The following is a 57,671-nucleotide window of genomic DNA, read 5'->3' on the forward strand; positions in this document are numbered from 1 at the left end:
GGCGCGTTACCGCCCAGCTCCATCGAAGTGCGCTGCAGGTTCTTCGCCGATTGCTCCACCAAAATCTTGCCGACGCCAGTGGAACCAGTGAAGGTGACCTTGCGCAGACGAGCATCCGCCATCAACTCACGCGACATAGCGGAAGACTTCGTCGTCGGCACAATAGAGAGCACACCGCTCGGAACGTTGTGCTTAGCGAAAACCTCGGCGATGACCTCACCGAGCAACAGCATCGTCAACGGGGTTTCCTTGGCCGGTTTCACGATCATGGTGCAGCCCGCCGCCAGTGCCGGAGCAATCTTGCGCGTGGCCATAGCGAATGGGAAATTCCACGGGGTCACCGCCAAGCACGGGCCCACCGGCGTATGGGTAACGCGGATAGTGCCAGCACCAGACGGGGACTTGCCATAGTGGCCGTCGATACGCACGGCTTCTTCCGCAAACCAACGCAAGTACTCCGAACCATAACCGACCTCACCTTTCGCTTCGGCGAAAGTCTTGCCCATTTCCAAGGTCATCACCGTGGCAAAATCCTCGGCACGGTCCTGCACAGCGGCATAAATATCCATCAGCACGTCCGCACGCTGACGAGCAGTGAAATCCTTCGCCCAGGTGTCCTGGACGGCGTCGGCAAGATCCAAAGCCTTCATCCACTGCGTGGAATCAGCATCAGAGACCTGCGCTAACACCTGGCCCGTGGCCGGATCTTCCACCTCAGAATAAGCGCCGCCGACCCCGGCAACTTGCTCGCTGCCCAACCAAATTTTGGTAGGCAAGTTATTGATCAATTCAGTATACGGTGCGTAATCGAAGCTCATACTCACACTCTACGCGGGGTTGTGCAGTTTAGCTCACATTACGCAACCGCTGTGCGTGGGCTGCGGATAAAAAATGTCACCGGAACCATCGCCGTGACCATCACCGCAGCCACCACAAATGCTGCCCGCACACCCTCGGCCGTCGCAGCCGCTTCCGCCAGCCCAGCACCCAAGCCAGACTCGGTACCCCGAGTCAACACCACCATCAACAACGCGGTACCGGCGGCAGCAGCCAATTGCTGCAGTGTCGTCAAGATCGCCGAACCGTGGCTGTAAAGCTCCCCCGTCAATGAACTCAGCGCGGTGGTCATCATCGGCGTCATCAACAGGCCAAAACCAAAAGCGAAAACCACATGGAAAATGACCAACTGCCAGCTCTGAGAATCAGTGCCGATGGTGCTGAACAACCACGTACCGGCTGCCATCAAGAAAGCTCCGGGAATCATGATCGGCTTTGGTCCCACCGAATCATAAATACGCCCAATAATCGGCGACATCACTGCCTGCAACACCCCGCCCGGCAACACGATCAAACCGGCAGTACGCGCACCATCGCCCAAACCGTTTTGCACGAAAATCGGCAGCATGGTGACGGTGCCGATCAGCACCGCAAAAGAAAACAACGCGATAAACACTGACAGAGTGAAATTACGGATCCGAAACGGCCGCAGATCCAACAAAGCCCGGCCCTTCGCGCCCAAACGCACCTGCCGCACGCCGAAAACCAGCAGTGCAATAACCGCGACCACCAATAGCCCGACGAGCAGACCAACGTTTTCGCCGGTATCCAGCGCAGTTTCTAAAGAAGACAGCGAATAGACAATGCCCCCGAACGCCACCACCGATAACGCAACAGAAAGCAGATCAATCGGTTGCCCGGTGTTCTCCCCGACGTTCGTCAACAGCTTCGCCCCCAGCAACAGCACGCCTACCAGCAGCGGCAGCATGCACAGAAAAATAGCGTGCCAGGTAAAAGCCTCTAAGATCACGCCGCCGACGGTCGGGCCAGTCGCCGGTGCCACCGCAATCACCACACCAATAAAACCCATAACGGTGCCCCGACGCTCTAGCGGCACCAGCTGCAGCATCACCGTCATCAACAGTGGCACAATCAAAGCGGTACCGGCGGCTTGCACAATGCGGGCCAGCAACAACACCGCAAATACCGGCGCCACCGCGCCCATGATCGTGCCAAGAATAAACAGCCCCACCGAGGCAAAGAAAACTTGCCGGGTGCTAAACCGCTGAATCAAAAAACCAGTAGTCGGAATGACCACGGCCATGGTTAGCATGAACGCCGTGATCAACCACTGTGCGCTGGCGGCATTAATAGCAAAATCTTGCATAACCGCAGGCAGTGCAACCGACAACGAGGTCTCATTCAAGATCATGACGGTTGCTGCGGCCACTAGCACCGCCAACACGGCGACGACGTCCGGCGGGATCTTTTCCGGTTGTGCATTAACTCGGTTTTCACTCATATCGTTGCGGACCTCGATCCCTCCGAACCAGTATTATTTTTCGCTTAGCTTTGTTCCGGTTTCACAATCGGGAACAGGACGGTTTCACGAATGCCCAAGCCAGTCAGCGCCATCAACAAACGGTCGATACCCATGCCGGTACCAGCTGTCGGCGGCATACCTTGTTCCATGGCCGCCAGGAATTCCTCATCCAGCACCATGGCTTCCTCATCACCACCGGCAGCCAAACGCGCTTGGTCTTCGAAACGCTCGCGCTGGATCACCGGGTCAATCAACTCAGAATAGCCAGTTGCCAGCTCGAATCCACGCACATACAGGTCCCACTTTTCCGTGACCTTCGGCTTCGAACGGTGATCACGAGTCAACGGCGAGGTTTCTACCGGGAAGTCCTTGACAAAGATCGGCCCATACAGCTGATCCTCACACAACAACTCCCAGATTTCTTCCACCAGTTTGCCGTGCTGCCAACCGCCATCCTTCGGAACCTTCAAGCCAATGACGTCGGCAATTGCCAGCAGCTCGTCGACGGTGGAATCCACCGTGACCTCTGGCTGGCCCGGGAATTTGCGGGCCAAGGCCTCGTTCAAAGACGGGTACATTTCGATTTCTGGCCACTCGCCGGACAGATCGTACTCGGTGCCGTCGGCAAGCGTAACTACCTGCGAACCGAAAACTTCCTGGGCAATGTGCTGGACAGCCTCGCGAATCATCGTCGCACCAGTGTTGTAGTCGCCCCAAGCTTGGTAGGTCTCCAACATCGCAAATTCCGGTGAGTGCGAGCGGTCAATGCCCTCGTTGCGGAAGTTACGGTTGATCTCAAAAACGCGATCGATGCCACCAACGACGGCGCGCTTCAAGAACAACTCCGGCGCGATACGCAGGTACAAGTCCAAATCCAACGCATTAGAGTGCGTCACGAACGGACGCGCAGCAGCACCACCGTGGATAGTCTGCAGCATTGGGGTTTCAATCTCAACGAAATCTTCGCCTTCCAAATAATTACGCAGCGCACGAATCACCTTGATGCGGGTCATCGCATTCTCGCGGGCTTCCTTGCGCACAATCAGGTCGTTATAGCGCTGACGCACCCGAGTATCTTCCGCCATCTCTGCAAACGACACCGGCAGCGGACGAATCGACTTCGACGCCATCTGCCAGGAATTTACAAACACGGACAGCTCGCCACGCCGGGAAGAAATGACCTTGCCCTGCACCGCGACGAAATCGCCCATATCGACGTCGGCTTTCCACTGATCCAGCGCTTCCTTGCCAACTTCTGCCAAAGACAACATCGCCTGCACCTGGGTGCCATCACCATCTTGCAGGGTGGCGAAGCACAACTTGCCAGTATCGCGCTTGAACAGCAGGCGACCAGCGATGGCAACTTCATCGCCAGAATCGCCACCCGGCTGAATATAGGTCACGCCATTCTCGCGGGTGACTAGCTGTTCTGGCGCAGCCGGTGCAGCGTCGGTATCGGTGTCCTCCGGTTTCACCACAACATAAGCCCTGCGCAATTCGGCAAGGCTCATAGTGCGCTTAACCGCAACCGGGTAGGCCTGGTCACCACGGTCGAGTAAGCGTTGGCGCTTTTCCCGCCGGATACGCAACTGTTCCGGCAGGCTATCAGGGGCATCGGGGGAATTTTTCTGCTGACTCACCCGGCCCAGGGTAGTCGAAAAACACCACAAACGATAAGCCAGGCAGCCCAATGACAACGTTTCTGTGTTCTCATGCAAAAATTACTGTGATACGCCACACTTTCAGCCAAGCAGGAGACTGCCCAGTAGGAGACTACGGAGACTACAACGATGAACTCACTGTACTTAGTTGTCATCGGCCTCGCGATGATCATCGGTGGATACCTCATCTATGCAAAATTCCTCGGGAAGAAAATCTTCCAACTTTCCGATCGCTATAAAACCCCCGCACATGCCATGAACGACGGCGTGGACTACGTGCCAACGAACAAATTCGTGCTGTGGGGCCACCACTTCACCTCCGTCGCTGGCGCTGCCCCCATTGTCGGCCCGGCCGTGGCGATCATTTGGGGGTGGCTACCGGCATTCTTGTGGGTCACCCTGGGCACGATTTTCATAGCAGGCATGCACGATATGGGCATTTTGTGGGCTTCCCAGCGCCACCGCGGCCAATCCATCGGCACGCTGTCCGGCCGTTATATCGGCAAACGCGGGCGCAACCTGTTCCTCGTCGTCATCTTCCTGCTGTTGCTGATGGTCGTGGCCGCCTTCGCCGTGGTGATCTCCAACCTGCTCATCGCAAACCCCTCTGCAGTGATCCCAACCTGGGGCGCCATCGTCGTCGCCCTGCTCATCGGCCAAGCCGTCTACCGCATGCAATGGAACCTGCCGGTGGTATCCATCCTCGGTGTCATCGCGCTCTACGCGCTGGTGCTGCTCGGTGAGCGCTTCCCTATCGCGCTCCCAGAAACCGTCTGGGGCATCCCAGCCAACGGCGTGTGGATCATCCTGTTGTTCATCTACGCCGCCATCGCCTCACTGCTGCCGGTGTGGATCTTGCTACAACCACGCGACTACATCAACGGTCTGCAACTGTTTATCGCCCTGGGTATTCTCTACGGCTCCATGTTGCTCTCCGCACCGTCCATCGTCGCACCGCAGCTGAACAGCAACGTGCCGGAAGGCACCCCATCGATGTGGCCACTGCTGTTTGTGACCATCGCCTGTGGCGCCATTTCCGGATTCCACGGCATGGTCTCCTCCGGCACCTCGTCCAAGCAGCTGGAAAAAGAAACCGATTCCCGCTTCGTGGGCTACTTCGGAGCCGTCGGCGAAGGCCTGTTGGCGTTGGGCACCATCATCGCAGTTTCTGCTGGTTTCCAGAGCCTGGCTGAATGGGAAGAAATCTACAACGCGTTCAACGAAGGCGGCATCAACGCTTTCGTCGACGGCGGCACCAACATCGTTAACGCTGGCTTAGGCATCCCGGTAGGCATCTCCACGACGATCTTGGCGACGATGGCCGTGCTGTTTGCCGCAACCACCATGGACACCGGCGTGCGCCTGCAGCGCCTGGTGGTGCAGGAAATCGCTGAGGTTGCGGGCATTCGCCTGAAAGCGTTCTCCGCGACGATCATTGCCGTGGGCATCGCACTAGTCCTGACCTTCTCCGCAGGTGCCGACGGCTCCGGCGGAATGACACTGTGGCCGCTGTTCGGCACCACCAACCAGATCATGGCGGCGTTGTCGCTGTCGATCATCGCCATCATCCTGGCGCACCTTCGCCGCCCGTCCTGGCTGGTGGTTGTGCCGGCTATCTTCGTCATGGTCGCTTCCCTGTGGGCTGCTATCTCGCAACTGGGCACATTCATCTCCGATGGCAACTGGCTGCTCGTGCTGATCGACGTCGTCATCCTGGTCTGCGCAATCTGGGTGGTCATCGAAGCCACCGCCGCCTACCGGCGCGCGCAAAACACCCCGAAGGTGGTCTGGACCGACGAAGACACGGATGCTCCACTACCGCAAGTGCAAGCCATCAAACGCGGGAAATAACCGGGGGCGAAAGCTACGCGTCATGTCTATCGTCGACAAGCTAAAAGCCTTCGGGCAGGGCTTAAACGAATATTATTCCGCGCCGTACCGGGCCACGTTTGCGCGCGCACGGCAGGAAGAAGATGACCTGTTCCAGCTGCTGGTGATGTCCGAGGCCCTCGGCATTCCCAACCCGGCCAGCTTTTATACGCTGGAATTATTGCCCATCATTTACGAAGATTTCCATGCCTGGCACCGCCGGATGGGGATGCTGCGCTCGCCTTTGGAGGAGATCCAGTGTTGTTAGAGCAAATCAAAGCGCTTGCCGACGACAGCCCGGCGGACGCTAACCCAGATGCGCCCCACATCGTGTTTTTCGGCGGCAAGGGTGGCGTCGGCAAGTCCACGATTGCTTCCGCAGTAGCCCTCGGGTTGGCAGAAGATGGCTATTCCGTGCAATTGGTCTCCACCGACCCAGCGCACAACCTGGGGCATATGTGGGAGCAAGCCGTCGGCGCGCGCGGTGTAACTGCACAAGCAAGTGCAAACCTGCACCTGCTGGAACTGGATCCAGCAGCCACCACCAAAGCGCACATCGCGCAGGTGGAAGCCACCATGCGACGGATGATGCCAGAGCGCCTACACGGCGAAGTGGCCAAACATTTGGACCTGGCGCGTAATTCGCCGGGCACGCACGAAGCCGCAATGGTGGAGGCGATCGCGCAGGTAGTGGAAGATTCCGACCATGATTTCCTGATTTTCGATACCGCACCGTCTGGGCACACTTCACGGCTATTAGCGATGCCGGAATTGATGAACGCCTGGACCCAGGGGCTGATGAACCGGCGGGAGAAATCAGAACGGTTTTCGGAGCTGATCCGTGGGATGGACCCAAAACACACTGCCACCGACGCAGTGGACCGCCGCAACCAGGAGCTGCGCTCCATCTTGCACAAACGCCAGCAAAGGTTTGCCCGTCTGCGGGATGCTCTGCAGCAACAATCAGTGTTTTATTTGGTGCTCACAGCAGAGAAGGTGCCGGTTTTGGAAACCGCGGAACTGTATGCAGAGCTGGCGAAAACTGGGATTCGCGTTGGTGGCGCGGTGGTAAACCGGCGCTCACCGGCGGATCAAGGCGAATTTTTGGCGAACCGACGTCGCCTGGAAGATGCCGCATTAGACGATCTGCACCGCCGGTTGCCGCAGGTGCGCGTGACGGAAGTGCCACTGCTAGATTCAGAGGTCGGTACCCCGGCTGCCTTGGCAGAAATTGCTGCGCACCTGGGACGCAGCTAGTTGGCTAGTTATCCCCATCCAAGTTACGGAAGCCAATCCCGACAGGCACGCCGACGTTGTCGATCAGCCGCACCCCACCAAAAGTTGCTGCCACCAGCAAGCGCGCATCGCCTTCCTGTGGCGCCGGGCCGAAATCGCGGGCACGTAGTTCCAGATAATCCGGCTGCACCCCGGCGGCATCCAACACATCCTGCGCGGTTTCGAGCACGACTTGTGCTCCCCGTTCCGCCACATGCGCCCCGGCAGTCAGCGCCGCCGATAGCGCCACAGCTTTTTCTCTGTGCTCCACAGGAATTTCGGTATTACGCAAGCTCATCGCCAAGCCGTCCGGCATGCGCACCGTCGGCACCCCCTGCACTTTTACTGCCAGATGCAGGTCAGTTATTGCCTGCTGCAGACGCAACAAAAATTCATAATCTTTTTCCCCCCCAATGATGCTGTCTGGGGCTACGGCATGCAGCAAGCTCAAATGCACAGTCAAGGCCTCGGCCAATGCGGCGCTGTCTTCGAGCCCTTCCGGCGGAGTGATCTGTGTGCGCAGCCCCTGCGGCCAAAGACTATCTTTTTCACCAGGCTCACGAGTGTACGGGACGACGGCGTCGACGCCAGCTTCGCGCAAAACATCCATGAGCGCCGGGTTCAGCTGCCGGGATGGCGCTCCTTGGTTTGTTTCGTGCGCCTGCGCGCCAGGGGCAGCGTCGGCAGCACCAGTGGTCGTTTCAACAGCACCAGGGGCAACGTCAACCGTCTCGGCAGTGTCACCAGCGTCAACAGTGTCAACATGAGGCAGCTCAACTGCCGCCACCACAACGCCGAGTTGCTGCGCGGTACGCAACAACATCCGGTGTCCCGCGTGAATGTCTTGGCCCAACACCACCAGGTGGAGAGATTTCCCAGTTTTCTGCATGACACGCGAAAACCTCGCGATATCCGCGAGGTGAAAGTGCGTAGCTTGCCCGAAAGCAAAACTCATAACTGATCTACCTGTCGTTTTGTTCCTTGCCGAGATTAATTTTTTCGCCAAGGCTAGTTCTTACCCGGCCTTTTCTTGCCCAGGCTATTTCTTATCCGGCCTATTTCGTAGAGCGCTTGAGCAATTCAGCCACAGAAATACCACCGGTGTTTTCGTCCCGGCGGCGACGGCGCGTGCGCGATTCATCATCGTTGCGCTGCTCGTTAGCCGCCACCTGGGGCTGCTGTGGTGCGGCGTGTGAACCGGCGCCCTGTTTGTTGGAATCGTCCCGCACAGTGGTAGTTCGCGCGGTGTTAGTCGATGCAGTGGTAGTACGCGCGCTAGTAGCCGCGGACTGCTCCCGCTCGGATTTCGCTGCCGACGTTCTCTGACTGGTGTTCTGACTTGCGCTCTCCTTGCGTTCTTCCCCGACCGAATCCCAGCGCACCGCGTGGAAGCGAGAGGTATCAAAAACCGGATCTGAGGTACGCGCAGCGTCGTGCTGCTTGGCTGCACTGCGCTTCGGCTCCGCCGCTACACTCGCAGCTTTCCCTGCACTTGCTTGCGGCTTCGCAGCTGGCTTGTGTTTTTCTGTCTGCTGATCCGCCGGATTATGTGCCGGTTTAGATGCTTGCTTCGCAGTCTGCTGGCGGGCCTGCTGCTGGCGTTTTTCCTGCTCCCGCTCGCTAATCAGAGCAGACAACGGGTTCGGCTGCGGCTGGCTCGGCTGGCTCCCCAGCTTTCCGGCAATAGCGTCCTGGCTCGGAACACCAGAACCAGATGCGAAGCCAACCCCACCGCTGTATTGGCCACCAGGCTGCTGGTAGGAAAACGCAGAACTAGCAAACTCAGAACCAGCAAATTCAGAGCCAGCCCGGTCAGTCTGCTGTTCCAACTCCCGGATCCGGCGCGCCTCTGCCTGCAGTGCAGCGGGCTCATAACCGAACTCGCGCTCCTGCAGCTCTTCCAGGTGCGTGCGAATCACCGTCAGCTCGGCGCGGATAGACGCCCACATTTCCTCAAAACGCTCAGCATCAACCCCGGTGCTGCCGTCGGCACGCGTTTGCTGCGCCGGAAGACCAGAAACTGCGCCTTCTGCCGATTCCTGCTGTTGGCGCATAAAGCGCTCATGATCTGCCACGCGCTGCTCAGCAGATTGCGCCTGCCGACGGTAACGCGTAACCAGGAAAAACCCAATGACTGCAGACCACAACGACGCCAACAGCGCCAGGCGCAGCGCCACCTCGGAATTCGACAGCAGCATAACGACGGTCGCGATGACCGCCAGCACAATCAGCACGATCACGCCCACTTGGCCACGATCAACCTGACTAGGTCCACTATGAGCGGTGTTCGACGAGTTCTCCTGCTCCATGGGGTTCACTTTAGCTAAAAACTTGCTTTCGGTGGCATCGGGGTTTGGCAGGCTCGCTCCAGATAGGCCCCGGCTGCAGCTAACGCCAGACCGCCCAAGGCCGCGGCAACCACCACCGGTAAATCCTCACGTGCGGCGAGCAATTCCCCAGATTTTGGGATCACATAACTCGCAATTCCGGCATAGCCCCCGCCCAGAATCGCGCCGGTCCAGGCCGAAGCCTGCCCGAAAACTAAGTAACGCGCGGCAGTGAGAGGATCAAGTTGGCTGCGGTCCAGGCCAATGCCGTGGTCGTCCCGGGATTTCGACACCCGACGGCCCAGCATCACGCACACCAAAACCATCGCCCACAACGACACCGCAACTAACAGTGGCACCGCGGGCAGGCGACCATACAGTTGCCAGGCGACAATCGCGGTACAGGCAGCCGCGAATCCCCCGCTCGCTACTAACCATGGAATCGAGGTGGTTTTCATAGCCCGATCACCGGAATGCCTCGCCACGGGTAATGCCGGCTTTGTCTTCATCGGCAAGCTGTTCTACCAGTTCCGCTACCCGACGACCTCCCAGCACAGCGTCCGGATCAATCTCCAGCCAGGGTTGCAGCACAAAGGCACGCTGATGAGCGTACGGGTGCGGCAAGCGCAATTCCTCGGTATCACTGGTGATGTGCGTAGTTTCTGTGGCAGCCGACGCAGCACCTTCCCACGCGGCAATAATATCGACGTCCAGGGTGCGCGGCCCCCACTTTTGCACTCGAACTCGACCGCCCGCATTTTCCAATTTCTGGCCGCGGTGCAACAACTCCAGCGGCGTTTGGTCGACCTGGACCAACAAAATGGCATTCAGGAAATCCGGCTGGTCTGTTACTCCCCAGGCCGGGGTGCGGTAAATCGACGAGGCCGCGCGTAACTGCCCTTGCTCAGCGAAGTCACGGTAGACAGAATCTAACAGCTCGCGAGAATCCGCCATGTTGGAACCGATAGATAATACTGCGGTAATGCTCATCGGCGCTTCCTTGCTACTACGGCAACATCCCGGAACGGCAGCGGGATCGGGGCATCCGGCTTGTGCACGGTGACCTCGATGGCTGCGAGCTGTTCATAGTCAGCTAATGCCTGGTTCGCGATGCGATAAGCAACTGTTTCGATCAAGTCTTCCGGCTCACCGGTAACAATATCGTGTGCCAGCTGCGCCAACTCTGCGTAATTGACGGTATCGTCCAGCTGCGTGGCCTGGGAAAAATCCAGCCAGCACGTCAAATCCACAAAAAAAGTTTGCCCGTGCCGACGCTCTTCTTCCAGCACGCCGTGGTAGCCGTAGCATTCCACGCCTTTCAGTTCGATCCGGTCCATCCCAGTGCTACCTTCCCGTTTTGCTGCTCGCTGGTCGTTTACTTTTTGACGGTGTTACTTTTCGGTGTTTTGCTTTTTGGCGGTTTTATTTTTGGCAGTTCTGCGTATCTAGGTTTTCTGGCCACCAGTCTGCCAGGCGTAGGCCACGTCGACGGAATCCCGCGATACCGCAACCTCGTGCACACGCACAGCCCATGCCCCGGCTTGCGCCGAAAGTGCAGTCACAGCGGCTGTGGCTGGATCCGCCAACTGCGGGCCAGATTCCAGCCCGCGCGCCCCACGAATAGCAGCGAGGAAGCGCTTACGCGAAGCCCCCACCAAAATGGGGAACCGCCCGTCGGTAAAACTGCGCAGCGAGTGCAGCAGCGCCCAGTTGTCTTCGGCCGATTTCGCGAACCCCAACCCTGGGTCCAGCGCAATATTGTGCTCCGCTACCCCGGCTTCCAGAGCATTGTCAACAAGCTGATCCAGGCTCGAGTGCACGTCCGCGACCACGTCACCGTCGTGCTCGCCGCTGGCATCACCAAATTGCAGTGTTTGCCAATGCATCAGGCACACCGGCAATCCGGATTCCGCCATCACGCGGTACATGTGCGGGTCCGCCATGCCACCGGAAACATCGTTGATCATGGATACGCCTGCCTCCACGGCCGCTTCTGCGGTGACTGCGCGCATGGTATCGATCGAGGTCACAATACCCGCGGCAGCCAGTTCCCGAATCACCGGGGTAATGCGTTGTCTTTCTTGCTCCGGATCTACCCGCGTGGCCCCTGGGCGCGTGGATTCTCCCCCCACATCAATGATGTCAGCGCCCTGGTGAATCAGCCGGTGAGCATGTTCGACGGCGCGGTCGACAGTGTTGTACTGCCCGCCATCAGAAAAGGAATCATCAGTGACATTCACAATGCCCATGATTTGGCAACGAGCCCGGCGACCAACTTCTTGATTATTCGGCAGTACCAACGCCGGCGGGCGGATCGGCGAAGGCTGGGCCAGATTTTGCGAGGTCTCCGGGGTATTCATATTCGCCGTTTAACTCCTAATAAGACTCATCACTTCTGCGCGCGACGATGCGTTCACACGGAACCCGCCGCGTACCGCCGAAGTTGTGGTCACTGCACCGGGCTTACGAATCCCGCGCATCGCCATGCAGAGGTGTTCACATTCAATGACGACAATGACAGATTGCGCCTGCAGTTTTTCCATCAACGCATCAGCGATTTGGCTGGTCAAGCGTTCTTGTACCTGCGGGCGTTTCGCATATAAATCCGCCAGGCGCGCGAGCTTGGACAAGCCGGTGACATCACCGTTGCGCCCAGGGATATAGCCAATGTGCACGGTGCCGAAAAACGGCACAAGATGGTGCTCGCAGGTGGAATAGATCGGAATATCGCGCACCAACACTAGTTCTTGGTGATCCTCCGAGAACGTCCGTTCCAACACAGAAGTTGGGTCTTCGTGCAGGCCAGCAAAGGATTCCTTATAAGCGCGGGCAACACGAGCCGGAGTATCGCGCAAGCCTTCGCGGTCGGGATCTTCACCAACTGCAATTAACAACTCGCGTACGGCGGCTTCTGCGCGTTCTTGATCAAAATTGCCGGAGGCGCCGGTGGTTTCAGCGTTAGTCATCGTAGTGGTCCCCGTTGTGTTGATTTTCCTTACGCGTCTCGGTGCCGCGTGCGGTCTCGTTTTGTTCGGCTTTCCGGTGCTTTCCGCTCTGCTCGGAATCCTCTGACCCCGTGTTGGACTCTGCCTTCTGCTCCGGCGTTTCCGCCTGCTTTTCGGTTTGCTTATCCGCTGCAGCTTCTAGCTCCTCGAGCGCCTGGATCTCTTCCAGCTTCGGTAAGCCGGTCACACCCACGGCGTTGTTTTCGCCAAAGATCAAACCGATCTCGCCTTCTTCAATAGAATGCTCACCAGACCCCGCGCCTGCACCGGTGGCGTTGCCACCTTTTTGCGCTTGCGCTTGTGCTTGCTGTCGACGCTGACGAGCCAGCAGCGAAGCCTCCAACAAAGACAAGCGCTTCGGCGGTTCCTCACCACGCTCTTTTGCTAATTCCGCTGGGGTTTTCACCGGCTCGAAACCAGCCTGCTGCGGGAAGCGCACGTCGGTATCGAAGATGTCGACCCGCTGCGGGTCGATGCCGTCGAAAATGGCTTCCAGGTCCGGCCGACGCAAAGTTTCTTTTTCCAGCAGTTGCAACGCGAGCTTATCCAGGTAGCCGCGGTGCTCAGACAAAATCGAATAAGCCTTACGGTGCGCGTTATCCAACAGGAATTGCAGCTCCTGGTCGATGGTCTGCGCGACCTGCTCGGAATAGCCCGAGGTGCCACCGCCGCCACGCCCCGAGAACGGATCGCCTTGTTCTTCGCCATATTTCACTGTGCCCAGCGCCGGCGAGAAACCATATTCGGTGATCATGGCGCGAGCAATCTTGGTTGCTTGTTCAATATCGCTGGATGCGCCCGTCGTCGGGGTGCCGAACACCAGCTCTTCCGCTGCGCGTCCGCCCATGGCGAAAACCAAGCGCGCGAACATTTCTTCGCGGTTGTACATGCCCTTGTCGTCTTCTTGCGCGGTCATCGCGTGCCCACCGGTGCGCCCACGTGCCAAGATGGTCACTTTGTACACGCGCTCAATATCGCGCAACGCCCAAGCAGCCAGCGTATGGCCACCTTCGTGGTAAGCGGTGACCTTCTTTTCATGTTCGGAAATCACCTTGGAGGAACGACGCGGCCCACCCACCACGCGATCGGTGGCTTCTTCCAAAGCATCGGCAGTAATCACGTTGCCGCCGATACGCGCGGTCAGCAGCGCGGCCTCGTTAAGCACGTTCGCCAAATCTGCACCAGACATGCCCGCGGTACGCTTAGCCAACTGCGTCACGTCGACGTGCTTAGCCAACGGTTTGCCTTCAGAGTGCACACGCAGGATCGCCTCGCGTCCCTTCAAATCCGGCGGGGTTACCGGAATCTGCCGGTCGAAACGGCCTGGACGCAACAAGGCCGGGTCCAGAATGTCCGGACGGTTAGTCGCAGCGATCAAAATCACGCCTTCGCGGTCGCCGAAACCATCCATCTCCACCAACATCTGGTTCAACGTTTGCTCACGCTCATCGTGCCCGCCGCCGGTGCCAGAACCACGCTGGCGTCCCACGGCGTCAATCTCGTCAATAAAGATGATGCACGGCGAATTTTCTTTCGCAGTTTTGAACAAATCGCGCACGCGGGAAGCACCCACGCCGACGAACATTTCCACGAAATCCGAGCCCGAAATCGTATAAAACGGCACCCCGGCCTCACCGGCAACAGCCCGTGCCAGCAAGGTTTTACCGGTGCCCGGCGGGCCATACAGCAGCACGCCGCGCGGGATCTTCGCCCCCAGTTCGTGGTAGCGGGTGGGGTCTTCCAAGAAATCCTTGATCTCGTGCAACTCGTCGACGGCTTCGTCGGCACCCGCCACATCCTGGAAAGTGTTGGTGGGCATATCTTTGGTGAGCTCTTTGGCCTTGTTGCCGCCAATGCCCAACATGCTGCCTTTTTGCATGCGTGTGAGGAAGAAAAACAGCAAACCAAACAGCAGCAGCATCGGCAGCATGAACGAAAGCATGCTCATCAAGAAGCTGTCGCTGGTGACGTTCGTGTCGTATTCGTCGACTTTGCCGTCTTGCACCGCGCCAAAAACCTCAGGGGCCGAACGTGCTGGGTACTGGGCAATGAGGGAATCGACACCTTCTTGCTCGTCCACAGTGATCGGCTCGCGCAGCTCCAGGCGCAGCGTTTGCTCACGGTCGTCGATCTGTGCCTTCTCGACGTTTTCGTCCTGCAGCTGCTCCAGCGCAAGCGAAGTCTCCACATCGAGGAAGTGACGGGTATCGTCGCTCAGCCGAGTAACGGTGAACAACAGCATCAAAAGCACGGCCGCGCCGGCTCCGATTTGAATAATGCGTTTGTTTTTCATGAATCCTATTTACGAGCAGTACACAATGACAATGGTGTGCCAGGTGCGATTACGACGAATAAACGTCCGGGTGCAGCGTGCCAACATAAGGCAAGTCGCGGTAGCTTTCCGCGTAATCCAGTCCGTAACCGATGACAAATTCGTTCGGGATGTCGAAGCCCACGTCGTACAGATCCAACTTCGCGGTGACGACCTCCGGCTTGCGCAACAGTGTGATCACGTTCAGCGACTTCGGGTTCCGGTTACGCAGGTTGCGCACCAGCCAGGACAGCGTCAAGCCAGAATCGATGATGTCCTCGACGATCAACACGTCCTTGCCTTCAATGTCGCGATCCAGATCTTTCAAGATCCGCACCACGCCAGACGACGTCGTCGAGTTGCCGTAGGAGGACACCGCCATAAATTCCATCTCACTCGGGATGGAAAGCTCACGGGCGAAATCGGTCAAGAACACCGCTGCACCCTTCAGCACGCACACCAGCAGCAAATCGTTGCCCGCGTAGTCTTTGGACACCTTGTCCGCCAGTGCCTTGATGCGTTGTTTGATTTCTTCTTCGCTGATCAGCACCGATTCAACATCGCGGCCGTAGCGATTTTCCGGGACGTCGTAGAATTTATCGTCGACGGATTTTTCCACCGTGGTGTGAGTGTGATCTGCCATGGTTGGCCTTTCGGTGAGGCTGTGCGGTTGAGCGTGTTAAGCGCCTAGCGCGGGAAGCGCTGTGGCTTTCATGAAGTTGTTGTATCACGTACTGCTTGCCGACGGCTGGCTGTCGTCGCCAAGCGAGCTGTGTAATAGCACCAGTTTGCCAGCTTGGCGTGCCAGTTCCAACCCGTTGCCAACAGAAACAGCACCTTGCCCATGCCAGTCATGGATGAACGCAATACTAGCCTCTAATGTGCTCGCGCTGACTCGCGCCCCATGCTGCTGCAAAAACTTCGCGATAGCCCGGCGCGCCAGTGGTGGAGGGCCTAGCTCGGCGATTTCCAGAGCCGGCGGTTGCTGGGTGGCTGGCTCCGTGGAGGGCTTAGTGGCTGGTTGCGTAGCTGGCTCAGTGCATTGCTCTGTGGCAGCCGTTGCACGTTCGAGCTTCGGCGTAAGTGTGTGCAAGTAGTCGTCATCCTCCCGCAACAACTCGGCTGCACGCACCAACGGAGCCGTGGCATCGCCGCCGATAATCTGATCCAACAACGGAAGCACTTGCCGACGAATAGCGACGCGACGAAAAGCCTCGTCAGTGTTGTGCGGGTCATTCCACGCAGCAACCCCGAGTTCCCGGCACGCACCAACCGTGTGGGCACGGCGGATCCCCAGCAGCGGGCGCAGCAACGTGTGCCCTTGATAATCAGACACCTCCCCCATTGCGCTAGCCTTGCCACGCAGCAAGCCGAGCAGCAATGTTTCTGCTTGGTCATCGCCAGTATGCGCCAGCAAAATTGGGCGGTCGCCTGCGAGATCGCCCAAAGCCTGATAGCGAGCATGACGTGCGGCGGCTTCCAACGGTTCGCCGACCACGCGCACAGAAACCACTTGCCCGCTCAGACCCCACTGACCAACCTGGCCAATGGCGCCTTCGCTGACCGCGCGGGAGCTGTCCTGCAAACCGTGATCAATACTCACGACGTGTGCCGGGAGTTTTTCAGCCGCCGCGGCGGCCGCTAAAGCCAGCGAATCGGGGCCGCCGCTGACTGCGATGACAAACTTGGCGCCCCCATGCTCGTCCGCCCAGCGCTCGTCCGTGCCGTGTTTATCCGCCCAGTGTTTGTTTCCCCCGTGCTCGTCCCTCCAGCGCTGAACAGCGCCCCGCAGCGCAGTGCGCACCTGCAGAAAATGCGGAGACCGCCTGGGCCAAAAAGGCGCAACTCTGCCCTCCAATCTTGTGCCGTCGTGCGATCGTGTGCCGTCGTCACGCATATTCTCCCCCACCTAATGCTCACGCAAAGCAGAAACGAATTCATCCAATTGCGCCCGAGCAGGCAAAATGGGGGCATCATTCACCAACAAACTGTAGGCATAAGTATGCCCAGACTTTCCTGTGACAATACCCACCAGCGCCGAAGTATCAGTCAAAGTGCCGGTTTTTGCCCGCGCATAACCACGTGCAGAAAGCTCAGCGTAACGATCGTCCAGCGTGCCATCACCACCAGCGACGGGAAGCAAATCCAACAAACTACGTAAATCCCCAACGCTTCCAGAATCCGCCGCTGCAGCGTCGGTAGTAAATGCAGCGTCGGTAGTTTCGGCCACATCCGCACCCGAACCACGGGCCGCCACCTGCAAACACTGCAGCAACGTCGCCGGGGTCAAGCGATTATCCGAAGACAAACCAGAATTATCCCGCAGAGCTGCACCTGTGACATCCACGCCAATTTCACTCAAAACCTGCAAAGTAGCAGAGGTAGCATCCGCAAACGTCGCCGGTTGTTTACCACGAGCAATGGCTATTTCGCGGCCGATGGCCTCTGCCATGACGTTATCGGAGTGCTTAATCATCAACTCCAGCCGCTCGCGCAAGATCGGTGATTTCATCACGGCAACCTCCGGCATCGACGGCGCGCCGTCGTGAATGCCCACCTGGGTTGCCCCAACCCGATCCGCCAACGCCTGGGCAACGTCAAACGCCGGGGAGGTTGAACGCGGCACGTCACCGGTAGTCGCCCCAATGCGTGCTCCATGCAACATGGCTGGTTCCATCGGGGCAATATAACCTTCGGCAACATTCGCCGGATCCCAACCCTCCGCCTGCGTGGGCCCATCCCACAAACTGGTGTCGATCTCCACGGAATCGGCCTGGCCAATCACCGCCGCAGCGGCATCCAAATCAGCATCATCCAGCCACACATCACCGGCAGCACGAATCACCACGCGCCCGCCGTCCTGCTCAATCACCGTGTGCAGGCGCTTATCCAGGTCCATAGTGGCCAACGCAGCAGTCGCGGTGAGTACCTTCGTAGACGAAGCAGGCACAAACTGCTGCTGTGCATTGTGCTCATAAACCAAGTGCTGGCTGTTTAAATCAAACACGGACGCGCCCACCGAACCAGCAATCGCCGGTGGTTGAAAACCAGCGGCAGGGCTGGCGTTGCCGTTGGCGTCGGCAAGCGCAGGGTCAACGGGCGTAACCGGCAGCTCCGCAGGGGCGAGCTCATAGGCCGGCGCAGATTCCACCTCGCTATAAGCCTGGTGGTAAGCCACACCGACCGTCGCCGTAGCAGCAACAACAACGACGGCGACTACTACCGATACCCACCAGAAAACTTTCATGGCGTTCGATTCTAGCGCGGATACCGCACGACACCCGCCCGGCTGGCCAAGGCAGGTAAACTGTGCAAACGACTGCAATCACTGACCCCGCCAGCTGGCAAGCACGCCGGCTGCAGAAGTGATTGAAGATGACCGTTGAATTCTCACTAACTCGCACCAGGAAAGGTGGATGCAATGAGCGTTGAAGTAACCATTGAAATCCCACGCGGTTCCCGCAACAAATACGAGATCGACCACGAATCGGGCAAGGTCTACCTGGACCGCTACCTGTTCACCCCAATGGCCTACCCGGCTGACTACGGCTTCATCGACCACACCCTCGGCGAAGACGGCGACCCGTTGGATGCGCTGGTCATCCTGCCAGAGCCAGTGTTCCCGGGCGTGGTTGTGGAATCGCGCATCGTCGGCGTATTCAAGATGACCGACGAAGCCGGTGGCGACGACAAACTGCTGGCCGTGGTCGACGACCCACGCTGGGCGCACATCCAGGACATTGACGACGTCGACCAGCACACCAAGGACGAGATCGAGCACTTCTTCACCCGTTACAAGGACCTGGAGCCAAACAAGGAAGTCACCGGTTCCGGTTGGGGCGACAAGGCTGAGGCAGAAAAGATCCACGCTGAGGCGCTGGAGCGTTACAAGGGCTAGGTTGTAGCTTGTTGTAGCCAGCATGGGGTGGTGCGAGCCGCGCGTGAGCGTGCTTCGGGGGGGGGGCGTGTGGGGTGCGGCTCGTGCGTTTCGTGCGGCCTGATTCGTGAGTTTGGTGCATTTTTACAAATAGGCCGCGAAAATCGGAGGTTTCAGGCCCACTATTTGTAAAAATGCACCAAAAACACAAATTCACAAGCTTTCGGGGGAATACGAGTGCACATTTTTCGGGGGAGGAATGCCGGCCAAAAAGCGGCACGGCACGGCGCGATCCGCATCGCCAACGGGCTTTACTTGTCTGGCAAGCCCACGCCGGAACAACTCGCGCGCATCATGAGCGAACAGTGGCCGGACTGCGCACTCGACGGCACGTCGGCTGCCTGCAAACACCTCGACCAACCGTTGAGTTTCCCGTTGGAGTTCCTGCGTGAATCGTCGCTGCCCGCAAGCAGCTATTTTAGGTCTCGACGCGCCCTCCCGAAAGGTGCGCTCACCTGGGACGGCGTCAATATTTGCAACCCTTTACAAGCCGTGGAAGCAATGCCGCATGACGACGCCGTCGCCTTCCTGGAAGCCTTTTACTCCGGCAAGGACGGGCGCCGGAGATTGCACGCGCACAAACAGGAATTCCGGCGTTTCCCGCACCAAGTCAAACGCGCTCTCGATGACGCTATTATCGGCACCGATAGCGTGCCGGAACGTCAACTCACTCGCGCCCTAGAGCAGTATTTCACAGTCCGAAATAACGTAAAGATCGGCCCTTACCACTGGGATCTGGTACTCGAGGACTACAAAATCGCCATCGAAGTCGACGGCTTTGCCTATCACCATGCGGAAAACCGCCGCCAGTTTGAGTTGGACCGCCACAAACTCAACGATGCCGTCCATCGCGGATGGATGCCGCTGCATTACACTGCGACGACGATTAGCCATTACCCGAAGTTCGTGGCGGAACATGTGCGGGCCATTGCCAAGCGCAAGCGCCCGTTTGCGCGCCCACCATGGTTGTGGCATCGGTTGTGGGACTGAGCCGGCGCGGGCTCGAACACTGCCAGGCCACCCGCAGTGGCAACCGTCCGCACCACCAATCCGCGCCCGGTACCTGCGCCCGGCGGTAACCGCACGGTTGCACCGCGAGAACAAGTTTTTCACACTAGGCTGGTGTCATGAGCAACGAAGGCAACAAGCAAGAAGTAACTGTCAACGAAGTTTCTGTGCACGAGGTTCCTGCCAACGCGCAATTTGTCGATGTGCGTGAACGCGACGAATATGCCGCAGGGCATGCCATCGGCACGGTGAACTTTCCTTTGAGCAAGTTCGCAGAGTTTGCCAGCCAAATCAACACTGACCAGGATGTCTACATCATTTGTAAGTCCGGTGGCCGTTCTGCCAAGGCCTGCGAATACCTAACGCAGGCAACCGGTGCCACTGCCTATAGTGTTGCTGGCGGTACGCTCGCCTGGAAAAAAGCCGAGCTTCCTATGGAACGTTAGATTTTTCCCGCGTCAGCGCCCTGGCGCTTCGCTAATCCCCGATTTGATCGCGGCCGCGTTGAACGATCAGCGGGTCTGGTTCGCCGACCACGTCGTGGTCTTTGTTCGTGTATTCGAATTTGGAGAGCAGATACCGCATGGCGTTGATGCGCCCGCGCTTTTTATCGTTAGATTTTATAGTGATCCAGGGCGATTCTTCGGTGTCTGTGTAGCGGAATTGTTCTTCCTTGGCGTTGGTGTAATCATCCCATTTGTCCAGGGAAGCCAAGTCCATCGGCGACAGTTTCCATTGGCGCACCGGGTCAATTTGCCGGATGGCAAACCGGGTGCGCTGCTCTTTTTTCGTCACCGAGAACCAGAACTTCGTCAGTGAAATTCCGGATCCTAAGATCATGTTTTCCAGCATCGGAACTTCGCGCAGAAATTCGGCATGTTGAGATTCGGTGCAAAAGCCCATGACGCGCTCCACTCCGGAGCGGTTGTACCAAGAGCGGTCGAAAAATACCATCTCGCCGCCGGCTGGGAAGTGTTGGATATAGCGCTGGAAGTACCAGGAGGTGGATTCGCGTGGCGACGGCTTCTCGAGCGCGACGGTGCGTGCGCCGCGGGGGTTGAGGTGCTCGTTGAAGCGTTTGATCGTTCCGCCTTTACCTGCGGCGTCGCGGCCTTCGAAAAGGATGATGTGGCGCTGGCCGGTTTCTTTGGTCCAATTTTGGAATTTCAGCAGTTCGATCTGCAGTGCGCGTTTCGTGCGTTCGTATTCTTCGCGCGTCATGCGCTCGTCATACGGATAGTTTTCCCGCCACGTGTCGACGGGTTCGCCGCTGGGGGTGATCAGTGAGGGATCGTCTTCGTCGGAGTCATCGACGATGTAGCCGTCGGTTTCTGCGAGGTCGATGGTGGGGAGATCGTCTTCAATGTCGGCTGCCATGGTGCCAGTCTAGCCCGCTGTGTGTTTTCTGTCGCAAGTGTTGGGATAAACACTAAGTCTTTACACATTGTTCACTGCAAATTTCTCTGGCATGCAAAAAGCTCCCCCTCCGGATAGGAGAGAGAGCTTAACCCTGGTGGCTATCTAGCCTGTGGGATTACTTAGCCAGCTTCGCCAGGCCCTCGAAGCCTTCAACGATGTTCTTGAAAGCGCCGAAGATGTCCTTGAAGTTAACGGACATCTCAACGAAGTTGGAGGAAGTCTCTACAAGAGTGTTCATGTTTATCTCCTTGGAAGAAATATGAAGTGAAATGAGTGATGGTTAATCACTCACAAGAATTACCGGCAGCTTGGCCGTGAGATGATTACTTAGCAGCTGGAGCGGTCGAGGAGCTGGAGCTCAGTGGCTCAAAGGCACCCTTGATAGCTCCATAGATACCGGTAGCTTCTTTGCCTTCAGCCCGTGGGGTGTAGAAGAATTCCAAGCCCTTGCTGATGTTCTCGAAAGCCTTGAAGAAGGTAACTGCGTTGTTCAGCTGATCCTGAATCATTTCAACGTTCATGAATTTCTCCTCATGAGAATTTCCCCGGCAATCCCAGGGGTGGATGTTCAATTTCCCGACGCCCCAGAGCGTCATGAGAATCATTGTGTCACAGAATGATAAATTGTCAAGCTTCAGATCAGGTTATACGGCCCCCAAAAAAGGTGTTGTACCCATTAGTTTTTCCTTCTCTGCTTATTTGCACAACAACCAGCGACACCTCCACAACGCTAGGAAACGCTAACCAAAACAAAACCCCAGCCCACAGGCCTATTTTATTCAATTTTCAGAAACTTTCCAGCAAGCAACCGCAAGCACTTTACGTTCCAAATCATAAACCCGAGTGCTTTCCGACCAAACGTTAACTTCTTGTGACTTACCCCATTATGGGTGGGGTGGCAGTGACGCACCCCCCCCTAGGATCCAAAAACCCAACCGATATCCAAAACCCAACCGACACGCAAAAACGCCGCTCCCTGGATTCCCCAGGAAACGGCGCCTACGCGATTTCGACTACAACAACACCCCAAAACACAACGTGCCCGGGGTGCGCTAACACCGTTAGCTCGTTGCCAGTCTAAACAGCGACTATTTTGCAGCAGTCTAAACAGCGACTGTTTTACATCATGCCGCCCATGCCACCCATTGGGTCAGCGCCAGCAGCAGCGTCAGCACCTGCTGGTTCTGGCTTGTCCGCAACCACGGCCTCGGTGGTCAAGAACAGGGCTGCGATCGACGCAGCGTTCTGCAGAGCCGAGCGAGTGACCTTGACTGGGTCGTTAATACCAGCAGCCATCAGGTCTACATACTCACCGGTAGCGGCGTTCAAGCCCTCACCTGGGTTCAGGCGGGAAACCTTATCCGCTACCACGCCTGGCTCCAGGCCAGAGTTGTAGGCGATCTGCTTCAGTGGCGCAGACAGTGCTTCGCGGACGATCTTGGCGCCAATGGCTTCGTCGCCAGTCAGGTCCAGTGCATCCAGTGCGGAAGCGGCCTGCAGCAGGGCAACGCCACCACCAGCAACGATACCTTCGTCGACGGCAGCTTTAGCGTTACGCACAGCATCCTCGATACGGTGCTTGCGCTCCTTGAGCTCAACCTCGGTAGCAGCACCGACCTTCAGCACGGCAACGCCGCCGGACAGCTTCGCCAGGCGCTCCTGCAGCTTCTCCCGGTCGTAATCGGAATCGGAGTTCTCGATTTCCGCGCGGATCTGCTTAATGCGGCCGTCGATCTGTGCCTGCTCACCAGCACCCTGAACGATGGTGGTCTCGTCCTTGGTGACGACAACCTTCCGTGCGGTACCCAACTGAGCGATGTCGGCGGTCTCCAGGGACAGTCCGACCTCTTCGGAGATAACCTGGCCGCCGGTCAGGATAGCCATGTCCTGCAGGGTGGCCTTGCGACGGTCACCGAAGCCTGGCGCCTTCACAGCCACAGACTTGAAGGTGCCACGGATCTTGTTGACCACCAGCGTGGACAGAGCCTCACCCTCAACGTCCTCGGCGATGATTAGCAGTGGTTTGTTGGACTGCATGACCTTTTCCAGCAGGCCAACCAATTCCTTAATATTAGAGATCTTGCCAGAAACCAACAGGATGTATGGGTCTTCCAGCACAGCTTCGCCACGCTCTACGTCGGTAGCGAAGTAACCGGAGATATAGCCCTTATCGAAGCGCATACCTTCGGTGACCTCAAGGTCCACGCCAAAGGTGTTGGATTCTTCGACGGTAATAACGGAATCCTTGTTCACCTGGCCGTTGCCTACGGTGTACATGGCTTCGGCGATCTTTTCGCCGATGGCAGGGTCCGCTGCGGAAATCCCCGCGGTGGTCGCGATCTGCTCCTGGGTTTCTACTTCCTTGGCGGATTCCAGCAGACGTTCCACAACCGCCTTGGTAGCGGTTTCGATGCCGCGCTTGATTCCCATTGGGTTGGAACCAGCAGCAACGTTACGCAGGCCTTCTTTCACCAGCGACTGCGCCAACACTGTAGCGGTGGTCGTGCCGTCACCGGCGACGTCGTCAGTCTTCTTGGCTACTTCCTTGACCAGCTCTGCGCCGATCTTTTCATAAGGTTCATCCAGCTCAATTTCGCGAGCGATCGAGACACCATCGTTGGTGATCGTCGGCGCGCCCCAGGACTTTTCCAAAACGACGTTGCGTCCCTTTGGTCCAAGGGTGACCTTGACGGCGTCGGCCAGCGTGTTCAGGCCGCGCTCTAGGCCACGGCGTGCTTCTTCGTCAAAAGCGATCTGCTTTGCCATGTGTTATGTGCTCCTTGTTATTGGTGAAGGACAACACTCACGGTAACGATCACGCCAGGCGCCCGCGACGGCACGAATGGTGTGAGTGTGCACCATTCTCACCTGCGTGATAGGTCTATTAGTAGTGGTTTAGCACTCCACTACCGGAAGTGCTAGCAACCATTCTGGCACTCGGACCCGGCGAGTGCAAGGTTTGCGCTTACCCATGGCTACCTATGACCACGGCTGCCCATGCCGCTGCCGATGCCATTGCCTACGCGGCTGCCGTTCACAGGTTCCTCTCTCACATTTTCTTTTCCCGCATTCACACAGCAATCCCGGAATTCCTGCCCAGAAATTCCTGCTAGGTTAGCGGGCATGAATACAACTAGCACTGAAACTAAGGCTGCTGCACAGGCAAACGACACCGAAACCGCCCTCGCAGAACATATCCGGGGCCAACGCGCGGAGATCTTTTCACAGTTGTCCGAAATCATTGCCTTTAATTCCGTGTACTTGCCAGACAATCCGGAATTGAAACAAGAGCACACCAACGCCGGCAACTGGGTCGATGCCACGCTTGTCGACGCCGGGCTGGAGGTCAGCGCCATCCAAACTGCCGACGGCTCGACCACCTACTTGGCTTCCACCCCAAAAATCGACGGCGCCCCCACCGTTTTGTTGTATTCGCATTACGACGTCGTTCTGGCCGGTGACCCGGCCGAATGGACTGCAGATCCGTTCACCCTCACTGAGCGCGACGGCCGCTGGTATGCCCGTGGCGCCGCCGATTGCAAGGGCTCGTTAGCCATGCATTTGGCCGGACTGCGCGCAGTCGACGACACCGTGGGACTGAAAAACCTGGGCATCAACCTGCGGGTGTTAGTGGAAGGCTCAGAAGAACAAGGCGGCGAAGGCCTAGACAAGCTGATCAAGCAGCGCCCGGAGCTGTTCCAAGCTGATGTCATGCTCATCGCCGATGGTGGCAACGTCGCCGCCGGTACCCCGACCATCACCACTGCACTGCGCGGAGGTGCACAGCTGAAGGTAGCCGTCGACACACTGCGCGCCCCGGTGCATTCCGGTTTGTTCGGTGGCGTGGCTCCCGACGCCACCTTGGCTCTGATGCGCGCGCTGAATTCGCTTTTCGACGACAACGGCCACACCGTCATCCGTGGTTTCGAACCAACCGAGGATGCAAAGTGGCACTGGGAAGGCGCTAGCTACGACGCAGGCACCTTCCGTTCTGATGCGGGCGTGCTCGACGGCGTCGGCCTGCACGGCCAAGGTACGGACGAAGAAATCGCAGCCCAGCTGTGGGCTCGACCAGCCGCGACGGTCACCGCGTTCAGCTCACGCCCCACCAGCGACGTCGTCAATGCTGTTACCCACCACGCCGAAGCCGTGGTGAATCTGCGCGTGCCATTCCACCTGGATACCCAGGGCGTCGTCGAGGCTGCCGCCCAGCAGATCCGCGATGCGGTGCCTTTCGACGCCCAGATTGAGGTCACGGCAGAAGACGTCTTCAGCCCGTTTTCCACCAGCACGGAATCCGCGGCCTTCGAAACCTTCGAATCCGCCATGGCTACCGCTTTTGGTGCAGAGGTACGCAATACCGGCAACGGTGCATCCATTCCGCTGACCACTGCTTTGGCCGAGGCCAACCCAGACGCCGATATCGCCGTCTACGGCCTGTGCGAGCCGCAAACCACCATCCATTCGCCAGATGAGTCCGTGGACCCGGAAGAAATCATTCGCCTAGCTACCACGGAAGCGCTGTTTATCACCCGCTTCAGCGCACAAGCACAAGCACGGGCGCAGGCACAGGCACAGGCACAGGATCAAGCACAGGAATCAGCGCAAAATTAAGCAAAAAGATCACAAGGATTACATCGTGTCCAGTTACCACGACCCTTCAAACCCAAACCACGACCAGCTGGAGCATGCTTTGCGCCATCACATTGGTGGCCAACGGCAACGCATCTTCGGTGACCTCGCCCAGCTGTGCGCGATCCCTTCCCTCGCGCTCAATGACGACCACGCCAAAGACATGGCTCGCTCGGCCCGGATGATCCGCGATCTCATGGTGGAGCGCGGCCTGGCCACCGAAATCATCACCACCAGCGACGGCTCGCCGGCAGTCGTCGGCAAGCGCGCCGCCAAGAACAATGCCCCGACGGTGCTGTTGTATTGCCACCACGACGTCGTCGATATTTCCACCCCGGAAGAGTGGCAGTCTGATCCTTTCCTTCTCACCGAGCGTGACGGGCGCTGGTACGGGCGCGGGTCAGCGGATTGCAAAGGTAACGTGCTGATGCACCTGGCTGCCATCCGCGCGGTTGATGCCACCGGCGGCTGCGATGCCGGCATCATCCTGGTTTGTGAAGGCTCTGAGGAACGCGGCGGGCAGGGGCTGAAAGATCTTGTCGACGACCGCCCGGAGCTTTTCGACGCCGACCTAATCTGCATCGCCGATACTGCCTCTGGCCAAGCTGGCTTGCCGACGCTCACCACCAGCCTGCGTGGCGGTGGGCAGCTGACCGTCACGGTGAACACCCTGGAAGCACCAGTGCATTCCGGGCAATTCGGCGGCGCGGCTCCGGATGCGGTGGCCGCGCTGGTGCGGGTGCTGGCCACGCTGCATGACGACGACGGGCAAGTCGCCGTCAACGGCTTGGGGCAACATCGTCATTGGGAAGGCAGCCCATATCCGGCCGAAGATGACGCAGCCCGCGATGCCGCTGGTCTGCTCGAAGGCGTCGACATGCTGGGCGCTAGTGACGACGAGATGGCGGATCTGGTGTGGGCCCGCCCGGCAGTTACCATCACCGGTTTTAGTTCTACCCCGGTAGAAGAAGCCATCAACGCCGTACCTGCCACTGCCTCTGCGCAGCTCAACCTACGGGTACCGCCAGGGGTTGATACGGCAGACGCCGCAGAAAAGGTCGCGGAACACTTGCGCGCGCACATCAGCTGGGGCGCGCACATCGATGTTGATATCACCTCGGCGAATCCATCTTTTGCGGCCGATACCTCCGGCCCTCTGTTTGGGTTGCTCAGCGATTGCATCTCGCAGGCCTACGAGCAAGACACTGAAATGATCGGCACGGGTGGCTCAATCCCGTTGACGGTGAAGTTGGCAGAAAAATTCCCGAAAGCTGAGTTCGGGCTCTATGGGGTAGCGGAATCGGCTTCGGCTATTCACTCGAGCAACGAATCCGTGGATCCGGAAGAGATTGAACGCTTGGCTTTTGCAGAAGCACTGCTGTTGACGCGTCTCCATTTCCGCTAAGCTTGAAAAAGTCTTTAGCCCACGCGCAATAACTGGGAGGCGGAATAATTGTGCTCATCCTGCTTGGCTCCCTAGCCTGCGCCTCAATTCTGGCGCCGCTTCTGATCCGCTGGTTGGGCCGGTCGGCTTTCGCCTTGCTCGCAGCCGTACCCGCAGTGGGTTTTTTCTGGTTACTGCAGCACTTCGTACACGGCACTTTTACCGGCGATGGCACATTGGAGTATTCCCTGGTTTGGGTGCCGGAAATTCAACTGATTCTGGATTTCCGGCTTGATGCTTTATCCGGTTTGTTCGGGCTGATCATCACCGGGGTGGGCGCCCTGGTGATGCTGTATTGCTGGGGCTATTTCAACTCCACTCCCCGCCGGCTTGCCCTTTTCGCCGGGCAGATGATGGCTTTTGCCACCGTTATGATCGGCCTGGTCAGCTCGGACAACTTCCTGTTGCTGTATATCTTCTGGGAAGCCACCTCTATTCTGTCCTTCCTGCTGGTTTCTTATTACGGCGAGCGCGCCTCGTCTCGCCGTGCTGCGGGTCAGGCCTTGATGGTCACCGTGCTCGGTGGTTTGATCATGCTGGTTGGCATCGTATTGCTCGGCCAAACCACCGGAACTTGGAGTTTTTCCGAGCTCAGCGCATTTGCTTCCTCCGCAGAACTCACGGATGTACCGCATATCGGCATTTCCATTGTGCTGGTGATCGTTGGTGCGCTGTCTAAATCCGCGATCGCACCATTCCACTTCTGGTTGCCGGGCGCGATGGCCGCGCCAACTCCCGTCTCGGCCTACTTGCACTCGGCAGCGATGGTAAAAGCGGGAATTTATCTGGTAGCCCGGCTCGCCCCAGATTTCGCACAGGTTGCCACCTGGCACGCTCTGATCATTCCATTGGCCTTGTTCACCATGCTGCTCGGTGGCTGGATGGCGTTGAAACAGCGCGACCTGAAGCTAATTTTGGCTTACGGAACCGTATCTCAATTGGGCTTTATCACCTCGGTGGTTGCCATTGGCTCCCGTGAGGCCCTGCTGGCAGGTTTAGCACTCACGGTGGCGCACTCACTGTTTAAGGCCACTCTATTTATGGTCGTCGGTGCGATCGACCATTCCACCGGAACCCGCGATATTTTCGATCTTTCTGGCTTGGGGCGCAAACAACCGCTGCTGGCAATCATCGCAATCCTGGCTGCAGCCTCAATGGCCGGTGTAATCCCGATGCTGGGGTTCGTCGCCAAGGAAGCTGCCCTGGAAGCCGTGCTACATGAAGAACTACTGGTCGGTACCCCGCGCCAGCTAATCTTGGTGTTCATCGTGGTTGGTTCTGTGCTCACGGTGGCTTATTCGATCCGCGTGATCTACGGCGCCTTCGCGAGCAAAAAACCAACGCACCCGACCGGTGGTGGCATCTGCCACGAAGTCACCACAATGGAACCAATTTCGGTGCTGCTGTGGGGCCCACCGGCGGTACTGGTCGCTTTGACGATCTTTTTCGGTCTACAACCAGGCATTATCTCGAACGCGATTAACCAGCACCTGGATTCAGAATTTGCACACCTGGCTGCCACCGGCCACGGTGACCCCGCTGCTGGGCACGCCACAGATCTAGCTCTTTGGCATGGCTGGACGCTGCCTCTGGCTATTTCTGCCGGTATTTTGGCTGTCGGTGGCATCCTGCACTGGCAGCGCCGTGCCCTGGCCAAAGCTCATTTCGATTACCCGGCACTGGGCAATGCCAACGATGCTTATTACGCCATCCTGAACCAACTGCGCCGAATTTCGCTGCGCTTAACGGCTTCTACCCAGCGCGGTTCTCTGCAGTACAACTTGGGCGTCATCTTTGTCGTCCTCGCCGTATTGCCATTGATAGCGCTCTTGCTGGGTGATCGCACGAATATCCGCCTTAACCTCGGCGAATCCGCTTGGCAGGCAGGAGCCGCAATCGCGATTATCGTCGCCGCAATTGCAGCAACGGTTATGCACAACCGTCTCTCAGCTGTCGTTTTGGTTGGTGTTACTGGGTACTTCCTGGCATTTATCTTTGCCATGTACGGTGCCCCGGACCTGGCTTTGACACAGGTACTGGTGGAAACCGTGCTGATGGTCATTTTCATGCTGGTGCTGCGGAAAATGCCCACCAACGTGGAATGGCGTGGCACTCCACAGTTCAATCGCTTCCGTGCTTGGTTGTCCATCGCCGTCGCATTCTCCGTGGTCACCGTCGCGTTGTTCGCCATGAACGCGCGCACCGCCCCAGCAATTTCCGAGCCAATGCCAAAGCTCGCAGAAGAAATCTCGCACGGTTTAAACACCGTGAACGTGATCCTGGTGGACTTCCGTGCTTGGGACACCATGGGCGAGACGATTGTGCTGATCATTGCCTCGCTAGGTGTGGCATCGCTGATCTACCGCACAAACTCCTTCACCAGGCGTTCACGTCGACCAATCCTCACCGCAGTATCCCGCCGTTGGTTGGCCGCACAGGTGGAAACCGAGCGTGCAGCAAACCGCTCGATCATGGTTGACGTGGCCACACGCGTGCTTTTCCCATCGATGATGGCGCTGTCCGTCTACTTCTTCTTCGCCGGCCATAACGCACCCGGTGGCGGTTTCGCTGGTGGATTGGTCGCGGCTCTTGCGCTGTCCTTGCGTTATGTCGCCGGTGGTCGCGCGGAATTGGAAGAGACCTTGCCTGTCGACCCCGCACGGTTGTTTTTCGTCGGCCTGATGCTTTCGACAGGTTCTGCACTGGTGCCGATGGCCTTCGGTGATCCCCCGCTGACCTCATACTATGCGTCCGTTGATGTCCCCGTGATCGGTGCAGTGTCACTACCTTCAGCGTTAATTTTCGACGCCGCGGTGTACCTGATCGTGATCGGCATGACCATGTATGTGCTCACGGCTCTGGGTACGCAACTGGATCTGGAAGACGAAGAGCGTAAGCAGCGTGCGCGCGATCGCGCGAAGAACCTGCAGCACAAGAACCTACAGCGCAGGAACGAGCAAAAGGCTGCCAAACGTAAGCAGCAAAAAGCTAGGGCTGAACAGAACCAACAAGCAGGAATCGAAACACCGACTACAGCCCGCACCGCAACCGGAGAAAGGAGCCGCAGCTAATGGAAGCAAACCTATTTCTGCTACTCGCCTCCGGGGTGATGGTCGCCGCCGGGGTCTATCTGATGCTTGACCGTGCAGTCACCAAGATTGTGCTCGGCCTGCTGCTTATCGGTAACGCCGCGAACCTGCTGATCCTGCAAGCTGGCGGCCCCGCGGGCTCGCCTCCCATTACAGGTAGTGAGTCCTCGCTGTACGGCGAGCAAGAAGCCGATCCGCTGGCCCAGGCAATGATCCTGACGGCGATCGTGATTGCCATGGCGCTCACAGCCTTCCTGCTTTCCCTGGCTTACCGTCAGTACCGCTACCGTTCTGCCGACGTCGTCGAGGACGACCACGAAGACGCAGCAATTGCCGCCCGGCCGATCAACGCGGCCGCTGGCCCAGACCACGATGCCTCCGACGACCCGAAGACGGGCCGCGCCACCGAAGAAGGCGACCGCTTCGGCCCGGAGTCATTTGAAAAGCCCGTCGAAGACGCCACAGGAACGGAAGGCGCCGATGACTAGACTAGAGCCCTTTACCGAGGCAGTACTGCCGTACATGCCGTATTTAATCCCGCTGCCAGTGATCCTGCCCGCGCTTGCAGCAGCCGGGTGTCTGTTGTTTCCACGCATGCTCAACGTACGGCGTGCCTTCGTGTTCTTCACCCTGTTGGCACTCGCGGTGCTCTCGGCCACCATGCTCATCGTCGTCGACGGCGAAGGCATCCAAACCCTGCAAATCGGCGGTTGGGACGCTCCACTGGGCATCACTCTGGTCGCTGACCGCTTGTCGACGATGATGCTGTTCGTCAGCTCCATCATTTTGTTTGCGGTGATGTGGTTCGCCATCGCGCAGGGCATCCGTGATGATACGAAGGATGAGCCCGTTGCGGTCTTCTTGCCGTCGTACATGCTGCTGACGATGGGCGTGAACTTGTCTTTCCTGGCCGGAGACTTGTTCAACCTGTACGTCGGCTTCGAAATCTTCCTGGTGGCCTCGTATGTCTTGATGACGCTGGGCGCTTCCCCATCGCGCGTGCGTGCCGGTGTGGGTTACGTGATGGTCTCTATGGCCAGCTCCATGTTGTTTTTGTTCGGCATTGCCGTAACCTATGCGGCCGTCGGTACGGTGAGCCTGGCCCAGATTGGCCAGCGCATGGAAGATATTCCGGATGGCACGCAAGCCGCCATTTTTGGTGTGTTGCTGGTTGCCTTCGGCATTAAAGCCGCGGTCTTCCCGCTAGATTCTTGGCTTCCGGACGCCTACCCTACAGCTCCGTCGTTGGTCACGGCAGTGTTCGCGGGGCTGCTGACCAAGGTCGGTGTGTACGCAATCATCCGCATGCGCACCACTGTGTTTACCGATGGCAGCCTGGACGTTTTGCTGATGGTGGTTGCGTTAGCCACGATGCTGATCGGCATCCTGGGCGCGATGGCGCAGAATGACATTAAACGATTGTTGTCTTTCACGCTGGTCTCGCACATCGGTTATATGATCTTCGGCATTGGTCTGGGCAGCTCGCAAGGGCTATCCGGTGCGATCTTCTACATGGTGCACCACATTCTGGTGCAAACCGCACTGTTCTTAGTCGTCGGCCTGATCGAACGCCACGCCGGCACCTCGTCGCTGCGCCGGTTGGGTTCGCTGATGTATACCGCACCAGTGATTACCGTGCTGTACCTGATCCCGGCGCTGAACTTGGGCGGCATCCCACCGTTTTCCGGTTTCCTTGGCAAAGTCATGCTTTTCCATGCTGGTGCCGAGGCCAATACCTGGATGTCGTGGGTATTAATCGGGGGTGCGGTGATCACATCGCTGTTGACGCTGTACGTAATGATCATGGTCTGGTCCAAAGGCTTTGTACGTGACCGCAAGGACGCCCCGGAAGGCAACATGGCGATGGCCCGGCCTGCCCCACTGGCGGACATCACCCAGGAAGTGGAATTTTCAGAGCGCGAATCGGTGGGCCGCACACCATTTGGCATGCTCGCGGCTACCGCAATGTTGGTCATCGCATCCAGCGCGATCAGCGTCGTTGCTGGCCCCATCGCCAGCATCACGGATCGCGCGGCGAACTCTACGCAAGACGTCAACATCTACCGCACCGCGGTACTGGGCACGGACCCTGGCGAGCCGACACGCAACTTGGAACTGGAGCGGCTGGACGACGGCGAAGACCGCCGCGAAGAAAGCGGCAATGCAGGGGCCGGGCGCACCAGCTCCAGCACCAGTTCACAGACCACCCCAAGCTCTAGCCCGGTTGCCACTGAATCCGTTCAGGGAGGCGATTCCTAATGGGAACCAACACGCGAGAAAAACGAGCAGCCGAAAAAGCCCGGCAAGCCCGGTTAAAAAAGCGCGTCCCGAAAGGTTTACGCAACCGCTTCCGCCCAGCGTTTATCACCTGGTTGATGGTCATGTGGATCATCTTGGTCGGCGAGATTAGTTGGGGAAATATCGTCGCTGGGCTAGTCGTCGGCACGCTCGTGGTCTACTTGCTACCACTGCCAGCCATGCCCGTGGCTGGTTTGCACATCTCTTGGCACAAACTGGCCTGGTTCCTAGTGGAGTTTTTCTTTGAGCTGCTCAGCGCCTCGCTGAATGTAGCCTGGCTGGCATTGCGCCCGCAGCAGCTGCCAAAAACCGCTATTGTGACGGCCCCGATGCGTGTGTCCAACGAATTCATCTTGGTGTTAGCGGTGACGTTATACAACCTGCAGCCGGGCGGTGCGGTGACGGATATTGATATTGCGAACCGTACGTTGACAATTCACTTACTCAACGCGGATAACGACGAGCGCATCGAGCAAGAGCTGGCCCGGGTGAAAGCCCTGGAGGCCCGGATGATCAAGATTTTCGAAAGGACCTAGCCCATGGATCCAGAGTTGTATACCACGCTGCTGATCATCCCTGCGCTATTGATCAGCGCAGCATTGGCGATCACGGTCTGGCGCATCATCGTCGGCCCTAACTCATTGGACCGGCTTCTGGGCCTCGACGGAATGGTCGCGATGATGCAATGCGCGGCCGCCACCTACATCGCATGGACCTCGGATTCCACGGTGGTTTACGCGATGATGGTGATCGCAATGCTCGCGTTTATTTCTACCGTGGCCGTCACCCGCTTCCGGAAAAGGGATGTGAGCTAATTATGAATTGGGCTTTGCTTGCCGACGTCGTCTCCCTGGTGTTGCTCACTACGGGTGGATTTTTCGTCTTTTCTGCTGCGGTGGGTGTCGCTCGTTTCGGCGATACCATGTCCCGGGTGCACGCGGTCACGAAACCGCAGACCGTCGGTTTGATCATGTGTATCGTCGGTGCGGGTATCCACTTGCCGGTGGCTGGCGACGGCTATAACACTGGGTGGCAATCCGATATCGGGGTGCTGTTCTTGTTGGTGTTTTTCGCGCTCCTAACCAGCCCGGTTACCGCGCAACGCCTGGGTCGCATTGGGCGCCGTGAAGGCCTTTACGGCGCGGATGCCACGATGTCGCGCAACGACCGCCCGGCCAAGCGCACGCTGCGCAAAAAAGACCCCCGCAAAAGCTAACGAGCAACCTAGTTTTCCAGCGGCCGCCAGGTTGTCATCTCTTCTGCGGTGGCAGCCACTACTTGCTTCCAGTCTCCCCCGGATTGTGCGAAGCGTTGCCGCTGGCGTTGGTAGCCAGCGCCCTTGTCGACGATCTCTCCCACCAACTGTAGCTCCCGGCTGCAGCCGAGTTCTTCTGCGATGGGTGCTAGCTCTTCCACCAGGTCCGCTAGTTCATCTTTCACCCAGCGCTCGTGTGTATCCCGCGAGGTGATTACCAGCGCGTCCAGCCCATAGCGGGCGGCGCGCCATTTGTTTTCTGCGATGTGCCACGGCTGCAGGCTGGGCAATGGGTTGTTAGCTTCAGCAACAGCACTAGCACTAGCTTGAGCACCAGTAGCGGTATCGCCGCCAACGGTGGCGACTTCAGCGGTGGCAGTATCAACGATGGCGTCGTCAAGCATCCGGTCGTAATAAACCACCAGGCAATGCGTTAAAGCTGCTACCGCGGACAGCTCGCGCAGGTTCGACGCGGCGTCAGAAACCCGCACTTCAATCGTGCCCCATTTGGAGGCCGGGCGAATGTCCAGGTGCATCGAACCAGTGTGGCTAATCACTCCGGAGGCTGCCTGGTCGTGCATGTAGCTCTGCCATTCTTCCCAAGTCGTGATCGCCGGTGGTAGGCCCGCGGTAGGCAATTGTTGATACAGCATGGTGCGATTGGAGGCATAACCGGTATCAATGCCATCCCACCCCGGCGAAGACGCGGACAGCGCCAGCAGATGCGGGAACTTCGTCATCAGGGCATTGATAATGGGCCAAACGCGGTCTTCATGCCGGATGCCAACGTGCACGTGCGTGCCCCAAATCAGCATTTGGCTACCCCAGTACTGGGTGCGTTCGATAATCTCGGCGTAAGTCATCTTCGCGCTCACCGGGTTGGTGCGGAAATCGGAAAACGGGTGGCCCCCCGACGCCCACAGCAATAACCCGTGTTGTTCGGCTGCTTGCCGGATCACTGCAAGATCGCGATCGAGTTCCGCCACGGCCTGCGGAATGGTATCGCAAATTCCGGTGACCAGCTCGATCGTGTTTTGCAGGAATTCTTTTTCCAGATGAATGTCCGGCTGAATCTGCTGCGCGGTCTTGATCACCGCTTCAGCTTGGTGCGCAAGATCCCACGTTTCTGGGTTGATAAGTGCGACTTCCCATTCGATGCCGACGGTGGGGCGTTCCGAACGTTTAAACACCTCTTTCGGTGTCTCAGACGAACCTGCCATTACAGAGCAACCTCTCCGATAAGGACCATGGTCAGGCCGTTATTCTCGGTGGCTTCACCAGGCAGATAAGCAGTGTTTTCCCGGGCAACACCGCCGACGCGGTCGGCAAGTTCGCGGGCGCGCTGCTCTGCAGCAGCATTACCAGCTGGGAAGAAGACGGTGTTTTCGCGCAGCACTTTTTCTCCGCCCGGCAGGTTACCGGATTCGCGGGTTTTCTGGCCTTCACGCTCTAGTGATTGGGTCACGCGGTGGGCTAGGCCAGGCACCGTCGAGTTGTTCAGCACGGTGACGTCGAAAGTCTGCGGGGCACCAGCGTCTGCGCCAGCGCCAGCGCCGGCTCCACCAGAACGGCCAGCTGGTGCTTCTCGACGGTCTGCTCCCGGCGCGCCCTCTGGGTGGCCTCCTTCATGGGGGTGCTCTTGTGCCCCGGCTGGGTCTTCAACACCGTCGCGGCCAGCATCACCAGGGTGTGCGCCGTCGCGGTGCTCGCCGTCGGCAGGCGCACCGTTGGGCCCATCGCTCTGGCCGCCGTTTGCAGGAGCACCGTTGTTGTCGCCTCCGGCTTGCTCTGCGGCGGAATTTTGCGCGTTGTTCGCAGTATTCGTCGCGGTGGTTTCGTCTGAGCTGGTGAGTGCGAAAATGCCCCACAGGCCCAGCAAAATTGCTACGGAAATCAACACCATCGCTAGGCCACGCAATGGCAGACCAGATCTCGTGCCAGATCCAGCAGCCCCTGATCCACTAGCTCCTGATCCGGCAGCTCCCCCAGCACCTGCCCCGCTAGCATTTTCCGGGCCGCGAGCGTCGGAATAGTTCATGTTCGCCTCATCACCGTGGTATACATTCGTCACACTAGCCACTCTAATATTCCGAAGTATCGGAACTGGTCACGGCGCGCCGATTACGCACGCGCCGCAAACGCTTTATCAACAAGGGATATTCCTGCATCGCGGGAGCATAATCCAACAAAATATTCAGCCGCCGGTAATACCGCACCGGGGTCATTCCCAACTGAGTTCGGATAGCTTCTTCTTTCGCCCCGGCTGCCCGCGGGGCGTGTTCGGTGAAATCCAAAAGCTCCCTGTCACAATCGGAAAGGCCACCGTCTGTGAGCGTTTGGTGTTCGGTCATAGTTAAACTGTAAGGCATGACTGTGCGCCCCATTGTTATCCACGGCGACCCCGTGCTGCATAATCCCACGACCATCGTCGATACCCCACTGGATACCCCAGAGATCCAGCAGCTGATCAAAGACATGTATGAGACCATGGACGCTGCCCGCGGCGTCGGCCTGGCTGCCAACCAGATTGGTGTCGGCCTGCGCATCTTCGTCTACGGATGCCCTGATGTTGACGGACCGAACGGCAGCGATAAGCCAGACGGCGGCATGCGCCGTGGTTGTGTTATCAACCCGAAGCTAGAAACCTCCGAGATTCCTAAAACCATGCCCGCCGACGACGGCAGTGACGACGAAGGCTGCTTATCCGTGCCGGGTGAAGGCTTCCCGACGGGCCGCGCAGATTGGGCGCGGGTGACCGGCCTGAATGAAAATGGTGAGGAAATTTCCATCGAAGGCTACGGCTTTTTCGCTCGCTGCCTGCAGCATGAGGTCGGACATCTCGATGGCTTCTTGTATACCGACATGCTCACCGGCCGCTATAAACGAGCAGCCAAAAAGACCATCAAAGCCAATGGTTGGACCGAACCGGGGTTGACCTGGATGCCTGGTGAAGATCGCGATCCCTTCGGCCACGACGAGCAGTAGCTTCCGCCCATGAACCACCCGAACGCCCCACGCAGCACAAAGTCGCGGATTTTCCGCAGTGACGAGGTGTCTGTCGGTGATCGCGTCATCGTGCGGCGCGCGCTGGGTAACCGCAATGCCCCGGTGTATTCCGATGTCACTGGGCATGTGCTGGAACTAGAACCACTGGTGGTACGCCCCCAAGAGATCGGCGGTTATCCCTCAGAAAAACCCTCGGTGACCATTCCCAGCGAGGAGATCTATGTGGTCAAACGTCTCTCACCGCGACGGATCCGAAATTCGGAAATCCGTGCCGTAGAAGAGGCCACCGCCGCCGCCTTCCCGGGAATTCACAACCAGGTTTCTTCCGATGGCCAATGGCTCATGCGTGCTGGTGATGGCATTACCGAACGCTCAAATTCTGCGGTTCCGCTTGGGCGTTCGGCCGGTTTCGTTCCAGTGCCGATCTCCGAAATCTTCGAATTCTACCGTTCCCATGGCTTGCCGCCGCGCCTACTTATTCCCGAACGCATCGGTGCTCCCGCCGAGCGTCTGCTGCGCGGCGCACCAGAAGGACAATGGGATCTGGGCCCCGAAATCTTGGTGATGACGCGCTCGCTTGCCGACGCTGAACCTGCATCACCAAGCACTGAGGCCGTCGACAAGCTCCTCTTCCGCGTCGACGACGCCCCGGACCAGGAATGGTTTGACCTGTACACCTTCCGCGGCACCGCGCTTCCGCAACACGCACTGCAGCTGCTAGCCGGGCGCATCGCGGGCACCATGGGATTTGCCCGATTGTTGGAACCAGCTACCAGCAGAACAGTGGCCATCACGCGTGCTACGCTCACCGAATCCGAAAACGGCCAGAAATGGCTGGGCTATTCTGCTGTGCAAGTCGCCGCGGATTGGCGCCGCCGTGGCTTGGCTACCCGGCTCGGGGCGGACATGCTGGCTTGGGGCAAAAGCCACGGCGCGGATTCGGCTTACCTGCAGGTCATCTCCACAAATACCCCCGCGATTGCTCTGTATCACAACCTGGGGTTCCTCGAGCATCACCGACATCGTTGCGCACTGTGGCTGGGCGATAGCCCGCGCTGAGCGTCCGCGCGCGTGCGCGGGTAAAATAAGGCGCCATGCGGATCGCTAACTGGAACGTGAACTCTATTCGCACACGCACCGACCGTGTGTTGGATTTTTTGCAACGCCATAAGATCGACGTGCTGGCGGTGCAAGAAACCAAATGCGCCGATGACAAGTTCCCTTACCAGGTGTTCGAGGAAGCCGGTTACCACGTTGCCCACTGTGGTTTTCATCAGTGGAACGGTGTGGCATTGATTTCCCGTCACGAGCTCCACGACGTCCGCCGCGAGTTTCCTGGCCAGCCGGGATTTCACAAGGATCCCGACGAACCGCAAAACATAGAAGCCCGTGCGATCGGCGCCCGCATCGGCGATACCGACACCGAGGTCTGGTCGCTCTATGTGCCCAATGGCCGCGAGATTACCGACCGTCACTACGAATACAAGCTGTTCTGGCTCTACGCCTTACGCGACTACGTCCGCGGCCAGCTTAGCGAAGACGCTGACAAAAAAATCCTACTCACAGGCGATTTCAATATCGCTCCCCGCAATGAGGATGTGTGGGATCTGCGTGTGTTCGACGGCGCCACCCACGTCACCGAACCAGAGCGCGCGGCTTTCCAAATGTTGGAGGAAGCCGGTACCCGGGAAATCACCCGCGAACTCACCGAGGCACGCTACACCTACTGGGACTACACTTCCATGCGGTTTGCCAAGGGCGAGGGCATGCGCATTGATTTCCAGCTGGCCTCACCGCAGTTAGCGAAACAAGCTCGTTCGGGGTTTGTGGATGTCGATGAGCGCCACGGCAAAGGTGCCTCGGACCACGCACCGGTGGTGGTGGATTTTCAAGCGAGTGACTTCGACGAGGTTCGTTAAACCGTGGAACCGGCGCTGTCGATCGATGTGACGTGGTGGCAGGCCGCGTTTTTTATCCTGGATTACACCATCAAAATCCTGGCTGTTGGCTTTGTGCCAGAGGGCAGGCGCCCATCATCGTCGACGGCCTGGCTGCTAGCAATTCTGTTGATTCCATTTTTGGGTCTACCGCTGTTTTTCCTGATGGGCTCGCCGTTTATTAACCGGCGCCGTCACGAGGTATACAAAAACGCGAACGAACAGCTCAACGACGCACAGGGGCAATTACCGGATATGCCGCCGCACCTGTGCAACTCCCGCGAAGTCGCGTCCATGATCGCTCTCAATCGTCGACTGACTGGGTTCCCGGCGGTCATTGGCGACCAACGTGGTTTGCTCGCTGACTATGACCAGGCAATCAAGCGCATGGCGGAGGTCATTGACTCCGCCACCGACTATGTGCACGTGCAGGTGTATATCCAGTCCTGGGACGAGACCACCGACGTGTTTTATCAAGCGCTTGCCGACGCCGTCGGCCGCGGGGTGAAGGTGCGCTTGTTGTTTGACCAGATTGGTAGTTTGAAATACCCGGGCTACCGGAAGTTGGGCAAACGCTTGGATGCGATCGGCGTCGACTGGCATTTAATGATGCCGTTACAGCCATGGAAATGGCGTTTTCGCCGCCCTGACCTGCGCAATCACCGCAAGATCATCATTGTTGACGGCACGGTCGGTTTTATGGGGTCGCTGAACCTGATTGACCGCAGTTACCGGATTCGCAAGAACGTGCGCGCGGGTCGGCAGTGGATTGATTATATGGTCGAGCTATCCGGGCCAATTGTCACTTCGATGGAATCGGTGTTTGCCATTGACTGGTATCTAGAATCCGATGAGGTGCTGGACCCCGAAACGCGCCACCCCACCGCACACGACGCCACGCAGGGCACGGCGCAGGTCACGACGCAAGCCAGCCCGCAGCCCACCACGCAAACGACAGCGCCGCCTGCAGCACTCACGCAAACCGAATATATTTCGGACGCCAATGTCTTGCAGATGATTCCTTCGGGGCCGGGCTACAGCTCGGAACCGAACCTGCGCATGTTTAACCAGGTGGTACATCACGCAAAAAACCGCCTGGTGCTGTGTTCGCCGTACTTCATTCCGGACGAATCCCTGTTAGAAGCCGTGACCAGCGCTGCCTTCCGTGGCGTGCGCGTGGAATTGTATGTCTCGGAACGCGCCGACCAGTTCACGGTGCACCATGCGCAATCGTCGTATTACCAAGCCTTGTTGGAAGCCGGGGTGCATATTTACCAATTCCCCGCGCCGTATGTGTTGCATTCAAAGTTCGCGTTGGCGGACCCGGAAGACAATCATTGCGATAGCGTCCATGCTGTTGGCATGCTGGGCTCTTCGAATATGGATATGCGTTCGTTTGGCTTGAACTACGAATCCACATTGTTTGTGGTGTCTGGTTCGCTGATTGATGATCTCAACGAGCTAGCCGCGACGTACCGTGCGGTTAGCCGCCCACTGACTTTAGAAAAGTGGGAGCAGCGCGGATTTATCCGTCGTTACGTGGATAATGTCATGCGGCTGACTTCCGCATTGCAGTAGCACCGGCTGGCCAGGGCAGATCCCCTAACCAACCGAGTTAGCCAACCGCGCTAGCCAAGCCCGTTAGCGTAAACGCAGTGGTCAACCGCGTTAGCGCAAACGCATTAACGCAACTCCGCCAATGCCTTGCGCAGCACAGGCAAGGAATCAGCAAACGGCGCGAGCAGATCCAGCTGTTCCAGCTCCGCTACCGGAACCCAACGCAAATCATCGGATTCTGCATTTGGGAAGGTCGGCAACTCGCTGCCATCAGCGGTTTTCGCCAGCACCGTCGTGTAGGTCCATTCCCCGGCTAGTTCCGGGCGTTCCGGATCCCCTGGCAGCGGGCCCGCGGTCACGATCTCTCGCAGCACGGTAACCGCGCTTTCCTCGATACCGCATTCTTCGAAGGTCTCCCGCACCGCAGCCTGGCTGGCGGTCTCGTGTCCGTCACGGGCTCCCCCAGGAAGGCCCCATGTGCCGCCCTGAGAGGTCCACGGCGCGCGCAGCTGCATCAGCACGGTGGAATCGTCGGAAAGCAAAAACAACCCGGCAGCGCCGAACCGTCCCCACAGCTTGCTGCCGTTCGGCCCGGCCGCCCAACCGTCGCCACTTCCCCGGTGTGTATCTGACATGCCGTCTATTTTAGTAGCCCAGCACACATCACGTGCGTTAGTCTAGGGTAATGAACGGTCATAGGCCCGCGACAAGCCTCGATCGCCCAGTCGATGCAGAAGATGAGATGTCGGCCAACTTTGCCCGCACCTCCCGTGGCCCGTCGCTGCGCGTCGAATCCGTTCCCGCCCACGCCCAGGACCACTGGCTCGATGAAGCCAAAACCACCGACGCACCTGGCATGTCACTTCTGCGGCGGTTTTTCCATTCCTCCTTTTCGGGTTCTACGCAGATCATCTCCCGCATCTTCGGGTTTTTCGGTACTACTCCGGGCAAAATGGCCGTCGGCATGATTGTGCTCACCGCCGCACTGCTCGCTGCCGGGTTGTCAATGGCAAATTCCGTGGCCAACCGACAAACCGAGCTCAACCATCTGCTTACCTCCACTGAACCGATGAGCAATTCGGCACACAATTTGTATATGTCGCTCTCACTGGCCGACACCATCGCCACCACTGGTTTTGTGCAAGCAGGAGTAGAGCCGGAAGAAACCCGCAAACAATACTTGCAGGCGGTGGATTCCGCCGCCAGCGAAGCTACCGCTGCTGTGTTGGATTCGGACGACGAGGATGTCTACCTCCGGCAATTAGCTGTGCAGATCCAGCGCCAGCTGCCGGTCTACACCGGGTTGGTGGAAGCCGCACGCACTAATAATCGCGCCGGGAATGCCGTCGGTGCGGCATATATGTCGAATGCCTCGGCGATGATGCGTGATGACATCCTCCCGGCTGCGGCCTCACTGTTCCGACTATCGGCCAATAACGTCTCGGAGCAACAGGATCAGCTAACTCGCCCACAGTGGGTTCCGCTGTCCGGTTTAGTCGCGGCCTTGGTGTTTTTGGGGTTGGCCCAGTACTGGTTGTGGCGGATTAGCAGGCGTCGTTTCAACCGCGGTTTCTTGGGGGCAACGTTACTGATGGCCCTGGCTTTGGCTTGGGTTTCTGGCACCAACGTATACACCTGGCATTTAGGCAGCCAGGGTTTCACGGAATCATCCACTCCCTGGGATTCACTCACGCAGGCCCGTATTGATGCCCAGCGCACCCGCACAGAAGAGATTCTGGCCTTGGTGCAGCGTCGGACGAACTACAACCCTTCCTTGGAATTTTCCTCCACGAATGAGCATATTTCGGACGCACTGACTGATTACAGCAATTCCACCGCGCTGCATTCATCCGATGCAGCCACCATCGACGAAGCACGGACGGCTTTGCAGGAATGGGATGAAGCTAAGGCCCACCTGTTGCGCGCATTGGATTCCGGTAATTACGAGCAAGCTTTGGCCTTAGCGACGGATTCGTCGCCGGACGCAGCAAGCACAGGAACGAACCAAACCATGAGCTCGGCGGCTGCCTTCCAGAAACTCGATGCTGCCTTGACTGAGCTGATCGCAACGGCGCGTGATTCTATGCGCTCTTACCTGAGCGAGAGCCTAGCCGCGCTGAACTTGGTAGCAGCTGCGGTAAGCCTGTTTTCGGTGCTCTCGGCAATTGCCATCTGGCTGGGAATTCGTCCACGAATGGTGGAATACCTATGATCGCCCGTGTCATTCACCACCGCGCTCCTCACCACCATGCTTCTCGCTGCCATGGGAGTTGTTCCGATACTAACCACTACCGCTTCCGCCCGCTTCGGCTGGTCGCGGCTCTCACCGCGCTCGGGCTGGTATTATCCGCCTGCGCTGTGCCAGACTTCACCCCCAGAAACGACGCCCTAAGCATCCCGCGCGATAGCGCCACCGGCATCCCGCTACCCGCCGGCGCACGTGTAGAAAAAGCCGGTACCCGTCAGGGAACGGAAGTCGAAGAATATGCCCTTCGTGGCTCGCTGAAACCAGACGGTCGCACCGCGGCAGAGCGCATCCCGTCGATTGTGGAGCGTGGCTATTTGATCGTCGGCATCCAGCAATCGCAAAACTTGTTGTCTTTCCGTGATGCCACCACCGGGCAGTTGTCTGGCTTCGAAGTCGACCTCGCGCACGAAATAGCCGAGGATATTTTCGGTGACCGCAACGCCGTCGATTTCCGCTTCGTCGAATCGCAGCACCGCGTGCATACCTTGAGCACCGGAAAAGTAGATTTTTTGCTCTCCACGCTCACCATCACTCCCGAGCGGCAACAGGAAGTGGAATTTTCTACGCCATACTTGTCGACGAATACCCGCCTGCTGGTCAACCGGAATTCTGAGGTCAACCGGCTGGAAGATCTCGCCTCGCGCACGGTGTGCGTGACGGATAATTCCACCGGCATCAACCTTGCGCGCTTGCACTCCCCGAAAGCCGATATTTTAAAGGCCGTAACCTGGGCCGATTGCTTGTATGCGATGCAGCATAACCAAGCTGATGCGATTCTGGTGGATGATGTGATCCTTTCCGGCTTGGAAATCCAGGATCCATACACGGAAATCGTGGGCCCAGCGGTGGACTCTGATATTTACGGCGTTGGCATGCCCAAACCAGCGCGCAGCGCACATGCCGACGAGATTGCTGAGGCAGAAGGGCTAGTGCGCCAGGTCAATTCCACGCTCGAGCGCATCCGCACCGATGGCACCTGGTGGGAATTGTTCCGTCATTGGTTTGCGGGACGCTTGCCGACGGCGGGCCCGCCACCGCTGCACTACCGCCCAGAGGATGGTGAATAAGTGACTGAGAAATCTGCCCCCACCGAGGCCACGGAACATACAGAGGCTGCAGAACATACAGAGGCCACGGAACGTACAGAGGCGACCGCGCACACGGAAGCCAGCCGTGTGCCCGAGGCCGAGCCGGCGACCTCCGCGGTCCCATTTGATCCTTTCGCTGAGGATGACAACGACGACGGCAGCGAGGACGGCAATGGCGACAGCGACGACGGTTACAGCAGCAACGAAGACAATATCGCCTCGCTGCTACAAGACTTGCAGAAAATCCGCGACGAAAAAGCCCAAAAGCAGCGCGCTGAAAGACAAGAGGACACCTCCACACGGGCTCGTCGGCAAGCACTATCCACCTTCCGCAAACGTCGCCGTGCCCAACGCACCGCACGCGCAGTCGCCGACCGCATGGTGCGCCTGCCCTTCGTGGTGCCAACGGATCCACAAGAAGCCCTGATTGACCCACACGAGGCGATCGAAAAAAAGAAAATCCCGGCACCGCAGCTGAACCCCGGTGATATCGTCGCCCAGCAATACGAAATCTTGGGCGTGATCGCCCACGGTGGCATGGGTTGGATTTACCTGGCAAACGACCATTTTGTTTCCGGGCGCATCGTGGTGCTCAAAGGGATGCAATCGCAAAAATCGGCCGAGGAAACCGCCGCCGCGGAAGCCGAGCGCGAGTTCTTAGCAGATATTACCCACCCAGGCATCGTGAAGATTTTCAATTTCATTGACGACGATCGCGTGCCCGGCGGGTTTATCGTCATGGAATACGTCGGTGGGCCTTCACTGCGCCACCGCCGGAATTCGCAGCCCAATCACGTCGTCGCCATCGATATCGCCATCGCGTATATCCTAGAAATTTTGCCTGCGTTGGAATATCTGCATGCTCGCGGCGTGGTCTACAACGACCTGAAACCGGATAACATCATCATCAGCGAAGACCAGGTCAAAATCATCGACCTGGGTGCGGTCTCGGGAATCGGCGCCTACGGCTATATCTACGGCACCAAGGGCTTCCAGGCCCCCGAGGTGTCTACGCAAGGACCGTCCATCGCCAGTGATATTTACACCATTGGGCGCACCTTGGCGGCACTCACGCTCAACCTACCCTCGGAAGACGGCATCTACCTTCCCGGGCTACCCGGACCGTCGGAAGAACCCACGCTGCGGCGCTATTTGTCGTTTTATCGCCTACTGCAACGGGCAACCGCACATGATCCCAAACACCGGTTTTCTTCCATCGAAGAACTGCGCACCCAGTTGTATGGGGTGTTGCGGGAAGTAATCGCCATTCGCGACGGCATCCAGCACCCAGCGCAGCACTCGTTGTTTTCCCCGCAACGTACCACTTTTGGCACCAAGCACGCTGTATTCCGCACCGATCAACTCATCGATGGCATCGAACGGTCCGTGCACATCACCGCGGCCGAGGTTGTCTCTGCTCTACCAGTCCCGTTGATCGACCGCAGCGACCCAGGCGCGTCTATGCTTTCTGGTTCTTCCTATACTGAGCCGCAGGAAGCATTAGAAACGTTAAGGCAAGCGATGCACACTAATGAATACGTCGGTTCGAAGGAAATCCCGCTGGGCGTGGTGCGAGCGATGCTGGACTTGGGGCTGACTACCCAGGCGCGGGAATGGTTGCGTTCCTTAGAAGAAGATATGGCTAGCGATTGGCGTTTCCGCTGGTATTCCGGGGTTACTGCAACCCTGTTGGACGATTACCGCGATGCGCAAGACCATTTTTCCTCGGTAATGTTTTTGCTTCCCGGCGAGGCAGCCCCGAAGCTCGCGCTGGCCGCAGTCGATGAGTTATTGCTCGAAGAGCAAGGCCGGAACCATTTGAGTTTGCTTCCGCCGGAGCTGTCACGTGCCACAACGGGCACCCCGGATTCGCTATCAAACATCCCCAATGAGTTTTTCTTAGCGCGCCCCGAAATTTGGGAGCACCGCACCGATGAGCCGGCCTCGCTGCGCTTTCATGCACTACGTTTATATTCCATAGTCTGGGAAACTAACCCGGCGACGGTGTCTTCGGCATTCGGTTTGGCCCGGCAGTTAATGGCCGAAAAACAGGTGGAATTGGCAGTGCAGGTTTTAGATCGGGTTTCCCCTGCTTCCCGTCACCACCGCATGGCGGTCTTGACGACGATCTTGCAGCTGTTGGCCAGCCCGTTGAATGAACCGTATATTCGGCGGGCTGCGCGTCGATTGGAATCCATCCCAACGAATGAGCCGCGCTTTTTACAAATCAAAACCGCGGTATTGGTTTCCGCACTGAACTTCTTGCGGGAAGCAGATTTGGAGCAGTCGGCCTCGCCACACGAGCTTTTCGAGCACACGTTTAGCCAGCACGGTTTACGCTCTGGCTTGTACGACACGCTGCGGGCGCAGGCACGAGTGGCACCGTTTCCGCGGCACCGCTACGCTCTGGTGGATTTAGCGAACATGATCCGCCCGGCGACCTGGTTCTAACGGCTGCTGTCGCTGTTAGGGCTGCTGTCGCTGGCAGTTTCAGTTAGCGCAGCGGTTTCGGGCCCAGTCTTGCTCCCAGATTCAACCGCAGCTGCACCGTCTGCCGCAGCACGTGATTCCGGCGTCGTGGCAGCTGCAGCGCTTGTTTCCTGTGCAGTGCCAGTGCCACCTCCAGCATCAGTATCAGCACCACCGCCAACACCAGAGCCAGCTGCACCAGCGTCTTCTGCACCAGCTTTTCCTGCACCAGCTTTTCCTGCACTAGAGCCCTCTGTGCCAGCAGTGACAGAATCATCGTCAGCAGCAATCGTGATTTCCCTACTGGCTTCCCGCGCCACCAAGTGCGCAGCATCGGTGTTATCAGCAGTCGACAACACCACTCCCATGCGTCGGCCCGGGTAACTACCTGCTTTCCCGAACAACAGCACAGAAGTTTCTGGGTGTGCGAAGGCATCCTGCAACCCGCCATAAGATAACGTGTCCGCATCCACCTCAGAACACAGCATGCGGGCAGCTCCCGGCGAAGTGAGTGTCACATCGATCGGCAGACCCAAAATTGCCCGTGCATGCAAATCAAACTGCGAATAGCGCTGCGTGGCCATGGTAACCATGCCGGTATCCGTCGGCCGTGGAGATACCGAAGAGAAATACACGTCATCACCGGCGACGAACAACTCGACGCCATAAACTCCGCGTCCACCCAATTCATTAGAAATCCGGGCGGCAATAGAGCGCGCATTTTCCATCGCTACCTGGCTCAACTGCAGCGGTTGCCAGGAATCAATCAGGCCACCGTCGCGGTGATCATGCCCGATAGGCTCGGCAAACCACGTGGCCAATTCGCCCGTTTTCGGGTCGATCGAACGCACCGCTAGCAGGGTTACTTCATAATCAAAGTCGACGAAGCGCTCCACTATCACGCGACCGTCGAAATGCGCTTCCGCAGAAGCGGTCTGCCAAGCCTCGGTCACTTCATCGCCGTAGCGCACCACCATATGCCCGCGTCCGTTTGAGGTAACCGCGGGTTTCACGATGGACGGGTAGCCCATCTCATCCAAAATGGTTTTTAGTTCTTCCGGGCTGGAGGCGAAATCATAGGCGGTCGTCGGCAAGCCCAATTGTTCTGAGGCGGTACGACGGATAGCTTCGCGTTCCATGGTCAGCTCGCAAGCCCGCGCCCCAGGCACTACCACGGCAGAATTTGCTTCTTCGATCTCTCGCAGCGCTTCTACCGCGACGATCTCCACTTCCGGGATCACATAGTGCGGTTCAATACGCTTTGCCAATTCCAGAACGGCCGCCGCGTCAGTGACATCTGCGACGTAGGAATATTGCGCAACCTGGTGGCCCGGCGCGCCGTTGCGCTTGTCGACGGCGTGGATTTCCAGGCCCAACCGCTGGAAACTGATCGCTAGCTCGCGACCAATCTCGCCCGCGCCCAGCAACAACACCCGGGTGGCATTTGAGCTCAGCGGTGTACCGATGGTGTTGGGCGTGTCCGTGGTTTCGGCAGCTTCCGTTTTCTCACTCATGACAGCCTATTTTCCCGCCAGCACGTCGTGGCGCACAATGGTTTGCTCACGCGACGGGCCGACGCCGATATACGACATGCGCGTTCCGGACAGTTCTTCTAGGCGCAGCACGTAATCCTGTGCGCGCTGTGGCAGCTCTTCGAAGGTGGAACAGCCCGTGATGTCTTCGTCCCAAGCCGGCATATTTTCGTAGATTGGCTTGGCGTGGTGTACCTCGGATTGCGAGACTGGCATTTCGTCATGGCGCACGCCGTCGACGTCGTAGGCTACACAGATCGGAATTTCTCCGATTCCAGTGAGCACGTCAAGCTTGGTCAAGAAGTAATCCGTAAACCCGTTAACGCGGCTGGCGTAGCGTGCAATCACGGAATCGTACCAACCACAGCGGCGGCGTCGGCCAGTGTTCACGCCAACCTCACCACCGGTTTCTTGCAGGTAATTACCCCATTCGTCGAAAAGTTCCGTCGGGAATGGCCCCGCACCCACGCGGGTGGTGTAGGCCTTGATGATGCCCAGTGAGGTATCGATGCGGGTCGGGCCAATGCCGGAGCCGACGCACGCGCCGCCTGCGGAAGGGTTCGACGAGGTCACAAACGGGTAGGTGCCATGGTCGACGTCCAGCATGGTGGCTTGGCCGCCTTCCATCAGGATGTGTTTCCCGGCAGTCAAGGCCTCGTTGAGCTCGCGTTCGGCGTCAATCACCATCGGGCGCAGGCGTTCGGCATAGGACAGGAAGTAGCCGACGACGTCCTCGACCTCAATGGCCTTGCGGTTATACATTTTCACCAGCATCTGGTTTTTCACATCCAGCGCCGATTCCACTTTTTGCCGCAAAATGGACTCATCAAAAATGTCCTGCACGCGGATGCCGACGCGGGCGACTTTGTCCTGGTACGTCGGGCCAATGCCGCGGCCGGTGGTGCCGATTGCACGTTTGCCTAAAAAGCGCTCTTGCACCCGGTCGAGTGTTTGGTGGTACGGCGCAACTAGGTGCGCGTTGGCGGAAATCTTTAACCGCGAGGCGTTTGCTCCACGGGATTCCAGGCCGTCAATTTCCTCAAACAATGCTTCCAGGTTGATGACCACACCGTTTCCCAGCACCGGGGTGGCATTTTCCGATAGGATTCCTGCCGGAAGCAGCTTGAGCTCGTATTTTTCACCGCCAACGACGACGGTGTGGCCGGCGTTATTGCCGCCATTAGGCTTGACGACGTAATCCACCTGGCCGCCCAAAATGTCTGTGGCTTTTCCTTTGCCTTCGTCGCCCCATTGGGCGCCGACGATGACGATCGCTGCCATACCTGCCTCATCACTTCCCTGCGGTCAGTAGTTTGATCAGCCTCATAGCCTACTAGGAATTGCCCCACCTGCGATAATTTTTTTAACGTCGGTTACGATGCTTGGCATGCGTGTGCTGATTCTGCGTTGCGGGGAAGCTGCAGCCGAACTGATTTTGCCCAAGACTTTATATCGTTCTTCCGGGGTGGAGATTTTTACGCTGCCAGCTGTGCCAGGCCGGGGTGATCTGAAGTTTTTATCCGAGCATGCTACGGAATTATTGCCGGTAGATCCCACTCCCTCATTGGAGGAGATCCAAGCGCAACCGCGCGTAGAACACATGGCTGCCCCACAACTAGCACCCCAACAACCAGTGATGCCGCTGCGGATAATCGTGATTGGTTCAGATGCCGCCTTGTCTGCGGTGCTCACCCGCTTGCTGCGGGCGGATCAATTATGGCCACAGATCGGATTCGTCCCGGTGGCGGAACCGACGAACAGCGCGGTAGACACTACCGGCAGCAAAAACGTTTCTGGCCCGGCCACCGAAAACGCCGCTAGCAGCACCGCCAGCACTGCAGCACAAAACTGGTCCATTCCCGCTGATCCGGCTGCCGCGCTCAAACTGGCGTTGACTGGCGAGGTCAAACCCGTCCCACTGATCCGCAATGATGCCGGACAGGCCGTGGCTGGTTCCGCTGCTATCAGCCAGTGGGACGCATCCGCCATGACCGGGGAAATTATCGTCGACGATGCCACTTTGCTGCAGCAAGATGCCCAGGGCAGCGCAGATAACGCCAGCCGTTCCCTGGCTTACGGCGCCCGCTTAGTGCCAATGCTCAACGCACCTGGCATTGCTGCGGCAGTGCACACCGCAGCACCACAGCCCCGTGGATTGTTTGCACGCTGGCGCAAGAAAAAGAACCCCGGGGCGAGCGTCAGCCAGCTAGATCCGCATTCATTAGTCACTGGGCATGCGGTACAAGCCGGTGGACCGGAAATGGCGGTACACGTCGACGGAGTGCGCAGCAAACGCCCGCAAAAACGAGTAACTTTTTACCGGCATTTGCGGGATTTACAAATCATCCGTCCGTGAGTTCCGGGGCGCCGCGTCCTCTACCCTCTACTATTCTCTTCTACTCTTTCTGGGAGTTCTCAGAATCATCGTAACGATTCGCCGCATTGTGCGCGTTATCCTGGATGTCTTCGATCTCCCAGACTTCCGGTGGGTAGGCCGGTGTGGATGAGGTTGGTGCCAGCACTGCTGCCGCCGACTCCTGCGACATTCCGGTGACCATCAAAAGATCCACTGTTAAAAACCGCACCTGTGACAGGATCGCATATTCCGAAAGCACCGGATCATCGCTAATCACGGAAAGGTCCGTGCGCGCGCCGATGATGCGCAGGCGGTTGACAATCCCCGGAATTTCATGGGCTTGGCTAACCCGCGCACTCGTTTCATAAATTCGCGACAGCTCCAACGCGATCTCTGCCAACTCATCAATAATATTGATTAACCGCGGGGTAATCTTGTCGCCATCGACGCTCAAGACCATGCAGCGGCGGGCCAGCACACGCACATTCCGGGTGGCATTGTCGACGGGAGTGAGGATGCGTTCGATGGAACGCAAGTGTTTGCGCGAGCCCCAGCGAAATGGGGAAAGCCCCGCAATTTCCCGGCCGGAAGCCGTGGCTTCCAGCATGTGATCAATATTCGATTGCGTACCGCGCACCTGTTGGAGTGCATCTTCGATACGCTCTGAATCTCCCTTTTCCGCACCTTCTGCAACGTCATGCAGCACCGACGATGCAACGGAGAGAACTTTCGCGATCTCATGCCGGGCATCACGCAACGCAGAATTAGGAATCAACGCGATGGAGATGATTCCGATCACCGAACCAATGGCAGCGTCAATCATGCGTTCGGTGCCGCCACCTTGCGGCATGATCGTGGCGATCAAGATCGCACCAATAGCGACCTGGTTACTCACCAGCAGTGATTTCGATAAAAATGCCGCGACCACCAGTGAGATCGCTACCCCAGCGGCAATCTGCCAATCGCCGGTGCCCAGGGTGTGCACCAAAAGCTGGCCAACTCCGACACCAACCACACCAGCGACCGACATTTCCAGGGCTTTATTCAGACGGTTGCCACCGGAGATGCCAAGTACCACCACCACAGAGATAGGGGCGAAAAATGGGATCTCGTGGCCGAAAAACGTCTGCGCAACCCAAAACGCCAACCCCGCACCAAACGCGGCTTGCACAATGAAGATCAAGCGTTTGCGCACGCGCAGAATGCGCGAGGTCAGCGAATGGTCTAAATGCCGCAGTCGTTCGCGGGTGGAGACCCTGTTATTTGCCATAGGTGCCGAAAATACCTGCTAAAAAGCTTAGCCGAGAGCGGCCTAGCGGGCGGTGGTCTGGCCTGCGGAGCGCAGCACCTGGCAGGATTCAATGACGCGATCAGCCATGGAGCGCTCTGCCTTCTTCAGGTAAGAGCGTGGGTCGTAGACCTTCTTGTTACCGACTTCTCCATCAATCTTGAACACGCCGTCGTAGTTGCTAAACATGTGGCGCGCAACCGGATTGGTGAACGCATACTGCGTATCGGTGTCGATGTTCATTTTGATCACGCCATAGCGCAAGGATTCTTCGATCTTGGCGGCCTCGGAACCGGAACCGCCGTGGAAGACGTAATCGAAGGGCTGGGAACCGTCGGCAAGCCCCAGCTTCTGGGAAGCGACCTTCTGGCCTTCGGCCAATACCTCTGGGCGCAGCTTGACGTTGCCCGGCTTATAGACGCCATGGACGTTACCGAAAGTGGCGGCCAGCAGGTAGCGGCCATTTTCGCCAGTGCCCAGCGCATCGACGGTTTTTTCAAAATCTTCTGGGGTGGTGTACAGGTTGGCACCTGCTTTGGCTTCCACGCCGTCTTCTTCACCGCCGACCACGCCGATTTCCACCTCGAGGATGATATTCGCCGCGCGTGACTGTGCCAGCAGCTCCTGGGCGATTTCCAGGTTCTCGTCGATAGGGATGGCCGATCCGTCCCACATATGGGACTGGAACAGTGGCTGCTCGCCGGCTTCTACGCGATCACGGGAGATCTTTAACAATGGGCGCACGAAGTCATCGAGACGTTCTTTCTGGCAGTGATCCGTGTGCAACGCAATATTCACGCCGTAGTGCGAAGCAGCCTCGTGCGCGAATGCGGCCAGGGCTTTTGCGCCGGCAACTTTGTTTTTCACTGCTTGGCCAGAGCCGAATTCCGCACCACCCAGGGAGAACTGGATAATGCCGTCAGACTCGGCTTCTGCAAACCCCTGTAGTGCGGCGTTAATGGTTTCGGAAGAGGTGCAGTTGATCGCGGGAAAAGCGAATTGCTCTTTCTTCGCGCGGTCAAGCATCTCGTTATAAACCTCAGGGGTGGCGATAGGCATAAAACATCCTCCAACGTTGGATCTGCAGTCTCGAAGCCCAATTATGCCTGAGCGAACACTAACCTGCAGCCGGATCCCCTTCGGCCAGCGCAACCCGGGCCATCGCCTCCAGCGCCATCCACCCGGAAAGCTGCACCGACAAATCGCGCTCTGCAATACGCACAGCGCCCACTTTCTCCCGGATCGACATCGGGCCCAGGCCAAAATTATGTGGCAGTAGCGCATCGCTGGTCCAGTCCGTAGCAAACACGGGCAGTCCGTCAACTTCCAAACGGTGGGTCCACACCGACTCCGCCGACGCCCGCACCAACCGAGTAGCAAGCTTGCGCGTCGCGCGGTTCGCTGGCGAATCATCAGGCAAACGCACCGCGACGTCGGCAAGGTAACGCAGCAAAATCCCCTTGAACAAGCCGCCATCGCCGTCGCCGGTATCCCAGTCGATCACTCCCGCTGGGGTGGCCATGTGCTGCGCAATCGCGTGCACCAAGCCACGGATCCGGCTGATATATGGCATGGCTTCGTCGGCACGCTCAGCCTCATGCACCGACTGAATATCTTCCAGGCTGTGGATGCCATGTTCTTTACGCAACTGCAACGCAATTTCCAGGCTGGCACCAAGCATCACCCCCTGGCAGTACGGGTGAATATCACGCACGATCTCCGGTCCGTTCATGCGCATACGCATCCCGTCCATGATCAGCCCATCATCATTGTGCAGGTTATCGAAAACCCAGTCGACGATATGAATGGCTTCCTGCCAGTAACCGGTGCGCGCCAACATAATTGCCACCGGACCATTAGTGGGCACGTTATAAAACGTCGATCGGTTATCGCGCCAGGGCGCGACCCCCAGGGACTCATCCAACCCGGCACGCAGATTGGAACGCAATGCGTGCAACTGTGGCGGGGTACCCAGCTTTTCCGCGTTCTCTATGCGCCCGAAAGCTAGTGCCAACCAAGCTTTGTCATCGTAGTATTTGTTGCGTTCCAACCCGCGCAGCTGCCGGAGTTTGATGCCACGCATGGTATTAGCAATGCGTGCGCTGCGGGTTTTCGTGGGTTGCCGCAGCGCAGCATCAACCTGGCAATCCAGGTAGTGCGCCTGCCACCAATAGTGCCAATGAATAAACAGGCGCTCTTTAAAAAGCGCCGGCCAGCTCACCCGGGCGAGATTGGTGCGTGGCAGCGACCATAGTGGGCCAGCATGTCGATCGTTGATGGCGGTCTCTGCGAGATCCGCCCGGTGGGACCATTTTTCTTGCACTATTATTCCATCACTCACAGAGCTATAAACCGGAGAAATCAATCATTTGTAGCATACATCACGGTTCTCTGGTGAGGGATAAGTGACAAATTATTGATGCAGCCAGCACCCCTACCAAGCTTGGCGCAGATCCGCATGCTGCCGCACCCACGCATGCATTGCGATGCCTGCGGCCACCCCTGCGTTAATTGAGCGCGTCGAACCAAACTGCGCAATCGAACACGTCATCACCGACGCCTGACTCGTCTCCGCGCTCACCCCAGGGCCTTCCTGGCCGAATACCAGCAAGCAACGCCGCGGTAATTCGGCGGTTTCCAATGGCACGCACCCGGGAGTGTTATCAATAGCCACGACGGTCAGATCGTTCTCCGCCGCCCAGGCTACTAGCCCATCAACATCGCTGTGGTGCTGTAGGTGTTGGTAGCGGTCCGTAACCATGGCGCCACGACGATTCCAACGACGCCTACCGACAATATGTACAGTATCTACAGCAAAAGCATTCGCAGTGCGCACCACCGTGCCGATATTCGCATCGTTTTCAAAGTTCTCGATCGCGATATGCAGCTCATGCCGACGGGTATCAATGTCCTCGATGATCGCCTCACGCTTCCAATAGCGATAAGCATCGACGACGTTGCGGCGGTCGCCTTCAGCAAGCAACTCCGGATCCAAGCGTGGATCATCCGGCAACGGGCCTTCCCACGGGCCCACACCATGCCGACCTTCAGCCCATTCCGTTGGGCCTTTGTCCTCCGGTGCGGTGGCGCGTTCCGGCTTAGTCACTGGATCATTTTCGGCTGCGCTTTCGCCCATTACAGCCCCAGGTCATCCAAGCCCAACAGGCTGCGATATTCCAGCCCCTCGGCACGGATGGCATCAGCAGCACCGGTAGCGCGGTCCACCACAGTGGCCACACCAACAACTTCCGCTCCGGCCGCACGCAACGCAGCGACGGCAGTCAGCGGGGAGTTACCAGTAGTGGTGGTATCTTCCACCACTAGCACTTTTTGCCCTTCCACATTCACGCCTTCGATGCGGCGCTGCATGCCGTGCTTTTTAGCTTCTTTGCGCACCACAAAAGAATCGATCGGGCGGCCGTCAGCATGCATGATCGAGGTGGCCACCGGGTCCGCACCCAAAGTCAGACCACCGGCGGCAACGTAGTCCCAGTCCGCGGTTTTTTCCCGCAGCAACGAGCCAATCAGGCGGGAGGCCTCATGGTGCAGCGTCGCGCGACGCAAATCCACGTAGTAATCCGCTTCTTTACCGGACGATAAAGTCACACGACCGTGGACCACGGCAAGTTCGCGGACAAGTTCAGCGAGGCGGGAAAGATCAGTACTGGATGGGGTGCTTTGCTGCTCAGTCATAGCTACCACTGTAGTCCTCACTCGTCGTCAAAAATAGATGGCCCGGCAGACAAGTCGCGTTTAACGTGCGGGCGCTTCCGATGTCCGCCCTCTTGTGACTTATCGACGCCATCGGCAATCGCATCCACTTCATCTACCCCAAGGGCGTAGGGTTCCAGGTACCCACGGGCCTCGGCTTTGCTGCGGGTCGGTAATTCGACGGGCTCGCTTGGTCGTTGGATTGGCGGATGATCCTGCGGGTCGGGAACGACGTGCAGCAACTGGTTGTTCTCAAAGGCCGGGGGCTGTTTCGGCCCCATCATCCGGGTGGGGTCCGCCCCTTCGAATTTTAAAATTTGGTTCGCCATGGAACGCGGTGGTAGCACGCGGGCGACGTCGGCAAGCAGGCCGAGCGGCGCCAGCATTTCATCCCAATCTGAAGCATGCGAGCCTTTATCGGTTTGCGCCAGCACCCAATCCGATTCCATCCACACCGCGGTGACGATTTCCGGCAGGCTATCGCAGGCAGTGACCACGCGCGCATCAATCATGCGGCTAGCAACGGCGGCATCAGTGGCATAGACCGTGAAATCCGCGATGTGTCCGACTTCCAGCAAATCATCGAAAACCGCTTCCCCGGTTGTACGGTCATTGCGCTGATCACGGTCCACACGGCGAAAATCCACCACGATTTCCGTGGCGGCTCCGGTGCGCATAGCCATAACATTGACGCCACCGAGATCCATCAGCACCATCTCATGCCCATAAGCCGAACCCTGCACGATATCTTTCGGTGCTGCCCCACCAGCTGCAGCGCCGCGGGTCCATTCGTCGACGAGATATTCGTCGTGCTTGCTAAAACTGAATCCATTCTTTTCCGCCCACTGACGACGCTCCCTGCGCAACGCCCCTGGGATGATGGAATCGCGGCGTGGTCCTGCAGGCTTGGCGACGGGGGCGACAGGGGTCGGATGCTCAGCTGCATCGCTTAGATCGTTGACATCACTGGCATCACTGCGGTTTTCTTCAGCAGAAAGCAGCTCATTGGATTCTAAACCTGGCTCCGCTTTCGGTGCTGTTTCGGTTGCTTCTGCTGCTTCTGGGTTCTCTGAGGCCTCTGTTGGCTCTGGCTGCCGCTCAGATACCAGCGCCAAATCGGTTTCAGCATCATTCTCTAAGTCCGACTCAACATGTGGCTCAGCATCCAGCTCAGAACGTGGCTCAACAAGTGGCTCAGCACCTGCCGCGGCATCCAGCTCAGAACCTTCCTCAGTATCTAGTTCAGCGTTATTTACCCCAGCGTTCGCCTCCGCTATCGGGTCAGCGGCGGATTCAGCAGCGGATTCCTCATCATGCTGTGGCAAATCCTGCTCTGCCAAATCCTGCTGTGGCAATTGTTCCGCGGTGGCCAGTTCTTCATCATCCAGCACCCGGCCCCGGCGTAGCGCATCACCATAAGTGGCTTGCGCTGACCATTCAGTATCGGTGGCAACAGAATCTTCGGCGTCTGGGATGTCGACGCTAGGGATGCTGGCGCCCGGGACGTTGGCACTAGCGATGTCGGTACTCGGAGCGTCGGCAAGCTCCGCGCTCGCACCAGTTTGCTCTGGCTGACCAGGCGATTCCACAGCAGCTGGCGGCTGCTCAGTCTGCTGGGCGCGGCGCTGCTTCGAATCCAGGTACCACAAAAATATGGCGGCGGCACCGGCGATGACGGCCAGAGTCAGTAGAACATACGGCATGCAGTCAGTTTAACGCGAAGTCTCCACAGGATTGGCAGCATTCGCCGACCACTGCGACCAACCGCCCACATAATGCGAGGCTCCAGTAATACCGGCATGCTCCGCCAAGGCCAGGGCCAGGCCAGAATGGTTGCCTGAACCGGAATAAAACACCGTGCCTTCTCCCCTAGTCACACCAGCTTGGGCGAAGACTTCGCGGATTTCTTCTTGTGACTTGGCCAAGCGATTCGGAGTCAACAAATCCCGCATAGAAGCGTTCACCGCACCGGGAATATGTCCGGCTTTCAAGTCCAAATTTTCTTGGCGCCCCGAATAACGCCAGAAGGAGCGAGTATCAACCAGTGTGCCGTCAAAATTACGTACCTCGTCGATAGTGGCTGCGGGCATAGACCCGGGCCGAATAGTCAGCGCGGAACCCATAGCGATATTGCCCGGGCCGCACATCGTATCGAAGCCTGCGCGGTGCCACTGCGCCAAGCCGCCATCCAAGATGGAGACGTTTTTAATTCCTGCCCAGCGCAGCACCCACCAGGCACGACCGGCAAAAAATCCCTGACCATCGTCATAAACTACGACTGGGCGGTCTTCCCGCAAGCCCCAGCGGTTGACGTTGGCTTGCAGCCGCGCCGGATCTGGTAACGGGTTACGCCCAGCTTTCGACCCAGGAAGCCCAGCCAGCGCAATTGCTGGATTAACGTGCTGGGCTGTGGGGATATGCCCGGCGCGAAACTGGCGGAAGCTATTCCCCTGCCCGGGTACCCAAGTAGTGGCAAGCAGGGTGAGTTTGTCTCCGCGGTGGATTTTTTCGTGTAATTCTTCGGCACTGACCAGGACGCTCATAGTTACCCAGTTTAAGGGTAAAAGCGTCCCGGCGTGTGCTAGCAGACACAATGCCTGCTAACTGGAGATCTCCAGCTCCTCGCCGC

The 57,671-nt window shown here is 58.2% G+C and carries 54 protein-coding genes (1 of these 54 running past the window's edge); 22 read left to right on the plus strand and 32 right to left on the minus strand.

Annotated features, from left to right (window positions below; translation table 11 throughout):
• The 3 genes from A5774_RS05860 to lysS form a co-directional block, all read right to left on the minus strand.
• On the minus strand, positions 1-818 hold an 818-nt coding region (locus A5774_RS05860), incomplete at its 3' end, for an aldehyde dehydrogenase family protein (RefSeq protein WP_156519558.1).
• Positions 819-856: 38 nt separating this feature from the next.
• On the minus strand, positions 857-2,299 hold the full coding sequence (locus tag A5774_RS05865) for an MDR family MFS transporter (RefSeq protein ID WP_064833804.1): 1,443 nt from the start codon (positions 2,297-2,299) through the stop codon (positions 857-859).
• Between the two features lie 44 nt (positions 2,300-2,343).
• Positions 2,344-3,960 carry a lysine--tRNA ligase gene (lysS, locus tag A5774_RS05870; protein ID WP_064833835.1) on the minus strand — a complete coding sequence of 539 codons (1,617 nt, stop codon included), beginning with the start codon at positions 3,958-3,960 and terminating at the stop codon, positions 2,344-2,346.
• Positions 3,961-4,110: 150 nt separating this feature from the next.
• On the opposite strand from lysS, the gene A5774_RS05875 reads away from it, so the two are divergent.
• Genes A5774_RS05875 through A5774_RS05885 form a run of 3 tightly spaced genes read left to right on the plus strand, consistent with a single transcriptional unit; the run spans position 4,111 to position 7,107 of the window.
• A complete protein-coding gene (locus A5774_RS05875; protein WP_064833806.1) occupies positions 4,111-5,832 on the plus strand; it encodes a carbon starvation protein A in 1,722 nt (573 codons plus the stop codon).
• A gap of 22 nt (positions 5,833-5,854) precedes the next feature.
• Positions 5,855-6,118 (plus strand): cory-CC-star protein, encoded by a 264-nt coding sequence (locus tag A5774_RS05880; protein WP_027018201.1) that lies wholly within the window; start codon positions 5,855-5,857, stop codon positions 6,116-6,118.
• On the plus strand, positions 6,109-7,107 hold the full coding sequence (locus A5774_RS05885; RefSeq protein ID WP_082936120.1) for an ArsA family ATPase: 999 nt from the start codon (positions 6,109-6,111) through the stop codon (positions 7,105-7,107). Before A5774_RS05880 ends, A5774_RS05885 begins: the two co-directional genes overlap by 10 nt.
• 4 nt (positions 7,108-7,111) lie before the next feature.
• Here A5774_RS05885 and A5774_RS11685 read toward each other — a convergent pair whose 3' ends face one another.
• The 11 genes from A5774_RS11685 to A5774_RS05940 all read right to left on the minus strand — a co-directional run bounded on the left by A5774_RS11685 (position 7,112) and on the right by A5774_RS05940 (position 18,015).
• Positions 7,112-8,080, minus strand: a complete 969-nt coding sequence (locus A5774_RS11685) for a pantoate--beta-alanine ligase (protein ID WP_064833808.1) — start codon at positions 8,078-8,080, stop codon at positions 7,112-7,114.
• 100 nt (positions 8,081-8,180) lie between these two features.
• The gene (locus A5774_RS05895; protein ID WP_064833810.1) at positions 8,181-9,434 is read right to left on the minus strand and encodes a DUF6779 domain-containing protein; all 1,254 of its coding nucleotides are present in this window, start codon (positions 9,432-9,434) and stop codon (positions 8,181-8,183) included.
• A gap of 14 nt (positions 9,435-9,448) precedes the next feature.
• A complete protein-coding gene (locus A5774_RS05900; RefSeq protein WP_021352464.1) occupies positions 9,449-9,910 on the minus strand; it encodes a DUF3180 domain-containing protein in 462 nt (153 codons plus the stop codon).
• Between the two features lie 7 nt (positions 9,911-9,917).
• A complete protein-coding gene (gene folK / locus A5774_RS05905; protein ID WP_064833839.1) occupies positions 9,918-10,436 on the minus strand; it encodes a 2-amino-4-hydroxy-6-hydroxymethyldihydropteridine diphosphokinase in 519 nt (172 codons plus the stop codon).
• A 2-nt stretch (positions 10,437-10,438) separates the two neighbouring features.
• The gene (folB, locus tag A5774_RS05910; protein ID WP_021352466.1) at positions 10,439-10,789 is read right to left on the minus strand and encodes a dihydroneopterin aldolase; all 351 of its coding nucleotides are present in this window, start codon (positions 10,787-10,789) and stop codon (positions 10,439-10,441) included.
• A 108-nt stretch (positions 10,790-10,897) separates the two neighbouring features.
• Positions 10,898-11,701: a dihydropteroate synthase gene (gene folP / locus A5774_RS05915; RefSeq protein ID WP_064833841.1), complete on the minus strand. Its 804-nt coding sequence runs from the start codon at positions 11,699-11,701 to the stop codon at positions 10,898-10,900.
• 120 nt (positions 11,702-11,821) lie between these two features.
• Entirely contained in the window at positions 11,822-12,418 is a 597-nt protein-coding gene (gene folE / locus A5774_RS05920) for a GTP cyclohydrolase I FolE (RefSeq protein ID WP_023018416.1), read from the minus strand.
• Positions 12,411-14,750 carry an ATP-dependent zinc metalloprotease FtsH gene (gene ftsH, locus A5774_RS05925; RefSeq protein WP_082936122.1) on the minus strand — a complete coding sequence of 780 codons (2,340 nt, stop codon included), beginning with the start codon at positions 14,748-14,750 and terminating at the stop codon, positions 12,411-12,413. The genes folE and ftsH overlap by 8 nt, the downstream gene beginning before the upstream one ends.
• A gap of 49 nt (positions 14,751-14,799) precedes the next feature.
• Positions 14,800-15,411, minus strand: coding sequence for a hypoxanthine phosphoribosyltransferase (hpt, locus tag A5774_RS05930; protein WP_021352027.1), 612 nt, complete (start codon positions 15,409-15,411; stop codon positions 14,800-14,802).
• 84 nt (positions 15,412-15,495) lie between these two features.
• Positions 15,496-16,665 (minus strand): tRNA lysidine(34) synthetase TilS, encoded by a 1,170-nt coding sequence (tilS, locus tag A5774_RS05935; protein ID WP_082936123.1) that lies wholly within the window; start codon positions 16,663-16,665, stop codon positions 15,496-15,498.
• A gap of 12 nt (positions 16,666-16,677) precedes the next feature.
• Positions 16,678-18,015, minus strand: a complete 1,338-nt coding sequence (locus A5774_RS05940; RefSeq protein WP_021352025.1) for a D-alanyl-D-alanine carboxypeptidase/D-alanyl-D-alanine-endopeptidase — start codon at positions 18,013-18,015, stop codon at positions 16,678-16,680.
• Positions 18,016-18,189: 174 nt separating this feature from the next.
• Between A5774_RS05940 and A5774_RS05945 the strand changes: the two genes are divergently transcribed.
• From A5774_RS05945 to A5774_RS05955, 3 genes are all read left to right on the plus strand, one after another.
• Complete coding sequence (locus A5774_RS05945) at positions 18,190-18,666, plus strand: inorganic diphosphatase (RefSeq protein ID WP_018120783.1); 477 nt, start codon at positions 18,190-18,192, stop codon at positions 18,664-18,666.
• 294 nt (positions 18,667-18,960) lie between these two features.
• Positions 18,961-19,695, plus strand: coding sequence for a hypothetical protein (locus tag A5774_RS05950; protein WP_231892365.1), 735 nt, complete (start codon positions 18,961-18,963; stop codon positions 19,693-19,695).
• A gap of 137 nt (positions 19,696-19,832) precedes the next feature.
• On the plus strand, positions 19,833-20,159 hold the full coding sequence (locus A5774_RS05955) for a rhodanese-like domain-containing protein (protein ID WP_064833814.1): 327 nt from the start codon (positions 19,833-19,835) through the stop codon (positions 20,157-20,159).
• A gap of 31 nt (positions 20,160-20,190) precedes the next feature.
• Here the strand turns inward: A5774_RS05955 and ppk2 are convergent, their stop codons facing one another.
• From ppk2 to groL, 4 genes are all read right to left on the minus strand, one after another.
• Positions 20,191-21,090, minus strand: coding sequence for a polyphosphate kinase 2 (gene ppk2, locus A5774_RS05960; RefSeq protein ID WP_021352022.1), 900 nt, complete (start codon positions 21,088-21,090; stop codon positions 20,191-20,193).
• A 157-nt stretch (positions 21,091-21,247) separates the two neighbouring features.
• Positions 21,248-21,370: a hypothetical protein gene (locus A5774_RS11840; protein WP_023018422.1), complete on the minus strand. Its 123-nt coding sequence runs from the start codon at positions 21,368-21,370 to the stop codon at positions 21,248-21,250.
• Positions 21,371-21,455: 85 nt separating this feature from the next.
• Complete coding sequence (locus A5774_RS05965) at positions 21,456-21,653, minus strand: hypothetical protein (protein ID WP_023018423.1); 198 nt, start codon at positions 21,651-21,653, stop codon at positions 21,456-21,458.
• Between the two features lie 598 nt (positions 21,654-22,251).
• Positions 22,252-23,898 carry a chaperonin GroEL gene (groL, locus tag A5774_RS05970; RefSeq protein ID WP_021352019.1) on the minus strand — a complete coding sequence of 549 codons (1,647 nt, stop codon included), beginning with the start codon at positions 23,896-23,898 and terminating at the stop codon, positions 22,252-22,254.
• Between the two features lie 357 nt (positions 23,899-24,255).
• Here groL and A5774_RS05975 point away from each other — a divergent pair, with 357 nt between their 5' ends.
• The 8 genes from A5774_RS05975 to A5774_RS06010 are packed head-to-tail and all read left to right on the plus strand — an operon-like array spanning position 24,256 to position 33,811.
• The gene (locus A5774_RS05975; protein ID WP_064833816.1) at positions 24,256-25,746 is read left to right on the plus strand and encodes a M20/M25/M40 family metallo-hydrolase; all 1,491 of its coding nucleotides are present in this window, start codon (positions 24,256-24,258) and stop codon (positions 25,744-25,746) included.
• Between the two features lie 25 nt (positions 25,747-25,771).
• A complete protein-coding gene (locus tag A5774_RS05980; protein ID WP_231892366.1) occupies positions 25,772-27,169 on the plus strand; it encodes a M20/M25/M40 family metallo-hydrolase in 1,398 nt (465 codons plus the stop codon).
• 50 nt (positions 27,170-27,219) lie between these two features.
• The gene (locus A5774_RS05985; RefSeq protein WP_064833818.1) at positions 27,220-30,279 is read left to right on the plus strand and encodes a Na+/H+ antiporter subunit A; all 3,060 of its coding nucleotides are present in this window, start codon (positions 27,220-27,222) and stop codon (positions 30,277-30,279) included.
• Positions 30,279-30,785, plus strand: coding sequence for a Na(+)/H(+) antiporter subunit C (locus A5774_RS05990; RefSeq protein WP_021352015.1), 507 nt, complete (start codon positions 30,279-30,281; stop codon positions 30,783-30,785). The genes A5774_RS05985 and A5774_RS05990 overlap by 1 nt, the downstream gene beginning before the upstream one ends.
• Complete coding sequence (locus A5774_RS05995; protein ID WP_064833820.1) at positions 30,778-32,556, plus strand: Na+/H+ antiporter subunit D; 1,779 nt, start codon at positions 30,778-30,780, stop codon at positions 32,554-32,556. Before A5774_RS05990 ends, A5774_RS05995 begins: the two co-directional genes overlap by 8 nt.
• Positions 32,556-33,131, plus strand: a complete 576-nt coding sequence (locus A5774_RS06000) for a Na+/H+ antiporter subunit E (protein ID WP_021352013.1) — start codon at positions 32,556-32,558, stop codon at positions 33,129-33,131. The genes A5774_RS05995 and A5774_RS06000 overlap by 1 nt, the downstream gene beginning before the upstream one ends.
• Positions 33,132-33,134: 3 nt before the next feature.
• Positions 33,135-33,410 (plus strand): monovalent cation/H+ antiporter complex subunit F, encoded by a 276-nt coding sequence (locus tag A5774_RS06005; protein ID WP_021352012.1) that lies wholly within the window; start codon positions 33,135-33,137, stop codon positions 33,408-33,410.
• Between the two features lie 2 nt (positions 33,411-33,412).
• Entirely contained in the window at positions 33,413-33,811 is a 399-nt protein-coding gene (locus A5774_RS06010; RefSeq protein ID WP_064833822.1) for a monovalent cation/H(+) antiporter subunit G, read from the plus strand.
• 8 nt (positions 33,812-33,819) lie between these two features.
• On the opposite strand, the gene A5774_RS06015 is transcribed toward A5774_RS06010, so the two are convergent.
• The 3 genes from A5774_RS06015 to A5774_RS06025 are packed head-to-tail and all read right to left on the minus strand — an operon-like array spanning position 33,820 to position 36,201.
• Entirely contained in the window at positions 33,820-35,070 is a 1,251-nt protein-coding gene (locus tag A5774_RS06015) for a glutamate--cysteine ligase (protein WP_064833824.1), read from the minus strand.
• Entirely contained in the window at positions 35,070-35,921 is an 852-nt protein-coding gene (locus tag A5774_RS06020) for a LytR C-terminal domain-containing protein (protein ID WP_156519560.1), read from the minus strand. Before A5774_RS06020 ends, A5774_RS06015 begins: the two co-directional genes overlap by 1 nt.
• 10 nt (positions 35,922-35,931) lie before the next feature.
• Positions 35,932-36,201 (minus strand): DUF3263 domain-containing protein, encoded by a 270-nt coding sequence (locus A5774_RS06025; RefSeq protein WP_027018215.1) that lies wholly within the window; start codon positions 36,199-36,201, stop codon positions 35,932-35,934.
• 16 nt (positions 36,202-36,217) lie between these two features.
• Between A5774_RS06025 and A5774_RS06030 the strand changes: the two genes are divergently transcribed.
• From A5774_RS06030 to A5774_RS06045, 4 genes are read left to right on the plus strand one after another with little or no spacing between them, the layout of a single operon-like run.
• The gene (locus A5774_RS06030; protein WP_021352007.1) at positions 36,218-36,835 is read left to right on the plus strand and encodes a peptide deformylase; all 618 of its coding nucleotides are present in this window, start codon (positions 36,218-36,220) and stop codon (positions 36,833-36,835) included.
• A gap of 9 nt (positions 36,836-36,844) precedes the next feature.
• Entirely contained in the window at positions 36,845-37,915 is a 1,071-nt protein-coding gene (locus A5774_RS06035; RefSeq protein ID WP_064833826.1) for a GNAT family N-acetyltransferase, read from the plus strand.
• Between the two features lie 35 nt (positions 37,916-37,950).
• Positions 37,951-38,775 (plus strand): exodeoxyribonuclease III, encoded by an 825-nt coding sequence (locus A5774_RS06040; protein WP_064833827.1) that lies wholly within the window; start codon positions 37,951-37,953, stop codon positions 38,773-38,775.
• A gap of 3 nt (positions 38,776-38,778) precedes the next feature.
• The gene (locus A5774_RS06045) at positions 38,779-40,371 is read left to right on the plus strand and encodes a phospholipase D-like domain-containing protein (RefSeq protein WP_023018435.1); all 1,593 of its coding nucleotides are present in this window, start codon (positions 38,779-38,781) and stop codon (positions 40,369-40,371) included.
• Positions 40,372-40,475: 104 nt separating this feature from the next.
• On the opposite strand, the gene A5774_RS06050 is transcribed toward A5774_RS06045, so the two are convergent.
• Entirely contained in the window at positions 40,476-40,985 is a 510-nt protein-coding gene (locus A5774_RS06050; protein WP_021352002.1) for an NUDIX domain-containing protein, read from the minus strand.
• A gap of 50 nt (positions 40,986-41,035) precedes the next feature.
• On the opposite strand from A5774_RS06050, the gene A5774_RS06055 reads away from it, so the two are divergent.
• Genes A5774_RS06055 through A5774_RS06065 form a run of 3 tightly spaced genes read left to right on the plus strand, consistent with a single transcriptional unit; the run spans position 41,036 to position 46,137 of the window.
• Positions 41,036-42,562, plus strand: coding sequence for a hypothetical protein (locus A5774_RS06055; protein WP_156519561.1), 1,527 nt, complete (start codon positions 41,036-41,038; stop codon positions 42,560-42,562).
• A complete protein-coding gene (locus A5774_RS06060) occupies positions 42,559-43,665 on the plus strand; it encodes a glutamate ABC transporter substrate-binding protein (RefSeq protein WP_082936125.1) in 1,107 nt (368 codons plus the stop codon). The genes A5774_RS06055 and A5774_RS06060 overlap by 4 nt, the downstream gene beginning before the upstream one ends.
• Positions 43,666-46,137 (plus strand): tetratricopeptide repeat protein, encoded by a 2,472-nt coding sequence (locus A5774_RS06065; protein WP_369815534.1) that lies wholly within the window; start codon positions 43,666-43,668, stop codon positions 46,135-46,137. It begins immediately after the preceding gene.
• On the opposite strand, the gene purT is transcribed toward A5774_RS06065, so the two are convergent.
• On the minus strand, positions 46,134-47,669 hold the full coding sequence (gene purT / locus A5774_RS06070; protein ID WP_064833831.1) for a formate-dependent phosphoribosylglycinamide formyltransferase: 1,536 nt from the start codon (positions 47,667-47,669) through the stop codon (positions 46,134-46,136). The genes A5774_RS06065 and purT overlap by 4 nt on opposite strands.
• Before the next feature lie 6 nt (positions 47,670-47,675).
• Positions 47,676-48,968 carry an adenylosuccinate synthase gene (locus A5774_RS06075; protein ID WP_021351996.1) on the minus strand — a complete coding sequence of 431 codons (1,293 nt, stop codon included), beginning with the start codon at positions 48,966-48,968 and terminating at the stop codon, positions 47,676-47,678.
• Positions 48,969-49,074: 106 nt separating this feature from the next.
• Here A5774_RS06075 and A5774_RS06080 point away from each other — a divergent pair, with 106 nt between their 5' ends.
• Entirely contained in the window at positions 49,075-50,043 is a 969-nt protein-coding gene (locus A5774_RS06080; protein WP_064833849.1) for a hypothetical protein, read from the plus strand.
• A gap of 40 nt (positions 50,044-50,083) precedes the next feature.
• Here A5774_RS06080 and A5774_RS06085 read toward each other — a convergent pair whose 3' ends face one another.
• The 8 genes from A5774_RS06085 to clpB all read right to left on the minus strand — a co-directional run.
• On the minus strand, positions 50,084-51,313 hold the full coding sequence (locus tag A5774_RS06085) for an aromatic acid exporter family protein (protein WP_021351994.1): 1,230 nt from the start codon (positions 51,311-51,313) through the stop codon (positions 50,084-50,086).
• Positions 51,314-51,355: 42 nt separating this feature from the next.
• On the minus strand, positions 51,356-52,390 hold the full coding sequence (gene fbaA, locus A5774_RS06090; RefSeq protein ID WP_023018441.1) for a class II fructose-bisphosphate aldolase: 1,035 nt from the start codon (positions 52,388-52,390) through the stop codon (positions 51,356-51,358).
• 58 nt (positions 52,391-52,448) lie between these two features.
• Entirely contained in the window at positions 52,449-53,654 is a 1,206-nt protein-coding gene (locus A5774_RS06095) for a glycoside hydrolase family 76 protein (protein WP_027018224.1), read from the minus strand.
• Positions 53,655-53,765: 111 nt separating this feature from the next.
• Positions 53,766-54,467, minus strand: a complete 702-nt coding sequence (locus A5774_RS06100; RefSeq protein WP_021351991.1) for a TrmH family RNA methyltransferase — start codon at positions 54,465-54,467, stop codon at positions 53,766-53,768.
• Positions 54,467-55,024 (minus strand): orotate phosphoribosyltransferase, encoded by a 558-nt coding sequence (gene pyrE / locus A5774_RS06105; RefSeq protein ID WP_021351990.1) that lies wholly within the window; start codon positions 55,022-55,024, stop codon positions 54,467-54,469. Before pyrE ends, A5774_RS06100 begins: the two co-directional genes overlap by 1 nt.
• 17 nt (positions 55,025-55,041) lie before the next feature.
• Positions 55,042-56,745 (minus strand): hypothetical protein, encoded by a 1,704-nt coding sequence (locus tag A5774_RS11690; RefSeq protein ID WP_231892367.1) that lies wholly within the window; start codon positions 56,743-56,745, stop codon positions 55,042-55,044.
• Positions 56,746-56,754: 9 nt separating this feature from the next.
• Positions 56,755-57,585 (minus strand): sulfurtransferase, encoded by an 831-nt coding sequence (locus A5774_RS06115; RefSeq protein WP_021351988.1) that lies wholly within the window; start codon positions 57,583-57,585, stop codon positions 56,755-56,757.
• A 57-nt stretch (positions 57,586-57,642) separates the two neighbouring features.
• A protein-coding gene (clpB, locus tag A5774_RS06120) for an ATP-dependent chaperone ClpB (RefSeq protein WP_064833833.1) crosses the window boundary here: on the minus strand, positions 57,643-57,671 show its 3' end. 2,530 nt of this gene lie beyond the right edge of the window; only the last 29 of its 2,559 coding nucleotides appear in the window; the start codon falls outside the window, past its right edge; its stop codon occupies positions 57,643-57,645.

Origin of the sequence: Corynebacterium sp. EPI-003-04-2554_SCH2473622 (genome assembly GCF_001665955.1) — a bacterium.
Taxonomy (GTDB): Bacteria; Actinomycetota; Actinomycetes; order Mycobacteriales; family Mycobacteriaceae; genus Corynebacterium; species Corynebacterium pseudodiphtheriticum.

Excerpts from the sequence above, each read along its gene's own strand:
- A5774_RS05865 (WP_064833804.1), bottom strand. The coding sequence starts at position 2,299 with ATGAGTGAAAACCGAGTTAATGCACAACCGGAAAAGATCCCGCCGGAC.
- A5774_RS05875 (WP_064833806.1), top strand. The coding sequence starts at position 4,111 with ATGAACTCACTGTACTTAGTTGTCATCGGCCTCGCGATGATCATCGGT.
- A5774_RS05880 (WP_027018201.1), top strand. The coding sequence starts at position 5,855 with ATGTCTATCGTCGACAAGCTAAAAGCCTTCGGGCAGGGCTTAAACGAA.
- A5774_RS11685 (WP_064833808.1), bottom strand. The coding sequence starts at position 8,080 with ATGAGTTTTGCTTTCGGGCAAGCTACGCACTTTCACCTCGCGGATATC.
- A5774_RS05895 (WP_064833810.1), bottom strand. The coding sequence starts at position 9,434 with ATGGAGCAGGAGAACTCGTCGAACACCGCTCATAGTGGACCTAGTCAG.
- A5774_RS05900 (WP_021352464.1), bottom strand. The coding sequence starts at position 9,910 with ATGAAAACCACCTCGATTCCATGGTTAGTAGCGAGCGGGGGATTCGCG.
- folB (WP_021352466.1), bottom strand. The coding sequence starts at position 10,789 with ATGGACCGGATCGAACTGAAAGGCGTGGAATGCTACGGCTACCACGGC.
- folP (WP_064833841.1), bottom strand. The coding sequence starts at position 11,701 with ATGGGCATTGTGAATGTCACTGATGATTCCTTTTCTGATGGCGGGCAG.
- folE (WP_023018416.1), bottom strand. The coding sequence starts at position 12,418 with ATGACTAACGCTGAAACCACCGGCGCCTCCGGCAATTTTGATCAAGAA.
- ftsH (WP_082936122.1), bottom strand. The coding sequence starts at position 14,750 with ATGAAAAACAAACGCATTATTCAAATCGGAGCCGGCGCGGCCGTGCTT.
- hpt (WP_021352027.1), bottom strand. The coding sequence starts at position 15,411 with ATGGCAGATCACACTCACACCACGGTGGAAAAATCCGTCGACGATAAA.
- tilS (WP_082936123.1), bottom strand. The coding sequence starts at position 16,665 with ATGCGTGACGACGGCACACGATCGCACGACGGCACAAGATTGGAGGGC.
- A5774_RS05940 (WP_021352025.1), bottom strand. The coding sequence starts at position 18,015 with ATGAAAGTTTTCTGGTGGGTATCGGTAGTAGTCGCCGTCGTTGTTGTT.
- A5774_RS05945 (WP_018120783.1), top strand. The coding sequence starts at position 18,190 with ATGAGCGTTGAAGTAACCATTGAAATCCCACGCGGTTCCCGCAACAAA.
- A5774_RS05955 (WP_064833814.1), top strand. The coding sequence starts at position 19,833 with ATGAGCAACGAAGGCAACAAGCAAGAAGTAACTGTCAACGAAGTTTCT.
- ppk2 (WP_021352022.1), bottom strand. The coding sequence starts at position 21,090 with ATGGCAGCCGACATTGAAGACGATCTCCCCACCATCGACCTCGCAGAA.
- A5774_RS11840 (WP_023018422.1), bottom strand. The coding sequence starts at position 21,370 with ATGAACACTCTTGTAGAGACTTCCTCCAACTTCGTTGAGATGTCCGTT.
- A5774_RS05965 (WP_023018423.1), bottom strand. The coding sequence starts at position 21,653 with ATGAACGTTGAAATGATTCAGGATCAGCTGAACAACGCAGTTACCTTC.
- groL (WP_021352019.1), bottom strand. The coding sequence starts at position 23,898 with ATGGCAAAGCAGATCGCTTTTGACGAAGAAGCACGCCGTGGCCTAGAG.
- A5774_RS05975 (WP_064833816.1), top strand. The coding sequence starts at position 24,256 with ATGAATACAACTAGCACTGAAACTAAGGCTGCTGCACAGGCAAACGAC.
- A5774_RS05990 (WP_021352015.1), top strand. The coding sequence starts at position 30,279 with ATGGAAGCAAACCTATTTCTGCTACTCGCCTCCGGGGTGATGGTCGCC.
- A5774_RS05995 (WP_064833820.1), top strand. The coding sequence starts at position 30,778 with ATGACTAGACTAGAGCCCTTTACCGAGGCAGTACTGCCGTACATGCCG.
- A5774_RS06000 (WP_021352013.1), top strand. The coding sequence starts at position 32,556 with ATGGGAACCAACACGCGAGAAAAACGAGCAGCCGAAAAAGCCCGGCAA.
- A5774_RS06005 (WP_021352012.1), top strand. The coding sequence starts at position 33,135 with ATGGATCCAGAGTTGTATACCACGCTGCTGATCATCCCTGCGCTATTG.
- A5774_RS06010 (WP_064833822.1), top strand. The coding sequence starts at position 33,413 with ATGAATTGGGCTTTGCTTGCCGACGTCGTCTCCCTGGTGTTGCTCACT.
- A5774_RS06015 (WP_064833824.1), bottom strand. The coding sequence starts at position 35,070 with ATGGCAGGTTCGTCTGAGACACCGAAAGAGGTGTTTAAACGTTCGGAA.
- A5774_RS06025 (WP_027018215.1), bottom strand. The coding sequence starts at position 36,201 with ATGACCGAACACCAAACGCTCACAGACGGTGGCCTTTCCGATTGTGAC.
- A5774_RS06030 (WP_021352007.1), top strand. The coding sequence starts at position 36,218 with ATGACTGTGCGCCCCATTGTTATCCACGGCGACCCCGTGCTGCATAAT.
- A5774_RS06035 (WP_064833826.1), top strand. The coding sequence starts at position 36,845 with ATGAACCACCCGAACGCCCCACGCAGCACAAAGTCGCGGATTTTCCGC.
- A5774_RS06040 (WP_064833827.1), top strand. The coding sequence starts at position 37,951 with ATGCGGATCGCTAACTGGAACGTGAACTCTATTCGCACACGCACCGAC.
- A5774_RS06050 (WP_021352002.1), bottom strand. The coding sequence starts at position 40,985 with ATGTCAGATACACACCGGGGAAGTGGCGACGGTTGGGCGGCCGGGCCG.
- A5774_RS06055 (WP_156519561.1), top strand. The coding sequence starts at position 41,036 with ATGAACGGTCATAGGCCCGCGACAAGCCTCGATCGCCCAGTCGATGCA.
- A5774_RS06060 (WP_082936125.1), top strand. The coding sequence starts at position 42,559 with ATGATCGCCCGTGTCATTCACCACCGCGCTCCTCACCACCATGCTTCT.
- purT (WP_064833831.1), bottom strand. The coding sequence starts at position 47,669 with ATGAGTGAGAAAACGGAAGCTGCCGAAACCACGGACACGCCCAACACC.
- A5774_RS06075 (WP_021351996.1), bottom strand. The coding sequence starts at position 48,968 with ATGGCAGCGATCGTCATCGTCGGCGCCCAATGGGGCGACGAAGGCAAA.
- A5774_RS06080 (WP_064833849.1), top strand. The coding sequence starts at position 49,075 with ATGCGTGTGCTGATTCTGCGTTGCGGGGAAGCTGCAGCCGAACTGATT.
- A5774_RS06085 (WP_021351994.1), bottom strand. The coding sequence starts at position 51,313 with ATGGCAAATAACAGGGTCTCCACCCGCGAACGACTGCGGCATTTAGAC.
- fbaA (WP_023018441.1), bottom strand. The coding sequence starts at position 52,390 with ATGCCTATCGCCACCCCTGAGGTTTATAACGAGATGCTTGACCGCGCG.
- A5774_RS06100 (WP_021351991.1), bottom strand. The coding sequence starts at position 54,467 with ATGGGCGAAAGCGCAGCCGAAAATGATCCAGTGACTAAGCCGGAACGC.
- pyrE (WP_021351990.1), bottom strand. The coding sequence starts at position 55,024 with ATGACTGAGCAGCAAAGCACCCCATCCAGTACTGATCTTTCCCGCCTC.
- A5774_RS11690 (WP_231892367.1), bottom strand. The coding sequence starts at position 56,745 with ATGCCGTATGTTCTACTGACTCTGGCCGTCATCGCCGGTGCCGCCGCC.
- A5774_RS06115 (WP_021351988.1), bottom strand. The coding sequence starts at position 57,585 with ATGAGCGTCCTGGTCAGTGCCGAAGAATTACACGAAAAAATCCACCGC.